Origin of the sequence: Lapillicoccus sp. (genome assembly GCF_039935575.1) — a bacterium.
Classification (GTDB): Bacteria; Actinomycetota; Actinomycetes; order Actinomycetales; family Dermatophilaceae; genus Lapillicoccus.
This window is the reverse complement of sequence record NZ_JBDTKA010000143.1, coordinates 1-43085: the sequence shown is the minus strand read 5'-3', so window position 1 is coordinate 43085 and position 43085 is coordinate 1. Positions and strand designations below refer to the sequence as shown.

Here is a 43085-nt window from a genome sequence, read left to right as displayed (position 1 = left end):
AGCTCACGCAGCAGCGCCTCGGCATCGGTCACCATCCCGAACGGTCCGCAGAGATACCACTCGTCGACCGTCTCGACGGGGACCAGAAGGTCGAAGAGCCGACGCAGCCGGTCTGAGTCGAGCCGGCCGTGGAACAGCTCGACGTCCTGTGCCTCGCGGGAGAGCACGTTGACGAGATGGAACCGTCCCGGGAACCGGTTCTTCAGGTCCTCCAGCTCTTCGAGGAACATCACCGAGCTGGTCCGCCGGTTGCCGAACAGCAACGTCACCCGAGACAGCGGCTCCTGCTCGAGCGCCGTCGTGATCAGCGAGAGGACCGGCGTGATCCCCGAGCCCGCGGCGATCGCGACGTGGTGCCGGGACAGCTCAGGCTGCGTGGGGCAGGTGAAGCTGCCCATCGGGGTCATTACCTCGACCTCGTCGTCGGCACGCACGACCTCGTTCAGCCAGGTCGACATCCGCCCGCCCGGAACGACAGCGGACGCAACCCGAAGCGACCCTGCCTGCCCGTAGTTCCACGGCGACTGGCAGATCGAGTACGACTGGCGCACATCTGCGCCGTCGATCGTCGCGCGCAGGGTCAGATGCTGGCCGGGACGGAATGCGTACTCGTCCCACAGCTCGCGCGGAACCGCGAACCGGACCGCAACCGCTTCGTCGGTGAGTCGCTCCACCTCATGGATCCGCAGCGTATGGAAGGCGGCCCGCGCCCGAGGAGCCCTGGTGAGCAACGCCATTCAGATTGCCTTGAACTCGTCGAACGGCTCGCGGCAGTCCTCGCAGCGACGCAACGCCTTGCACGCCGTCGACCCGAAGTGAGCGATCTCGGTGGTGTGTGTCGAGCCGCACCGTGGGCAAGCGACCAGGCGTCTCACCAGGTCGACCGACACCGGCCCCCCGGTATGCGTCTGGGCTCGCCCAGGAGGGGCGATCCCCCACTCCCGCAATCGATCCCGGCCCTGCTCGGTCATCCAGTCGGTCGTCCACGCCGGGCTCAGCTGATGCCGCACGTGCGGCTCCCAACCGGCCCGACGGCATACCAGCTCGATCCGGTCCCGGATCGCCTCCATGGCCGGGCAGCCCGAGTAGGTGGGCGTGATGATGACCTCCACCGTCCCCGCGGCCTCGTCCGCGACGACATCTCGCAGGATGCCGAGGTCGGCGATCGACACCACGGGCACCTCGGGGTCAGGCACCTGCCCGATCGTCGCGAGCAGGTCGTCGAGAGCCACCCTTGTCGTCACCACGCCGTCACCACGCCATCACCACGTCGTCACCAGGTGGCACCCGGGTGCGAGCGCGCGATGTGCTGCATCTCGGCCAAGAGCGAACCCATCGGACGTGAGTGGACGCCCGCGCGGCCGCCGCGGGAGCGCCACGTCGGTGGGTCGGGCATCTGCAGGGTCGCCGCGGTGACGATGCGCTGAACCGTCGGCTCCGCAGAGCGCCGGATGACGGACGGCAGGGGTGCCAGGTCGGCGCAGACCGTGGCCACCGGGTCGTCCTCGAACAGCTCGTCGACGTAAGGCGCGACGGCGACGAGGGCGGCCTGCATCCGCGCGTGTGACTCGCGCGTGCCGTCTCCGAGCCGCGCGACCCACTGGGCGGCGTGGTCGAGGTGGTAGCGGACCTCTTTGACCCCCTTGCCCATCACCGCGTCGAGCACGGGCTCGGACGAACCCGCGGCCAGCAGCTCGACGCGAGCCGCCGAGAACCACAGCAGGCGTGCCATCTCGAACGCGAAGTCGCCGCGCTCCTGCTCCACGAGATGGATGTTGAACCAGTCCCGCTCGTCACGAAGCATGGCGAAGTCGTCCTCACCGCGCCCCGTACCGTCCAGCTCGCCGACCCGGCCATACAACACCCTCGCCTGACCCAGCAGGTCGAGGCTGATGTTGGCCAGCGCCATGTCCTCCTCGATCTGTGGCGCGTTCGTCAGCCACTCCCCCAGCCGCTGCGCGTAGACCATCGCGTCGTCGGCCAAGCCCATCAGGTACCTGGCGACGAGCGCATCGCCGGTCGGGAGGGCGTCGTCCACGGACCTCCCCGGAGACGGCACCGGTCCGCTCACCACATCGCTCACCCCCCGAGGCTACGGTCCTGCATCCAGTCAGAGGTACTCGACGTCGTCGGGCACGTCGTAGAACGTCGGGTGCCGGTAGACCTTGTCCGCGGCCGGGTCGAAGAAGGAGTCCTTCTCCCCCGGGCTGCTGGCGGTGATCGAGGCTGCCTCGACGACCCAGATCGAGACGCCCTCCTGCCGACGGGTGTAGACGTCCCGGGCGTTGCGTAGTGCCATCGTCGCGTCCGGTGCGTGCAACGACCCCGCGTGCACGTGCGACAGACCACGCTTGGGACGGACGAATACCTCCCACAAAGGCCAGCTGCGTTCAGCCGCAACCGTTCCCGAGCTCGTAGGCGTACCAGCCTCAGTCACGCGGCAGATCCTTGCCGCTCCCGGTCTGTCTGCTTTGTGGCGTACGCGTTCGCCGCCTCCCGCACCCAGGCACCCTCGTCGTGGGCGAGGCGCCGGTGGGCGATCCGTTCGGCGTTGCACGGCCCGTCGCCGCGCAGCACCCGCCAGAACTCGGCCCAGTCGATGACGCCGAAGTCCCAGTGGCCGCGTTCCTCGTTCCAGCGCAGGTCGGGGTCTGGCAGGGTCAGGCCGAGCCGGTCTGCCTGCGCCACCATCATGTCGACGAAGCGCTGACGCAGCTCGTCGTTGCTGAACCGCTTGATGCCCCAGGCCATCGACTGCTCGGTGTGGCCCCCCTTGGCCGCCGCCTCACCAGTGTCCGGCGGTCCGAACATCATCAGCGCCGGCCACCACCACCGGTTGGCCGCGTCCTGCGCCATGGCCCGCTGGCCATCGGTCCCCCGCATCAGGTTCCAGAGGATCTCGAAGCCCTGTCGCTGATGGAACGACTCCTCCTTGCAGACGCGGATCATCGCGCGCGCATATGGACCGTAGGAGCAGCGGCAGAGCGGCACCTGGTTCATGATCGCGGCGCCGTCGACGAGCCACCCGATCGCACCGCAGTCGGCCCAGGTCAGCGTCGGGTAGTTGAAGATCGACGAGTACTTCTGCTTGCCGCTGTGCAGCATGTCGAGCAGCTCGGCACGGTCGATACCGAGGGTCTCGGCGGCGGAGTAGAGGTATAAGCCGTGGCCGGCCTCGTCCTGGACCTTGGCAATAAGGATCGCCTTGCGGCGCAACGACGGAGCCCGCGTGATCCAGGCACCTTCGGGTTGCATCCCGATGATCTCGGAGTGCGCGTGCTGGGCGATCTGACGGATCAGCGTGCTGCGGTATGCGTCGGGCATCTCGTCACGCGGCTCCACCCGCTGGTCCGCCGCGATCAACGCGGCGAACGACGACGTCTCGTCTCGCTGTTCGCTGGCGCGTCCCGCGGCGACCGACTCGTCGAAGTCGGGAGTCTCCGACGCGTTGAGTGCTTCGTCGGGACTGAGGACGTCGTTGCCGTACATGCCGCCAGTATCCCCCCGACCACCACTCTCAGGCACACCCAGCTGCGCTCACGCAGCGGATCACGGCTTGGAGTCGATGTACCAGGTCCCGTCCAGCCGGACCAGGTCGATGTCGTTCTCGTAGCCCGACGGCACGTTGCTGATCTGCGACTTGGTCACCGTCGCCTTGTCGCCGTCGATCTGCGCGCCGGTGACCTTGGCCGTCTTGAGCCGGGTCAGGTCGGCCGGGTCGGTGATGTCACCGAGCACGCTCTCCAGCCCCACCTTGCACTGAGCGAAAGCGTCACCCACCAGCGCCTTCCCGCCCGTCGACACCTGCGAGCACGCTGCGCTCGCGTCCTGGTTGCCGAGCGCGTGCATGAACGCCTCGACTGTCGTCGTGGGCGACGACGACCCCTGCGCCGTGGTGTCGCCGCCGCTGCAGGCCGCCATGCCCACCACCAGCAGGGCGGCGGCACCGAGCGCGGCGGCGGGCTTGACGATGCCCACGTCAGCGAGGTTCGATCGTGACGTAGTGCTCGACGACGGGAAACGGGTCGTAGAAGTGGTGCAGCAGGTCGCGCCAGCGTGCATACTCCGGCGAGGACCGGAAACCCTCGGTGTGGTCCTCGAGCGTCTCCCACTCGACGAGCAGCAGGTAGGTGCTCGGTGACTCGATCGAGCGGGACAGGGACAGCGTCCGGAAACCCGGCATCGATGCGATGATCGGTCGCGCGACGTCGAAGGCAGCCTCGAACTCGGACTCCCGGCCGGCGATGACGGGCAGCAGCGCGTGTTCTCGGACCATGCGCTGAGTCTCTCTCATCGCGGCGACGTGGCGCGCCTGCGACCATGACGGCATGCCCCACCTGCACCCTCATGCGCACCCGCCCGTCGCCGACGCCAGCGTCCGGCTCGCTAACCCCGCGGACGCGTCCGCGATCGGGAGCGTCCAGGCACACCTATGGCGCGACCTGTATGCCGGCGTGCTGCCGGAGGAGGTGCTTGCCGGTTTCGAGGCCCGGGCCTTCGCCGACGTCTGGGCCAGCTCGCTGACGTCGCCGCCCTCCGGGGCGCACCGGGCGCTCGTGGCCTGCTCCGGCCTCGAGGTCGTGGGGTTCGCAGCCGTGGGTCCCTCGGTCGACCCTGACGCGACGGACGTCGACGCCGAGGTGCTCGTCCTCGGGGTCGAGAGCGGGTCGCGGCGCCAGGGCCACGGTTCCCGCCTGGTCAACGCCGCTGCTGACACGGCCCGAGGGTCCGGGTTCGGGCGGCTGCGCGCCTGGGTGCCGCAGGCAGCCTCAGACCCGTCGGAGCTGGCGGTCTTCCTGAGCTCGGCGGGCTTCGAGGCCGACGGGGCCTTGCGGGACCGCGTGGTCGGGCCCGACGACGCGGACCTACAGCACGAGATCCGGGTCATCGCAACGCTCCCCGAGTAGACGCCCGCTGAGACCGGCGTCCGGATGGGTCTGGTCGACGAGGGCCCGACCGACTCTGCAACGATGCCCGGTATGCCCGACGACGCCTCGCGCGCGCTCAAGGCGCGGTCGCTGTCGGTGGGACTGGCGACGAGCGCGTACGGCGTGAGCTTCGGGGCGGTCTCCGTCGCGTCCGGGCTGAGCGTGTGGCAGACCGTGGTCCTGTCGCTGCTGCTGTTCAGCGGAGGTTCGCAGTACGCCCTCGTCGGTATCCTCGGCGCAGGCGGCAGCGGGGTGGCGGCCATCGCCACCTCGAGCCTGCTCGGAGTCCGCAACGGGCTGTACGCGCTGCAGGTGTCGAGGATCCTCCAGGTCACCGGGCTACGACGACTGCTGGCCGCCCAGCTGACCATCGACGAGTCGACCGCGGTGGCGATCGGGCAGCCGAACCCAGACGACCAGCGACGGGGGTTCTGGCTGACCGGTGTCGTCGTCTACCTCGGCTGGAACGTGACGACCCTGCTCGGGGCGTTGCTCGGCAACGCCCTCGGGGACCCCAAGGTCTATGGGTTCGACGCAGCGGCGGCCGCCGCCTTCTGCGCGCTGCTCTGGCCCCGGCTACGCGGTCGTGACGCGGCCGCCGTCGCCGCGTTGGCCGCCCTGTTCGCGGTCCTGCTCATCCCCGCGGCTCCCGCGGGCGTGCCCGTCCTGGTCGCGGCCCTCGCCGCGCTGGTTGTCGGGCTGCTCCCGCGGCGCGGAGACTCGGATGCCGGAGTCACCGGGCCGACCGGTCTAGCACGACGGGCCGGCGACGGACGGCGCTGCGACGGACGGGCCGGCAGACGGGCCGGCAGCGCGGAGGGGGCATCGTGAACCAGTGGGTCACGGTCCTGCTCGCGTGCCTACTGGCTTACCTGCTCAAGCTCGCCGGTTACCTCGTGCCAGGCCAGGTGCTCTCGGGAGCCCGGGTGCGCCGGGTCACCGGGCTGCTGCCCGTCGCCCTGCTCACCGCCCTCGTCGTGGTCCAGACGTTCGCGACATCGGGTCCGGCCGGGCCGGGGCTGACGATCGACGCGCGCGCGGCAGGTCTCGCGGTGGCCGTCGTCGCCCTGCTGCTGCGCGCACCGTTCCTCGTCGTGGTCATCCTCGGCGCCGCGACGGCCGCATTGCTGCGACATTTCGGCTGGGCGTCCTGAGCCGCCCCGAGCCGTGTGTCGGCGCTCGCATCTAGCGTGCACATCATGGAACAGCGACTCAGTCTCGTCACCCTTGGTGTATCCGATCTCGACCGCGCGCGGGAGTTCTACGAACGTCTCGGTTGGCGCCCCACCGGACCGACGCAGGACGTGGTGTTCTTCCAGACGGGAGGGATGGTGGTCGGGCTGTGGGGCCGCGCGGAGCTAGCACAGGACACGGGTGTGACGGACGGCGGCGGTTGGGGCGGCGTCACGCTCGCGCACAACCTGCGCTCGCCAGATGAGGTCGACGCCCTGCTGACCGAGGTGGAGGCCGCGGGTGGCACAATCCGCCGGTCCGGCACGGCCACCGAGTGGGGCGGTTACTCCGGGGTCTTCGCCGACCTCGACGGACACTGCTGGGAGGTGGCCCACAACCCGTTCTGGACCATCACCGATGACGGGCGGACACTGCTCGCGACCTGAGACCTCGTCAGGTCGCCGGGTCCAGTCAGGTCGTCACCTGTCCAGTCACGCCAGCCCGAGGTAGTGCTCCAGCCCGACCGTGAGGCCGGGGTGGTCGCCGACCCGGCGAACTCCCTCGAGCACGCCCGGCATGAACGACGTCCGGTCGAACGAGTCGTGCCGGATGGTCAGCTGTTCGCCGACGTTGCCGAGCAGCACCTCCTGGTGCGCGACGAGCCCACGCAGACGGACCGAGTGCACCGGTATGCCTGCCACCCTCGCCCCGCGGGCACCGTCCGGGTCCACCCGGGTCGCGTCGGGCACCTGCCCGAGGCCGGCGTCCGCGCGGGCTGTGGCGACGAGCCGCGCCGTACGCGCAGCCGTCCCCGAGGGGGCGTCGACCTTGTCGGGGTGGTGCAGCTCGATGATCTCCACCGACTCGTAGAACCGGGCGGCCTGCGCGGCGAAGCCCATCATCAGGACCGCACCGATCGCGAAGTTCGGCGCGACGAGGACTCCCACACCCGTCCCCGATCGCGATGGCGGTGCCAGGGAGATCTGGTCGACCAGGCGTTCGAGCCGCGGCTCGTCCCATCCGGTCGTTCCCACGACGACGTGCACGCCCTGGGCGACGCACCGGGCAACGTTGTCCGGCGACGCGTCCGGAACCGAGAACTCGACGACGACGTCGGCGCCGCCCAGGTCGCCGAGCGCGTCGGCCACGTCGTAGGCCGCGACGAGGTGCAGGTCACCGGCCCCTTCGACGGCCTGGCACACCTGGGTGCCCATCCGACCCCCGGCACCCACCACGGCAACAGCGAGCGGGCGGGTCGTTTCGGTCACGGTCGGGAGCCTAACGGGCCGTCACTGGGCGAACCCCGGTCACCTCGAGAGGGCCGGCCTGACAGACTGCTGTCCCATGTCTACCGGTTCGTTGGTGGGTGTCGACCGCCCCGAGTCAGGTGCCCCAACCCGAGTCCCCGTGGCTGCCGCGCAAACGGCCGTGCAGCTGGAGTGCGCCGGAGTCGGGGTACTCCTGTCCGTCCGAGACGGACGACTTCCAGAGGTGGCTCACTGGGGACCGGCCCTCGGCCGGTTGGACGCCGCCGGAGCAGACGCACTAGTGGGGGCCCAAGAGCAGCGAGTCGGACCGAACACGGTGGGCGTCCCCGTTCGCGTCGCCCTGCTGCCCGAGGCCGGCACCGGGTGGACCGGCAGACCTGGACTCTCCGGATCGCGCGACGGCGCTGGATGGTCGCCGCGGTTCGACGTGCACGAGGTCACGCTCGACGGCGCGCCGGTCGAGGGATTCGCCAGCGCCGGCTCCGGTGTCGTCCAGTTCGCGGCGACCGACGGGGAGCTCGGTCTCGACCTGCTGCTGACCATGGAGCTCACCCAGTCGGGGGTGTTGCGCTCGCGGGCGCGGCTCACCAACGCCCGGCCGGAGCCATACGAGGTCAACGACCTGGTGCTGGCCTACCCCGTCCCTGCCGAGGCCGCGGAGCTGCTGGACTTCGCGGGTCGGTGGGGTCACGAGCGTGTCGCGCAGCGGAGCACCTTCACGGTCGGCACTCATCTGCGCGAAGGACGCCGGGGGCGCACAGGAGCCGATGCTGCCTACGTGCTCCATGCCGGCACACCGGGGTTCGGGTTCGCCGACGGCGATGTGTATGCCGTCCACACGGCCTGGAGTGGCAACCACACCCACTACGCGGAGCGGGTCTTCGGCGGCGAGCGGGTCCTCGGTGGGGGCGAGTTGCTCCTGCCCGGCGAGGTCATGCTCGGCGAGGGTCAGTCCTACGAGAGCCCGTGGGTCTACGCCGCGTTCGGACGCGGTTTGGACGAGGTCGCGCGCCGGTTCCACCGGTTGCTGCGAGCCCGTCCCGCGGGCGGGCTGTCCGTCGAGCGTCCCGTCACCATCAACGTCTGGGAGGCGGTCTACTTCGACCACGACGCCGACCGTTTGACGGACCTGGCAGAGCGGGCCGCAGCTCTCGGTGTCGAGCGGTACGTCCTGGACGACGGCTGGTTCGGCGCGCGTCGGAACGACCACGCGGGTCTCGGCGACTGGGTCGTCTCGCCGGACGTCTGGCCGAACGGCCTACACCCTCTGGTCGACCGGGTCCGTGAGCTCGGGATGCAGTTCGGGCTGTGGTTCGAGCCGGAGATGGTCAACGTCGACAGCGAGGTCGTGCGCGCCCATCCCGACTGGGTCATGGCCGCCCGGTCGGAGCTCCCCGTCGAGTCGCGCTTCCAACAGGTGCTCGACCTCGCGATCCCCGAGGCGTTCGGCTACGTCCTGGGACAGATGAGCGCCATCCTCGACGAGTACGACATCGGCTACATCAAGTGGGACCACAACCGCGACCTGGTCGAGGCCGGGGACCAGACCCGTGGTGGTCGTCCCGCGGTGCACGACCAGACGTTGGCGTTCTACCGTCTCGTCGACGCGCTGAAGGCGGCGCACCCGGGGCTGGAGATCGAGTCCTGCTCCTCCGGAGGGGCGCGTGTCGACCTGGAGGTCATGCAGCACACCGACCGGGTCTGGGTCTCGGACTGCAACGACCCGCTTGAACGTCAGGACATGATGCGCTGGACCGGACAGCTGCTGCCTCCGGAGTTCCTAGGCGCCCACATCGCATCGGGGCGATCGCACACCACCGGCCGCGTGCACGATCTCGGGTTCCGCGCCGCTACAGCGGTGTTCGGTCATCTGGGGATCGAGTGGGACCTGGCCAACGCGTCGCCGCGCGAGCTCGACGACCTGAGGGCCTGGGTGACCTTCTTCAAGGAGCACCGCGGCTTGCTCATGCGCGGCGACGTGGTGCGCATGGACGGGTTCGACGACCACCTCCGCGTCCACGGAGTCGTCGCGTCGGACCAGTCGGAGGCGGTCTTCGCGATGGTGACGACAGGCAGCCTCGACGCGTCCCCCGGGCCACGGTTGCGGTTCCGCGGGCTGGACCCGAACCGCGACTACCTCCTGCGTCCGCTGCTCGTCGGGACACCGCCGGGGGGGCTCGAGCCAGCCCGCTGGTGGGGGGCGGCGCCAGCATACCCGGGAGCGGTGTTCCGCGGTTCCACCCTCGAACACGTAGGTGTGGCAGCGCCGAAGCTCTTCCCGGACCAGGCAGTGCTCTTCCACGCGTTTCGGGCCTGAGGCTCACAGATGGACCTTGATGCGGCGGTGAGCGAGCTCTACTCACTGGCTCCTGACGCGTTCCTCCACGCCCGGCGTGACCTGGCAGCAAGGGCGAAGGCGGCCAAGGACACCGGCCTCGCCAAGGCGATCGAGTCGGTCCGCAAGCCGACCGCTGCGGCCTGGGCCGTCAACCAGGTCGTTCGCGGGAGGCCATCTGACATCGAGCGTCTGCTCGAGCTGGCCGAGGCCCTGCAGGGCGCCCAGGAGTCGATGGACGGGGCGGCCCTCAAGCGGTTCGGACGCGAGCGGTCGACGCTCGTCGACGCGCTCGTTCGCACAACCGGAGAGGTCGTCGACGACGCCGGCGGCTCTTTGTCGGCCGCGGTCGCGGCTCAGGTCCGCGACACGTTCGTGGCGGCGCTCGCGACCTCCCCCGCTGCCGAGGCGGTCGCCTCCGGCCATCTGACGCGAGCCCTGTCCTACGCAGGCTTCGGAGAGGTCGACCTCTCCGAAGCCACGGCGGCACCCGCGCCGGCTCGCCGTCCCGCCCTGCGGGTCATCGCCGGCGGTGGTGGCAAGGACACCCCACGCCGGGGCGCAGCTGTCGCACCGGAGTCCGTCCCCGAGAAGCCGCCTCGACCAGACCCAGCCCTGGTGAAACGGCTCCAGGTGGCCGCGAAGCGCTCGCGGGAGACAATGTCCGCCGCAGCCAAAGCCGGCGACGCGCTCTCGGAAGCAACGGAGGCGCTGACCTCGCTCGACGAACAGATCGGCGATCTGGACGCCCGGCTGATCGAGGCTCGCTCGGGGCGAGATGTTCTCGTCACGGCGCGCCGTGACGCGGCCGCGGCGAACAAGGCCGCCGAGCGCACCCTGCGGGCCGCCCTGGCCGAGGTGGACCAGATCCGCGCGCAGCTGCCTGACGACCCCGAGGACGACGGATAAGTCGCAGCTCCCTGCACGTCGTTGTGCGACATCCGGCACTGGAATCCCGTGGCACTGACATCGAACGCTCAGGTGCGACGCCGAGCATGGGCTCATGCCGCCGCTCGCCGTCCTCGACGCGAGTGACTTCCTGACCGCGTGGACGGCCTGGCCGCCGGGGATCCTGGTCCTCGCAGTCGTGGTCGTGCCCTACCTCGTCTGGTGGCGTCAGGCGGCTCGACGGGGTGCTCGATGGCCGTGGTGGCGGTCGCTCCTCTACCTCGCGGCCGGGGCGGGCACCCTGGCCTACTGCGTGTGCGGACCCCTGCAGGTCGAGCGCACCAGCCGGTTCTGGGTCGCGGCGTTGCAGGTGGGCATCCTCGCCAGCGTGACCCCGGTCGGTCTCGCCCTCGGCGACCCGGTCCGGCTGCGGTCCCTGACCAGGCCAGGCAGGCATACCGGAAGTCCCTCCGGCGCAGCCGGAGTGATTTTGCGCGTGCTGATGTTCCCGGTCGTCAGCTCGTTCTTGGCGATCGGGTCCCTGATGGCCGTCTTCTACTCGCCGTACTTCGAGGCATCGACGAGGTCGACGCTGGTCGAGGCCGTGCTGGTCGTCCACCTGCTCGTGACGGGTCTGCTGTTCGTCCTGCCCCTTCTCGTGGAGGAGCTGCTGCCCCGGTGGGCGTCGCCTGGCGTCCGCGCGCTGATCGCGTTCGGCGACGGCCTGCTCGACGCGATCCCGGGGATCGCCCTGATGAGCACGAGCAGCCTGCTGTTTCCGGGCTTCCCGGCGTTCGCGAGCCTGGGAGTGGACGATGCGCTGATGGACCAGCGGACCGGTGGCGGGGTCCTGCTCGGGGTCTCGGAGATGGTGGGACTGCCGCTCATCGCGGCCGTTCTCATCGAGTGGGTGCGTTCCGACGACCGGGAGGCGCGCGAGAGCGACGCCCTCGCCGACTCCATCGCCGACTCCATCGCCAACTCCGTCACGGTTGCGGACGCGGTCGAGCCCGCCACCGGCCTGTGGTGGCAGTCCGACCCCCGGTTCGCCGACCGCTACCGCGCCAGGGGCGACCGGGACGGCTGACGGATCCGCTCTCAGAACGCGGTGTAGCCCCCATCGGCGACGAGCACCGAGCCGGTCACGAAGGACGAGGCGTCGCTGGCGAGGAACACCACGGCCGGCGCAAGCTCCTCGACCGTCCCGTACCGCCGCATCGGCGCGTCCTCGATCCAGTTCTGCCGGAACCGTGGGTCGTCCACGGGCGACATATCGGTGCGGATGTACCCAGGGGCCAACGCGTTCACCCGCACGCCATACGGACCCCACTCCGCCGCAAGGCTGCGGGTCAGGTGGTGAACGGCAGCCTTGGACGCGTTGTACGCCGGCTGCCACTGAGGACGATTGACGATCATCCCGGACATCGACCCGATGTTGACGATCGTCCCGGACCGCTGCTCGACGAAGTGGCGCCCGAAGGTCTGCGAGCACCGCCACACGGCGTCGACGTTGACGTCCATGACGTGCCGCCAGTCGTCCGGGGTGACGTCGAGGGCGGGGGCGTGCACGCACGCGCCGGCGTTGTTGACCAGGATGTCGACCCGCCCGTATGCGTCGAGTGTCGCCTCGAGCGCGCCTCTCACGTCGTCCTGGCGCGTGACGTCGGCAACGACGAACCGAACGTCAGCCCCCTTGTCTCGCAACCGGTCCAGCACGATCTCGGCAGCCTCGACGTCTCGCCCGACGATCATGAGCTTGGCACCAGCGTCGCCCAGCGCCTCGGCAAAACCCGCCCCGAGTCCTCGGGTACCGCCGGTGACGACCGCCACACGTCCATCGAGAGAGAACGACGCCATCGTGTCCATGACCGACACCCTTTCACGGGGCCAGTAGCCCTGATGAATGCCGCCTGCGGGACTGTGCGCACACCGCACGCCTGCGCGCATCTCGCGGACCGAGGCCAGTCAGCTGGGTGGGGAGACAGAACGGAACGACCCGGCATACCGCTCCGCAGAGCGGGTATGCCGGGCCGTCCGGTTCATGCGGGTGATGCGTGGTGGTGCCTCAGGCGTTGGCCGGCTCCGGGTTGGAGACCTCAGCTGCGCCGTCAGCGCCCTCGGCCATCACGGCCGCCAACGAGAGCTTGCCGCGCGGGTCGATCTCCTTGAGCTCGACCTGGACCTTCTGGCCGATCTTGAGGACGTCGTCGACGTTGTCGATCCGCTTGCCGCCGACGAGCTTGCGCACCTCGGAGATGTGCAGCAGGCCGTCCTTACCGGGCAGGAGCGAGATGAACGCACCGAAGGTGGTCGTCTTGACGACGGTCCCCATGAAGCGCTCACCGACCTCGGGCATCTGCGGGTTGGCGATCGCGTTGACCGCCGCCCGAGCCGCCTCGGCGGAGGCGCCGTCGACCGCGCCGATGTAGACGGTCCCGTCGTCCTCGATCGAGATGTCCGCACCCGTGTCGTCCTGGATCTGGTTGATCATCTTGCCCTTCGGGCCGATCACCTCACCGATCTTGTCGACCGGGACCTGCACCGTGATGATCCGCGGCGCGTACTGCGACATCTCGTCGGGCACGTCGATGGCCTCGGCCATCACCTCGAGAATGTGCAGCCGGGCCTCCTTGGCCTGGGTCAACGCACTCGCGAGCACCGAGGCGGGGATGCCGTCGAGCTTGGTGTCCAGCTGGATCGCGGTGACGAACTCCTTGGTGCCGGCGACCTTGAAGTCCATGTCACCGAACGCGTCCTCCGCGCCGAGGATGTCAGTAAGGGCCGCATACTTCGTCTCGCCGTCGACCGCGTCGGAGACCAGACCCATGGCGATGCCGGCGACCGGGGCGCGCAGCGGCACACCGGCGTTGAGCAGCGACAGGGTAGACGCGCAGACCGAGCCCATCGACGTCGAGCCGTTGGAGCTGAGCGCCTCGGACACCTGACGGATCGCGTAGGGGAACTCCTCACGCGTCGGCAGCACCGGCATGAGAGCACGCTCGGCGAGCGCTCCGTGGCCGATCTCGCGACGCTTCGGCGACCCGACCCGACCGGTCTCACCGGTGCTGTAGGGCGGGACGTTGTAGTTGTGCATGTAGCGCTTGCGCTTCACCGGCGACAACGTGTCGAGCTGCTGCTCCATCTTCAGCATGTTCAGCGTGGTGACACCCATGATCTGGGTCTCGCCGCGCTCGAAGATCGCCGAGCCGTGCACCCGCGGGAGCACCTCGACCTCGGCCGACAGCGCGCGGATGTCCCGCAGTCCGCGACCGTCGATGCGGACACCGTCGGTGAGGATGCGCTGCCGGATGAGCTTCTTCTGTACCGACCGGTATGCGGCCGACAGCTCCTTCTCGCGGCCGGCGTAGGCGTCCTCGAGGGACCCCTTCATGGTGGCCTTGATCTCGTCGATGCGGTCCTCACGCTCGGCCTTGCCGGCGATCTGCAGCGCCTGCTCGAGGTCGGCCATCACGGCCGACTCGACCGCGGCATACGCGTCGTCGTTGTAGTCGAGGAAGACCGGGAAGTCCTCCACCGGCTTGGCCGCGCCTGCGGCCAGCTCGGACTGTGCCTTGCACAGCTGGGCGATGAACTTCTTGGACGCCTCGAGGCCCTCGGCGACGACCTGCTCGGTCGGCGCGCCGACACCCTGGTTCGTGACCAGGTCCCACGTGCTGTCCGTGGCTTCGGCCTCGACCATCATGATCGCGACGTCCTCGGAGCCATCAGTGTCGTGGCTGCCCGGCACCACGCGACCGGCGACAACCATGTCGAACACCGACTTCGGGCTGTCGGAGAAGTTCGGGAAGGCGACCCACTGGCCGTCGATCAAGGAGACGCGGACCCCGCCGACCGGGCCGGAGAACGGCAGGCCGGAGATCTGCGTGGAGGCGCTCGCGGCGTTGATGGCGAGCACGTCGTACTGGTGGTCGGGGTTCAGCGCGAACACCGAGATGATGACCTGGACCTCGTTGCGCAGCCCCTTGGTGAAGGTCGGGCGCAGCGGGCGGTCGATGAGCCGGCACGTGAGGATGGCCTCGGTCGAGGGCCGACCCTCACGACGGAAGAACGAACCGGGGATCTTGCCGATGGCGTACATGCGCTCTTCGACGTCCACGGTCAGGGGGAAGAAGTCGAACTGGTCCTTGGGCTGCTTGCCCGCAGAGGTGGTGCTCAACAGCATGGTGTCGTCGTCGAGGTAGGCCGTGACGGCTCCCCCGGCCTGACGAGCGAGGCGCCCGGTCTCGAACCGGACGGTGCGGGTGCCGAAGCGGCCGTTGTCGATGACGGCTTCGGCGAAGGTGATCTCTGGACCCTCCAATGGGTCCTCCATTTCTCTGTGTGCTACCCGGTGCATCGTCGTTGTGCCCGGGGCATTTCATGCGAGAGGGCGACCTTCGCGTCCAGATGGAGCGAGGGCCGCCCTGTCACAGGCTTATCGGCGCAGGCCGAGGCGCTTGATCAGCGCGCGGTAGCGCTCGACATCGGTGGCCTCGAGGTAGCGCAGCATCCGCTTGCGACGACCGACGAGCAGCAGCAGTCCGCGGCGGCTGTGGTGGTCGTGCTTGTGGGCCCGCGAGTGCTCGGTGAGGTCCTTGATGCGCTGCGTGAGCATCGCGATCTGGACCTCGGGGGAACCGGTGTCACCTGGGGCGGTGGCGTAGTCGGTCATGATCTTCTGCTTGACGTCAGACTCCAAAGGCATGGATGAACCGACTCCTTCTGTTTCTCGTTGCGCGGTGCACCAGGGCATATCCACCTGGGCGCTCTCGAATCCGCGGCCGTCGCACGGCATTACCCACGATATCAGCGCGGCGAAGTGGACCCTAATCAGCGCTTCAGCCACGCCGGTTGACATGAAACGTCGTTTCAGCAACGCTGGCACCTTGCGTATCGCTGACGTCCGGACCGTCCTGCTCACGGGTCCCTGCACGGATGACCCCTGGCTTTCGGTCTTCAAGCAGAGTCGCAGCGTGGCACTGGTGGAGATCGAGACCAGCGCCGGGACGATCGGCCTCGGCGAGACGTATGCCGGTTACTTCTTCCCCGAGTCGGTCCCTCTCGTCGTGGACTACCTGCGGCCGATCCTGCTCGCCCTGGACGACGTGGACCGGGCCGACTTCGAGGTGCGGGAGGTCGTCGCTCGGATGCGCACCTGTTTCCAGTATTGGGGACGGGTCGGGCTGGGGGCGGCCGTGCTGGCGGGCATCGAGGGAGCGCTGTGGGATCTCGTCGGCAAGCTCCGCGGCCTGCCGGTCCACCGCCTGCTCAGCGCCGATGCCCCGCCGAGCCTTCCGGCGTATGCGACGGGCGGGCCGTCGCCGTGGCCGCCGGACCACCTCGTGCGCAAGGTCGAGTTCTACCTCGGGCTGGGGTTTCAAGCCGTCAAGCTCAGCTCGGGCTACCTCGACTCGACCACCCGCGACGAGGTCGGTCGACCCGGACGGGAGGCGGCGGTCGAGACGGAGGTCGGCAAGGCCGCCCTGTTGCGAGAGACCTTCGGCGCCGGCGTCAGCCTGCTCCTCGACGGGCACATGGGCCACCGCGAAGGCCCGGAGCGCTGGGACGTCGACACGGCCGGGGCGGTGCTGCGTGCTCTCGAACCCTTCGAGTTAGTCCTTTTCGAGGAGCCACTCCCCTATGACGACATAGCGGGCTACGCGACTCTCACAGCGGAAAGCGCCATTCCCGTGGCGGGCGGGGAACAGCTCTCCACCGTGGCCGAGTTCGCCGCGTTCGCGGAGCGTGACGCCTTCGCGGTCGCCCAACCCGATGCCGCCTGGCTGGGGATCGACGGGTTCGTCCGTACGGCAACGCTGTTCGACGAGCGCGGGCGGCACGTTGCCCCGCACGCCTGGTCCGGGGGGGTCGGCGTGATGCAGAACGTCCACGCCGCGTTCGCCTGTCCCAACACCCTGACCGTCGAGGTGCCCCCGGCTGCCGGGCCCCTGCATACCGAGCTGTGGGGCGACTCCCTCCAGCTGCACGGCGGGCGTGTCCTGCGTCCCCAGGCCCCCGGTCTCGGCGTCGAGCTCACCGACAAGACTCGCGCTGCCTACCCGTTCCGCGCCGGCGCCGAGGAGTTCTCGAGTGTCCCCGGCAAGGTGATGAGGAGCTGAGGTGCCCGACCACGTCGTCGTCGCGCAACCAGGAGCAGACGGCCACCTCGACGCCTTGGCCGCCGCGATGCCACAGGCTCGCATCACCATCATCGGCGAGGTGTCACCGGGCTGGTCCCTCGACGCCGAGCTGGTTTCGACCGCCACCGTGCTCTTCACGGACCAGCCCCCAGCAAACGTCGCGGACCTGGCGCGGTTGGAGTGGGTCCAGCTCGGCTCGCATGGCTACTCCCAGCTGCAGGGGCTCGCACTCCCTCGGCGCGTCGTGGTGACCAACGCCAGCGGAGTCCAGGACCGGCCCATCGCGGAATGGGTCGTGATGATGCTGCTGGCGCTGGGGCGACGCCTCCCGGACATGCTCACGGCCCAACGTGCGCACCGGTGGGACCGGGCACCGGCATACCAGAACGAGCTCCGCGGTATGACGGTCGGCATCCTCGGCTTCGGCAACATCGGACGCGAGGTCGCCCACCTGCTCGCGCCGCTCGGGCTGCCCGTCTGGGTGCTGTCGAGAACCAGGAACCGCGACCGCGGCCCGCGGTTCGACCCACTCGACCGCGCGGCCACGTCGTTCCCGGAGCCCGACCGGTGGTTCGGGCTCACCGAACGAGACGCCTTCTTCGCAGGTATCCGGGCGCTGGTCGTCGCGGTCCCCGACGGCCCCGGCACCCGGGGACTGGTGGACGCAGAAGCCCTGTCCCGCCTTCCACGTGGGGCGCTCCTGCTCAACCCGGCGCGGGCCCGCGTCGTCGACGAGGCCGCACTCGTGGCGGCACTGCAGTCCGGCCAGCTGGGCGGCGCCGCCCTCGACGACCACTACCGGCAGCCGCTGCCTCCCGACGACCCGTTCTGGGACCTACCGAACACTGTTGTCACTGCGCATATCTCGGGGTCGACCGGCAGCCCGTGGTACCTCCGGCGGATCTGGGAGCTGTTCCTGGCCAACGCCGACCGCCGGGCGTCGGGTCACCCGATGCTCAACGTCATCGCCCACGACGACCTCGACCTCGCAGACGGGAGCGACCGATGACCGCGGCCACTGAGATCCTGGACCTTGTCGTTCGTGGAGGAACCCTGGTCGACGGGACGGGGGGACCGGAGCGGCTCTGCGACGTCGGCATCATCGGCGAGCGCATCGTCGCCGTCGCCGCCGCGCTCGACCAGCGCGCGCGGACCGTCCTGGACGCAACCGGGCTCGTCGTCTGCCCCGGTTTCGTGGACATCCACACCCACAGCGACCTGACGTTGCTGTCGTCGCCGCAGGCGCCGAGCGCACTCACCCAAGGCACCACGACACAGGTCGTGGGCAACTGCGGCCTCGGCGTCGCGCCCCGGTCCACGGACGCCGATCTGCACGCGATCCGAGCCTCCGCGGCCTACCTCGACCTCGACCCCGACGTGGTCATCGACTGGAGCACGGTGGGTGGCTATCTCGACGCCCTGCGCACCGCCGGCCCGGCCGTCAACGTCCTCACCCTCGTGCCGCATGGCCCTTTACGGGCCTCGACGGTCGGTTTCGACGCCCGCCCGGCCGCCCCTCGCGAGCTGGCAGCCATGCTCGACCTGCTCGCGCAAGGCCTCGACGACGGAGCCGTGGGGCTGTCGACAGGACTGGTGTACTCCCCGCTGTGCTTCGCCGAGGAGGACGAGCTGGTCGCCCTGGGCCGGGTGGTCGCCGACTACGACCGGCTGTTCGCGTGGCATGTCCGCGATTACGCCGACGACCTGCTCCCGTCGGTCGCCCAGTGCCTACGCGTCGCTCGCGAGACCGGCTGTCGCACCCAGGTGTCGCACCTCGTGGCGGTCGGGCGGCGCAACTGGGGCCGGGTCGAGGACGCGCTGGCGATGGTCGACGAGGCGTGCGGCGAGGGCTTGGACGTGGGCGTGGACATCTATCCCTACCTCGCCGGCAACGCTCCCTTGGCGCAGGCCGTGCCGCCTCAGATCCAGGCCGGCGGCGACGATGCGATGAGGGAGCGCCTCTACGAACCCGACACCGTGCGAGTCCTGATGCAGGAGTGGGCATCTCGGGCAGTGGGCTGGAACGAGACTGTCGTCAGCTGGCTGCCGGACCCGCAGGAGTCCGAGCTGCTCGGACGCACCGTCGCTGAGATTGCCGGCGCCCGAGGCGAGAGCCCCGACGCGACTGCGCTCGACCTGCTGCGCCGCTATGGATCATCCGCTCTCGTCGTGGTGTTCGGGCGTGATGCCAGGGACCTCGACCGCGTGCTGAGACACCCGGCGACCGTCGTTGCCTCGGACGGCCTGGCCCTCGACCCCACCGGTCCGACCGGCCGCGGGACCCCGCACCCGCGGTGCTACGGCTGCTTCCCCCGCTACCTGTCCTCCCGCGGCCGGGCCGACCTGCCCGACGCCGTCCGTCGGTGCACCTCCGCGCCGGCTCGGCGGGTGGGCCTCACCGACCGCGGCACGGTCGAGGTCGGCGCTGTCGCCGACGTCCTGGTCATCGACCCCGAGACGCTGCGGGACATGGCGACGTTCGAGAACCCCCACCAGCTGAGCGTCGGCGTCCGCGAGGTGCTCGTCTCCGGCCGGCGCGCCGTCGAGGACGGCCGACTCAGCGGGATCCGCGCCGGGGCGGTCGTGGCCCTCGGCGGGTGACTACGCGGAATGTGAAGCGACGGGGTAGGCCTCCCGCAGGCTCACCTGCGAGTAGGCGACGTGCCGGGTGAGCGGGTCCACCTGCATCGCCGCGGAGGTCACCGGGAACAGGGCGTGAGTCTCGTTGCGGTGTCGCACATAACCCTCGGCGAAGTTGACCCCGGCGGCCCGTCCGAACTCACCGTTGTTGCTTTCCACGACCTTGCGCGCGAACGCCCCGTCGTAGCCCTGGCTCACAAAACAGTCCACCGCCGCGATCTTGCGGCCGACGACGGGAGTGATGTCGATGAAGGTGTCGTTGCGCAGACCGTAGACGCTGAGGGCGTCGGGAGCACAGACCGGCAGTCCGGTGAAGAAGACCTGACGCACGTTGACCTCCTCATGCCCGTCAAGGTTCTTCAGGTATGACGCAGCCCGGTCGATGGCTGCCAGTGCCGTCATCGTGGCGATGGTGTGGGAGGAGGCGGACTGCACGGCGTTCTGGGGGTAGTCGGCAACCACCACGTCGGGGCGGACCAGGACGATCTGCTCGGCCACCTCCTCCACGACGTCCTCGTGCACCGTGCTCATGGTGTCGTCGTGGTCGAGAAGGACCAGGTCGTGGATCCCGATGATCTCCGCCGCCCGCTCGAGCTCGCGGCGCTTGTTTGCGGCGATGTCGGCGAGGCCGGCGGCGAGCACGTGCTCGTCGGGGTGCTCTTTGCGCCACTCCTGCGCGTAGACGTTGGGGTGGATTCGGCCGCCGTGGGTCAGGATGAGGGCGTGGATCTCGTCGCCCGCGTCGGCGTGCCGAGCCAGCGCGCCGCCGCAGTTGGTGATCGTGTCGGCGGGATGAGCGTAGATGGTCATGACCTTCATGGGATTCCTCGTCGCAGGTGGGGTGGCGCTGTCGTGAAACAGCGTTTCACATTGGTTGCTTACTGAACCAGTGCCCATCTACCATGGCGAGACGCCCTCTGTTCGGACGCGCCCTCGGGTGGGCCGAGCTGCTGACGACACACCGGAGCAGACAACCATGGAGCACGACGCGACGCCGCTGCGTTTCCCCTCCCCGCGAGAGCACCCCCTCGACCCGCCGGCCGCTCAGACCGCGCTGCGCGACACCTGTCCGGTGGCTCCGGTGGAGCTGCACGACGGCCAGCCCGCGTGGCTGGTGACACGCTACGACGACATCCGCGAGGTCCTCGCCGGCGACGGTTTCAGCTCGCAGCAAATGTGGCGCTTCGTCGGCTCGGCGAACCGAGCAGCCGCAGAACGCCCCGAGACGTCCTTCACGGTGATGGACCCACCGGAGCACACGCGCTACCGACGGATGTTCACCCGGTACTTCACCATCCGGCGGGTCGAGACGCTGCGGCCCCGGATCCAGCAGATCGTCGACGACACCCTCGACGCCCTCCTCGCCCGGCCGTCTGCGGAGGGCTCGGCACCCAGAGCGGACCTCGTCGGCGACCTGGCGCTCCCCGTCGCCTCGCAGACCATGTGCGCGCTGGTGGGCGTGCCCTACGAGGACCACGAGTGGTACGAGCAGCGCGCAGAGGCGCGCAGCCACATGGACGGCGACCCGCAGGAGGCGGCTGCAGCCACCTCGGAGCTGCTCGCCTACATGTCGGGCCTGGTCGAACGCGCTCGCCAGCACCCTGGCGACGACATCATCGGGGCGAGCGTCACCGAGCTGCTCGAGCCCGGACTGCTGACCCACGACGAGCTGGTCGCGACGCTGCGCCTGCTGCTCACCGCTGGACACGAGACGACCGCGACCATGATCGCCACGGGGACGTACGTCCTGCTCACTCACCCCGACCAGCTGGAGGAGATCCGCCTCGACCCCAGCCTGCTGCCCGGCGCGATCGAGGAGCTGCTGCGTTACGTGAGCATGCTTTACATCCTCGTGCGGACCGCCACCCGAGACACCGAGATCGCCGGCCAGCCGATCCAGGCGGGTGACGGTCTCATCCTCGGACCCGCGCTGGCCAACAAGGACCCCCGCGCGTTCGAGGACCCCGACCGGTTCGACATCCACCGCGACAACCGGCACCACGTGGCGTTCGGGTTCGGGCCTCATCAGTGTCTGGGGCAGCCGGTGGCCAGACTGGAGCTGTCGGTCGTGCTCGCTAGCCTCATCCGCCGCATACCGACCCTGCGTCTGGCGCTCGACCCGGCGCAGGTGCCGTTCAAGCAGACCAACCTCGTCGGCGTCGAGTCCCTGCCGGTGACATGGTGACGACAGGAGAGGGGTTCTCAGCGCCCGCGAAGCCGGAGGTACGGATCGAGGTGGAGATCGACCAGTGCGTCGGCGGCGGTCAGTGCGTGCTGGCGGCACCGGAGCTGTTCGACCAGGACGAGACCGACGGCACCGTGATCCTGCTGCGTCAGCCCGAGGCGGACGAGTTCGAGGACGCCGAGCAGGCAGAACGGGTGTGCCCGGGGCGCGCGTTGCGCGTGGTTGACGTGTCGGCAACCTGACTGGGTGGCTCGGGGCACAGGCGGGCACCTCGTCGACGCCCCGCCGTCACGCGTATGGCTGCACGTTCCCGTCGGCTGCCGAACGCTCTGCTGCGTCGATGAGGCGGCTGAGGCGGGTCAGGTCCGTCAGGGTCGTGCCCCGCGCGCCGAACGCCAGCGACTCGAGCTCGAGCTGCACCGGTCCCGGTCCGTAGGGCACGTCGGGACCGCCGACCAGGCTCAGCCGTGGCGCCGCGAGGTCGGCCAGCGCCTGGCCCTCGCTGCCGAGGACGCGGTACCGGTGCAGCGACCCGGTGGTCCCCGGCTGCAAGCGCGACACGATCAGCGTCACGACGATACCCGGGTGCCAACGCACGGTCAGCGTCCAGCCCTCGGTCGCAGGGTCACCCGTCGCCGTGCGAACCGCATGGACCGATCCCGTGGGCGGGCCGACGATGGCCGCGAGCACGTCGAGAGCCAAGACACCCACATGTCGCAGGTCGCCCTCGGCGGCCGGGCCGTCGCCGTATGCGACGACCAGCTCGCCGTGGGCAGCATGAGGCAGCCCCAGCTCTCCGGACGCAACCAGCGCCGCGAGGCCGGCCACACTCGGATGGAACCGGGAGTGGTAGGCCGCCACGACAGCTCCTGCCGAGGGATCCTGCGCCAGCGTCCCCAGGCGAGCGGTCCCGAAAAGCACCAGCTTGTCGACAAGCACCGGGAGCGCCGGCGCCCCGACCGGTGCGGCGCCGAGCAGCTCGCAGAGGCTGTCGGGGTCCAGGCAGGCGACGACGGCGTCGGCTGCGGCGAGCGCGGCCACCGAGTCGCGCACGAGCGGAACCCCCAGGTCGTCAGCGAGCAAGGCCGCCCGGCCGAACCCCTCGGCACCGACCGGACCCGGCCACACACCGCATACCTCGAGCAGGTCGCTCGCCCCGATCGCCGGTGCGAACATGTCGCGCTGGTGGTGCCGTCCGGCCGCTTCTCCGGCCGCTCCCGCGAGCAGGACCCGGCCGGTCATCGCGCTACCTCGACGGACTGGCCGCTGCGCGCGGACCGCTCGACGGCTTCGGCCACCGCCGTGGCGTGCACCGCCAGGTCCGGCGCGGGGTCGACCGGACCGCGGCCCGAGACGGCGTCGGCGAAGACACGCAGCTGTCGGCGGAAGGGGTCCGTACCCGCGGCCGCCCTTGGCCCCGACCCTCCGCTGCCGTAGACGACAAGGCCCTCGTCACCGTTGCTGCGCACCAGGGTTCCTCCGTCTCCACTGACGACGATCTCGAACAGCGAGGTGGACCGCGGTCGTTCGCCCCGGCTGATCTCACAGACGGCTGTCGCGCCGGACTCGGCCACCAGGGTGGCGCACAGGTAGTCGTCGATGCGCAGCGCAGCAGAGGTGAGGGGCTGGCCCACGGCGCAGACACTGGAGATGGGCGAGTCGAGCCACCAACGGGCTAGGTCGAACAGGTGCACCCCGTTGTGGAAGGCGTGCCCACCGGACCGGTCGGGGTCGAGGACCCACGAGGACCAGCCACCCCAGATCCAGCCCCCGGTGATCGCGATCCGTATCCCTCGCACCGTGCCGAGACTGCCGGAGGTGATCGTCTCCCGGACCGCTCGAGCATAATCTGCATGCCGGTGGGTGTGCCCGACCAGCAGCACCCGCCCTGCCTCGGCGAACGCGTCGGCGACAGATGAGGCGTCCTGGGCGGACAGCGCCATCGGCTTCTCGAGCAGCACATGCTTGCCGGCGGACGCGGCCGCGCGAGCCAGCTCGGCGTGCGTGTCGTTGGGAGTGCAGACCACCAGGGCGTCGACGTCATCGTCGGCCAACAGGTGTTCTACCGTGGGCACGACGCGCACCCCCCAGGTGACGGCGAACCGGGCTGCCGCGGCGGCGTCTCGATCGGTGACACCGACGAGCTCGACGTCGGGTAATGCGGCAGCGGCCGCAGCGTGGGCACCGGCGATGAACCCGGCGCCGACCAGGGCGATCCTCACGTTCGGTGCGCCTCCTCAATTGACATGAAATATGATTCCAGGTGAGGTCCCCTCACACAAGACCGGTGCTCCGGCCATCGCGACGGAATGCCCGCGCGTGTGTAGATTGGCCCAGCGCACGATGGAGAGAGGCCATGGCCGACGACGACCAGCGAGGCAGGAGCAACTACCACACGCACGCCCTCGCACGCGGGCTGCTGGTGCTCGAGACCGTCGCCCAGGGACGCGAGCCGGTCACCCTCGCCGACATCCACGAGGTCAGCGGGCTGCCCAAGAGCACGATCGTGCGGCTGATCAGCGCCCTCATCGACCACGAGTACCTCGTGCGGGTCGACGATCGACCCGCATACCGTCTCGGACACAAGGTGATGGCGCTGGCGACAGCGTTCGTCGACTCGCTCAATGTGGCGGACCTGGCGCATGCGCACCTCGCGGCGCTCGCCGAAGACACCCGGCAGACCGCCAACCTGGCCGTCCTGGACGGCACCAACGTCATCCACGTCGCCGTCGAGCACCCGTCGCGGCCGTTGCGTCTCGACGCGAGTGTGGGTGACCGAGCGGCCCCGCATGGCACCGGCCTCGGCAAGGTCCTGCTCGCCGCACTGCCCGTCGCCGAGGTCGCAGCCCATCTGCCGCCGCTCCCCTGGGCTGCCTCGACGGCAACGACGATCACCTCCCCCGATGCGCTCGCCCCCGTCATCGACGCGGTGCGCGCCCAGGGTTACGCCTACGACGACGAGGAGTGGGACGAGGGTCTGCGCTGCCTGGCCGTCCCGGTCGGCGTCGACGGGACCACGGTGGCGGCGCTCAGCGTGTCCGGCGCCGCCGGTGAGTTCTCCTCCACGGCCCGTCCCCGGTTCATCGAGCTGCTGCAGGGGACCGCCGACTCGCTCGCCAACGACGTGGCGATCGTCACCGCGCTGACCACGGTGTCTCGGACGCGCGGACGGGGCCCCCAGCTGACCTGAACCCGGTGGCCTGTACGCAACACGTTCGCGTTCGCAGACGGCGGTCTGACGGCGTCATGAGGAAGCACCCGTGCGAGCGTGGCTCAACCGCAACATGGAACGTCTTGCCATGTCTGCGCGGGCCTCCCTACGATGACACCCACCGCCGCCCGCCGAGGACCTCCGACGCGCTGCGGACCTACCCGGACACGAAGGAGAGCACCCGATGACACGAGCCACCCGGACTGCGTCGGGAGTGTTGGGCGCCGCGGTCGCGGCCAGCCTGACGTTCGCCGCCTGCTCACCTCCACCCGCCGCCGACGGCAGCGGCGGGACGGCCACCGCCGGCGGTGGGTCGACAACGCAGAGCATCACGGTGTGGCTACAGCAGAAGCCGGACACGGCGAGCCCGCTGCTGGGCGGCACCTACGGCAACAGCGAGATCCTCAACGTGACCCAGGACCTGCTCGTCAACGTGGCCGCCGACGGCAGTCTGGAACCTCGCGCCGCGACCAAGTGGGTGCTGTCCCCGGATGCCAAGACACTGACACTGACCCTGGCCGACCAGAAGTGGTCCGACGGCAAGCCGTTCACGGCCGACGACGTCATCTTCACGCTGAACCTCTACGTCAACCCCGCCGTCAAGTCTCCCCTCGCCACCGTCCTCAAACCCATCGCGGGATACGACGAGGTCGCCTCCGGCGCCGCCAAGGAGCTCTCGGGGGTCAGCAAGGTCGACGACCACACGGTGAAGCTCGACCTGAAGAACCCCGACGTCGGCTTCCTCTACACCCTTTTCGGCGCAACCATCTACATCCTGCAGAAGGACACGGTGGGCAAGGAGGACCCTGCCGCCGTCGCCTCGTCGCAGATCTGGGTGACTCCGGGCAAGGTGCCCGGGCTCGGTCCCTTCACCCTGACCACCTACTCCCCCGGCCAGCGCGCCGTGTTCACCAAGAACCCGAACTTCCGCAAGCCGGTGCCCTTCACCACCCTGGTCGAGTCATTGGTCTCGCAGGACGTGGCAACGCAGCAGCTGTCGTCGGGCGAGATCGACGTCAGCCTCGTGGCGGCAACCGACGTAGCCACCGTCAAGGGCCTCGAAGGCAAGGGCGTGAAGACGGTCAGCAACGAGGTCCCCGGCTTTGACCGCTACACCGTCAACCAGCGCAAGGACTATCTCAAGGATGCCAAGGTCCGCCAAGGCCTGCTGACGGCCATCGACAGGACAGGAATCATCTCCTCGATCTACGCGGGTCAGGCCAAGCCAGTCAACTCCGTGTTCACCTCGCCCAAGGTGGTCAAGGACGGGTTCAACACCTATGCCTACGACGCGGCCAAGGCCAAGCAGCTGCTCACCGAGGGCGGCTGGGACTTCAACCGCGAGTTCACAATCCGTGAGGTCAACAACAACGCCCAGCGCGCCTCGATCGACCAGGTGGTTCTTAAGAACCTCCAGGACGCCGGGGTCAAGGCCACCATCAAGCCCGTCGACCAGGCTCAGCTGACCGAGATGCTCACCAAGGGCGACTACGACATCTTCCTGTACGGCGGGGGTTCCTACGTCGCCGACCCGGCGACTAACATCCCGATGATCACCTGTGCCAACGCCTTCCCCAAGGGCGCCAACCTGCCCAACTACTGCAACCCTCAGGTGGACTCGCTGCTCACCCAGGCCGCGACGATCACCGACGAGACCGAGCGGAGCAAGGTCCTCACGCAGGCAGGCAAGCTCGAGAACGCCGACGTCTCACACCTCTACATCGCTCGGCCGACCCGGGTGTTTGCCTTCAGCAGCAAGGTCACCGGAGGCATCCGCGGTGGCGACGGCATGTCCAACATGCTGATGTCTGTTCAGGACTGGACGGTGAAGTGACGACTGTTCGTTGACCCCGGTGCCCGTCCCGGTCCTCCCGGGGCGGGCACCCGGCCTCCAGAGGAGCTCTCCATGGTTCGCTACCTCGTGACCCGCTTTGCCACGATGGTGCTCGTGCTGGTCGCCGTGTCGATGGCGCTGTTCGCGCTCAGCCATGCCGCTCCCGGCGGGCCGTTGGCCTCGCTCGTCCCCCCCGACCTGGTCGGCGACTCGGGCCCCCTCATCGCGGCCAAGACCAAGGAGTTCGGCCTCGACCAGCCACTGCCACTGCAGTACTACGCCTGGGTCAGCCACCTGGTGGTGGGCGACCTCGGCACCTCGTTCCAGTACAACCGGTCCGTGGCCGGTCTGATGGGCGAGCGTCTCGTGCCGACACTCGAGCTGATGGGGCTCGGACTGGTCATCGGCAACATCATCGCGCTCGTCCTCGGTACGGTCCAGGCGGCGCGCAAAGGCTCGGTCGTCGACTACGGCGTCGGCACATTGTCTCTGGTCCTGATGTCCACCCCGGCCTTCTTCCTCGGCATGGTGGTCATCTACATCTTCTCGGCCAAGCTCGGATACCTGCCCTCCTCGCAGATGAGCTCCCCCGGCAACGGCGGCGCAGCCGACCTGCTGCGTCACCTCGTGCTTCCGGTGGGAGTGCTGGCCATCGTCCAGTCGGCGGTGATGACCCGGTATGTCCGGGTCGGCCTGCTGGAAGAGCTGTCCAGCGACTACGTCCGCACTGCGCTGGCTCAGGGTGCGACGCAGGGCGGGGCCCGTCGCAAGGCGTTGCGCAACACCCTGGGGCCACTCGTGACGGTCATCATGATCTCGGTCCCCACCCTGCTCGGCGGGGCCGTGGTGCTCGAGGCGGTCTTCTCCTGGCCGGGCATGGGATCACTGGTGCTCGCGGCGATCGACTTCCGGGACTACCCGATCATCTTGGCCTTCGGCATGGTCGTCGCCGTGCTCGTGGTGCTGAGCAACTTCCTGGCCGACATCCTCTTGTCGGTCCTCGACCCGAGGGTGAGGCTGCAATGAGCGACCCGTCGCTGATGAGCACGACCGGCGCAGGCGACGTGGGCGCGCCCCTGATGTCCCAGGTAGCCGACGGCGTCGGGGAGAGCGAGGCGGACCTGCCCGCAGAGGCAGTTCGCACACCGCGCAGCCCTCTCGAGCTCGCCGTACGCCGGTTCTGGGCCAACCTCGGCGCCCGCGTCTCGGTGGTCGTACTCCTGCTCATCGTCCTCGCGGTAGTGATCGGTCCGTGGCTGCTACACATCGGTCCCGACCAGCAGGACCTCCTGGCAAGCCGACAGGGGCCAACCAGCGCGCACTGGCTCGGCACGGACCTGTTGGGCCGCGACGTCCTGGCCCGACTGTTGTCCGGCGGCCGGGTGTCGATCCTGGTGGGCCTGAGCACCGCCGCCTCCGCACTCGTGATCGGCCTGGTCGTCGGAGTGGTCGCCGGCAGCGTCGGGGGCGTGGTCGACGGTGCCTTGATGCGGATCACCGACATGTTCATGGCGGTGCCGTCGCTGCTGGTCGTCATCGTCGCCGGCGGCATTCTCGGCCCGTCCATTCCGCTGCTCGTCGGACTGATCGCGGCCTTCGCGTGGCCGACCGCCGCCCGCATCGGCCGATCGGTGGTTCTCACCGTCCGTGAGCTGGACTACGTCAAGGCTGCCGTCGCTGCGGGAACCAGACAACACACGATCATGCGGCGCCATCTGCTGCCCGCGGTCATCCCCCAGGTGACCGTCAGCGGCGCGATGCTGGTCGCCTCCGCCATCCTCACCGAGGCCGCACTGTCGTTCCTCGGCCTCGGCGTGGTCCCCCCGCAGGCGTCCTGGGGCAACATGCTGCAGTCGGCTCAGTCCTTCACCGTCATCTCCTCGATGCCCTGGCTCTGGCTCGCCCCCGGCTTGGCCATCGTCATCACCTCCTTGTCGGTGATCTTCATCGGCGACGGGATGCGCGACGCGCTCGACCCCAAGGCCAGTCGGTGAGCCTGCTCGAGGTCCGCGACCTCAACGTCGAGTTCGACACGCTCGATGGGCCAGTACACGCTGTTCGCCACCTGTCCTACTCGCTCGAGGCGGGTCAGGCGCTCGGCATTGTCGGCGAGTCCGGGTCGGGCAAGACCGTCTCGGTGCTGACGCTGATGCGACTGCTCGCGGGCAACGCCCGCGTGACCGGCGGTGAGATGCTGCTGGGCGGGCAGGACGTGCTGCGCCTCTCCGAGCAGCAGATGCGCGCAATTCGGGGCAGTCGAGTCAGCATGATCTTCCAGGACCCGATGACCGCCCTCAACCCGGTCGAGCGGATCGGCCGCCAGGTCGGGCTGACCGTGGAGTACCACGATCGCTCCGCCACCCGGCAGAGCGTGCGTCGGCGCGTGGTGGAGACCCTGGAGTCGGTGGGCGTCCCCGACGCTGCGCGGCGCAGCAACCAGTACCCCCACCAGTGGTCCGGCGGCATGCGTCAGCGGGCCGTCATCGCGATGGCGCTCATCAACCAGCCCGAGCTCATCGTCGCCGACGAGCCGACTACCGCGCTCGACGCCACGGTGCAGGCGCAGGTGCTCGACGTGCTGCGCACCGCTCGGGCCGAGCATGGGTGTTCGCTCATCATGATCTCGCACGACCTCGGAGTCGTGCGAGAGATCGCCGACGACGTGCTGGTCATGTATGCCGGCACCACCGCCGAGCGCTGCCCCACCGAGACCGTCTTCAGAGATGCCCGGCACCCCTACACGCGAGCTCTCGTGCGTGCCCGGCCGGGCTGGGGCCCTCGCACCGAGCGTCTGTTCACCATCGCCGGCAGACCGCCAGACCTGTTGGACGTCCCCGTCGGGTGTCCCTTCGAGCCGCGGTGCACCGAGTCGCACGGCCTGCCCGCGTGCCGAACCGAGACACCGGCGCCGATGCAGCTCGGTCCAGACCACGTCTCCGCATGTCACCGAGCGCGCGAGCTGGACCGAATCCACGAACTGGTCCTGGCCGACTCGAACGGAGAGCCGTCTTGAGCGCCGCGGCAGCACCACACACCGCCACATCACACACCACCACATCACACACCGCAGACGGACCTCGACCGACTGGGCAGCCACCGCGACTGCTCGAGGTGAGCGACCTGATGGTGCACATCCCGGTGCGGCTGGGGATGCGCCGCGCCCTGGTCCGGGCGGTCGACGGCGTGAGCTTCACCGTCGAGCGGGGCCGCACCCTCGGTCTGGTCGGGGAGTCCGGCTGCGGGAAGTCCACGACTGCGAGGGCCGTGATGCGCTTGGAGGAGCCCACCAGCGGCACCATCCGGCTCTTGGACCAGGACGTCACCCACCTGTCGGGTGAGGCCCTGCGTCGGACACGGCGGCACTTCCAGATGGTCTTCCAGGACCCCTACTCCGCGCTGAACCCTCGCCTGACCGTCGGCCAGATCGTCGCCGAGCCGATGCAGGCCCAGGGCCTGCCACGCGCACAGGTCACGGCCCGCGTCGAGGAGCTGCTCGACCTCGTCGGGCTGCAGCCACGCCATCGGTATGCCTTCCCGCACCAGTTCTCCGGTGGTCAGCGACAGCGAATCGGGACCGCGCGCGCCTTGTCGACGCATCCGGAGCTGCTCATCCTCGACGAGCCCGTATCCGCCCTCGACGTGTCGGTGCAGGCTCAGGTGGTCAACCTGTTCCGGGACCTGCAGGACCAGTTCGACATGGGGATGATCTTCATCTCCCACGACCTGTCCGTCGTGCGCCACGTGTCCGACGACGTGGTGGTGATGTACCTGGGCCAGATCGTCGAGCAGGGACCCAGCGAGTCGGTGCTGACCAACCCCCATCACCCCTACACGGAGGCGCTCATCTCCGCCGCGCCCGGCCGCGCCGGGACGGCGGACCAACGCGAGCGGATCGTCCTGACCGGCGAGGTGCCCTCACCGATCGACCCACCGGCCGGGTGCCGGTTCCGGTCCCGCTGCTGGAAGGCGACGGAAGAGTGCAAGCAGACCCCGCCGCTGGCCGTGCCGGACGGCGGGGCGCATCCGGTCGCCTGCTTCCACCCGTCGATCTGAGCGGTTCTACGGCTGTCCTACTCCGTGGTGGAGTGCCCGCGCACGTGGGTGGTCAGCTGCCCCAGAGGGCCGAGGTCGGCCACCATGACGTCCCCGTCGGTGAGGTAGGTCCCGGTACTCGCCCCGACGCCGGCCGGCGTGCCGGTGAGGATGAGGTCGCCGGGCTGGAGGGTGCACAGCCGCGACGCGAAGGCGACCAGCTGGGCGCAGCCGTGGATCATGTCAGCGGTGCTGCCGTTCTGCTTCAGCTCGCCGTTGAGGCTCAAGCGCACCGGAAGTACCTGTGGGTCGGGCACCTCGTCGGCAGTGACCAACCAGGGTCCGACCGGGGCGGCGCCGTCGGACCACTTGCCCTCCAGCCAGTCGAAGAACCCCGCCCACGCGTTGACGTCGCGGTCGTACCCCACGGCAAGCGTGCGCAGCGAGATGTCGTTGCTCGCCGCATACCCGAAGACGTGGTCGAGGGCATCCTGCTCCGCGATGCCCCGACCCTCCTTGCCGATGACAACGCACAGCTCGGCCTCCCAGTCGGCCGCCGCCGAGATCTCCGGGATCTCGTAGCTCGCTCCGTCGCCGATCACGCTGGTCGCTGGTTTGATGAAGAACTTGGGCGAGACCCGTGTCGGGTCGACACGGTCTCCGCCCCCCTCCACGATGTGCTCCTGGTAGTTGGTGGCGACGCAGAGCACCTTCGGGGGTGCCAGCACCGGGGCGAGAATCGTCAGGTCCGCCAACGCCCAGGTCGTACCGGCGGGACCCGACGAGTCCTGCGTGCCGGAGACGACCGCGAGCAGATCCCCGTCGCCGATGTCCTCGACCCGGTCGGCGCCCACCAGACGTCCATGTCCGGTCGTACCGTCGGGTCGGGTGAAGGTGCACAGGCGCATACGGTGATCCTCTCGTTCCTGGAGTGGGGCCCTCGCCGACGGGCGCGAGTCGTGGCGGTCAGCGCATCCGCAAGGCGCCCTGCGCCACCAGCTCCTCGACCGCGTCGGCGGCGGCCGCAACCGTCCCATCGACGTCTGCCTCGGTGAACGCCGCCGAGATGTGCATCCGCTTCATCGGGATGGGCAGCATCAGGAAGCCACGATCGATCATCGCCCGGTGGAAGGCACGGCTGCTGGCGGCGTCGTTCGCCATCAGGTCGCGGTAACCGTGTACCTCCCCGGGCAGGAAGTAGGTGGTGAAGGTCCCCCCGTACCCTTGCACCAACGCAGCGACCCCGGCTCCGTCGAAGACCGACTGCAGTCCGGAGCGGACCTTGTCGCCCAACGCGTAGGTGCGCGTGTAGAACTCCGGGTGCGAGGCGAGGTAGCCGATCGTCGCGACGCCCGCGGCGCACGACACCGCGTTGCCGTTGAAGGTGCCCATCACCGCCACCGAGCCACCACGCGCCGGATCCACCGTGGCCATCACGTCGGCGCTCCCCCCGACCCCGCTGACGGCATAGCCATTGCCCAGCGCCTTGCCGAAGGTCGTCAGATCCGGGGTGATCTCGCAGATCGACTGATACCCGCCGAGAGCGTGCCGGAACCCGGTGATGACCTCGTCGAAGACGAGCAGGCTGCCCCGCGCGGCCGTCAGCTCGCGCAGGTCCTCGAGGAAGCCGCCTCGCGGCAGGAGCGCGCCGACGTTGTGCGGGATCGGCTCGACGATCACGGCGGCGATCTCGTCGGGGTGGGCCTCGTAGAGCCGGCGGACGGAGTCGATGTCGTTGTACTCGGCGATCAGGGTCGCCTCGAGCGTCTCGGCGAGGATTCCGGCAGAGAGCGGGTCCATGCCGTAGGCCAGCTCGGGCGGCGAGATCACGTTGCGCGCCACCGAGTCCGACCAGCCGTGGAACCCGCCCTGCACCTTGACCAGCAGCCGGCGTCCGGTCCGAGCCCGGGCGATGCGCACGGCGTAGGCCACCGCCTCGCTGCCCGTGGTGACCGTGACCATCTGGTCCATGCTCGGCATCACGTCGACGACGGCCTGCGCCAGCCGTAGCTCGAGCTCGCTGGTGCCCCAGCCCGTCAGGTCTGGCTCGCTCCGGATCGACGCGACGACTGCCTCGTCGACCACCGACGCGTGGTGGCCGAGCAGGATGGCGCCGAAGGCGGCGTGGTAGTCCAGGTAGCTCTTGCCGTCGCTGTCGGTGACGTAGGCGCCTTCGGTGGCGGTGATCGTCCGCGGCACGCCGTTCGAGCGGGTCGACGAGTTCACCCCGCTGGCGACCGCATTCGCGGCCGCACCCGCTGCGGGTCGGCCGGCCATCGTCATCGGCTCTGCGGTCATGACCTGTCCTCCTGGTTCGATCGCTGCCCGAGGTAGGCAACGGCGTCGATCTCCACCCGCACGTCGGGGTGTCCGAACCCGACGACGACAGTGGTCCGCGCGGGGCGATGGGCGCCGAGGCGCGCGGCGTACAGCTCGTTGAAGCGGCCGAACAGTGCGGCGTCGCAGAGCCACGCACCGACCTTGACGACGTCGTCGAAAGTCGCCCCGCCGGCAGCGAGAACTCGCTCGACGTTGTCCAGGGTCATCCTCACCTCGTCGTCGAACTCACCGCGGTAGACCGTGCCGGCGGAGTCGGAAGCCACCTGTCCGGACACGAAGAGCAGCTCGCCGGCGCGCATACCGGGGCTGAGCGGGACGGACGGCGCGGCGACGTTGTCGGGAAAGACCGCGGTCATGATCGGCTCCGGCGAGGGGTGGGTGGGTGGGCGGGTGACGGTCGGTACGAAACTTCGTTTCAGGTCCCACGGTATCCTGCTCGCCGCACCGGGGGAAGATTGACGTGGAACGTGGTTCCGTGTACTCATGAGGCGTGCTGATCGACGTCCACACCCACGCGATGACAAGCGAGCACTGGGGCCCGGAGTGGGAGGACCACTGGAAGCCGGTCTACGGGCACGGCTGGACCGACGTGACACCCGAGGCCTACGACGCGGCGATGAGCGAGGGCGGGGTGGACCTGTCGTTCGTCTTCGGCATCACGGCCCACTACGCGGGCATGGAGACGCCGAACGACTACATCGTCGACTTCGTGAGCCAGTGCCGCAGCAACGTCGTGGGGTTCATGGCCATCGACCCGACAGACCCTGGCGCGGCGGTCGAACAGCTACGTGACGGGGTGGACCGGGGGTTGCGCGGCATCAAGTGCTATCCAGTCCTCGGCCTCTTCGACGTGCGCGACGAGGCCCTCGACCCCTTCTACCGCGCCGCCACCGAGGCAGGGGTGATCCTGTTGTGGCACATGGGCGCCACCCCTTCGCCCATCGGCAAGCTGGAGCTGTCCAACCCGCTGCTCGTGGACGAGGTGGCCAGGCGCCACCCGGGTCTGGTGCAGATCATCGCCCACCTCGGCCATCCGTGGCAGCGCGAGACCATGGTCGTGCTGCGCAAGAACCCCCGAGTCTTCTCCGACGTCTCCGCCCTGTGGGCGCGCCCCGCCGACGGTTACCGCGCGCTCGTCCGCGCACAGGAATGGGGTGTCGTCGACAAGCTGCTGTTCGGCTCCGACTATCCGTTGTGGACTCCCCGGCAGGCGACCGACGGGTTGCACGAGATCGCCGACCACCACATCGAGGGGATGCCGCGGATCGGCGACGACGTCCTCGACCACCTGTTGCACGCCGACCCCTCGGCCCGCCTCGGCCTGTCGGTCTGAGCGGGACATGACGCCTGCCGCAGAATGCTCGTATGCCGGTCGACCTCGCTGACCTGCCCACACCGGCACTGCTCGTCGACGTCGCGCGGTGCGAGGCCAACATCGCTACCGTGGCGGGTTCGTTCTCCGCTGCCGGGGTCGCACTGCGCCCACACATCAAGACCTCCAAGTGTCTCGAGGTGGTCCGCCGCCAGTACGAGGCCGGAGCCGCCGGGTTCACCTGCTCGACGCCGGCCGAGGTGCGGGCCCTCGGCGAGGCGGGTTTTGCTGGGCTGCTCTGGGCGCACCAACCGGTCGGACGACAGAAGGTCGCGTTCGCCGTGGACGCCGCCAGGCGGTGGGGCATGACGGCGATCGTCGACTCGAGGGACGTTGCCGAGCCGTTGTCCGCGCACGCCGTGGACGAGGGCATCGTGGTATCAGTGCTGCTCGAGGTGGACACCGGGCACCACCGCACGGGCGTCATCCCCGACCGGTCCCTCGAGACCGCCCGGCTGGTGGCCTCGCTTCCGGGCCTTGAGCTCGAAGGCGTCCTGACGCACGAAGGGCACCTCGCGGCATACGGAGCCGACCGCGTCGGGCTCGAGGCGGCGGGCCGTGGGATCGGGTCCAGCCTCGCGGGTGTAGCGCGCCGGTTGTCCGAGGCAGGCCTGCCGTGCCAGGTCGTGTCGGTCGGGTCCACGCCGGGGTTGAGCACGGCGCCGTTCGCTCCGGGGGTGACCGAGGGCAGGCCGGGCACCTACGTCTTCTACGACGCCAACCAGGTCCGGCTCGGCAGCACCACCATCGACCGGTGCGCACTCACCGTCCTGGCCCGCGTGGTCTCCCGCCAGCGCAAGGGCCAGGCCATCATCGACGCGGGGTTGAAGGCGATGAGCTCGGACGCACTCACTCCGCGGGTCGGCGCCGGCATTGTCTGCGACGTCACGGGGGTGCCGATGGCGGACGTCAGCTTCCCGACCGCCAACGAGGAGCACGGGTTCCTCACCGGACCGGGGGCCGACCGGCTGCAGGTGGGCGACGTCGTGCGGATCGTGCCCAACCACGCGTGTGGCACCGTGAACATGTGGAGCCGGCTGCACGCCGTCTCGGACGACTCGGTGGAGCAGTGGCCCGTCGTGGCCAGACACTGACCGGTCGACCCGACCGTACGCCGAGGCGTCACCGGTCGTGACTGCGTCAACCGACGTGGCAGAAGTACCGCTGCCACTCATCCCGTCGACGCCCGGACCGGCCGGCCGGCTTGGTCGGCCCGGACCGCACGCCCCGCTCGGCACGGACACGTTCGACTCTGTCGAGAACGGTGCTGTCGCCCGTCGTACTCGACCGCGATTCGCCAGGCGGGATAGCTGAGGTCGAACCGCATCAGCCACGCCCCGTTCTCGTCACGCAGCGTTTGGTTGACGACGGGTTCGGGGAGCCCGGCGAGCACGATGATGTCGATGCCATCCCTGACCGTGCCCGATCGTCGCCTGCTGTCCGCTGCGTCATCCACAGGGCCCCGGCAGCACCGAAACGACAACGCGCCAAGGCGTCACCGATCGTGGCGAACCCGGCCGCCAGGCCACGACAGTGCGCCGAGCCGTCACTGCTCGTGAGCGGATCTCCGTCCGGTCCGATCCCCTGCGCCGGACCGGACGGCAAGGCGTCAGGGTGAGGAGGTCGGGGCGGTCGGGGCGGTCGGGGCGGTCGTCGAGATCGGCGGAGCGGTCGTCGCCGTCGCCGCAGACCCGGTCGTCGCAGGGCCGGTCGTCGCGGACCCGGTCGTCGTCGCAGGTGCGCCGCTCGGCAGCAGCGGCGCTACTGACGGCGGGGGTTTCCACTGCTCCTGGCCCTGATACTGCGGGCTGCCGGGACTCGCGAGCGGGTTGACGGCATACGGTTCGCCGTTCACCGTGTACGCCCGGGGGAAGACGTTCGTCCACCACTGTCCGTAGACGTCTCCCCGTCCGGGGAGGGTCACCCCGGTGCCGACGTCCTCCTTGCGGTCGAGCACCAACGACTGCCCGTCGCTATCGAACAACCGGACATCGGTGAGGCGGTGCCCCTGCGCGTCGTAGACGTAGACGTTGTCCACCGCAGCCCCGTTGAGGGACAGACCGGTCGGCGCCGCGGGCGCCTGCGCGCCCACCTGGACGTACGCGGTCGGCGGGACCGCCTGCACCGCGAGGATCGAGGCGGGCACGGCAACGAGGTTGGCGAGCGCGGGCAGCACGCGTAGCCCCGGGAGCACGTCTGAGCCCCGGCCTTCCGGTCTCGACCCCGCGGCGGCCCCCCACTGGCGGCTGCTCCATCGCCCGAGCAGCACGCTGAGCACGACGCTCGGGAGCCCGATGACCAACATTGCTGGCGAGGTCGGCCAGATCGTCGGGGCGTAGGCGACGCTAAGGACGTGGACCAGGACGTAGGCCGCCACCAGCCCCCGCAGCACCCACCACGCAGGTCGCAGCGTCACGAGGAAGCTCCAGGTCGCATCAAGCCACGGATGCCGGCGCAGGTATGCCTCCGCCGCCGACCGGCGCCCGGCGAACCACGCCCGGTCCAGGATCTGCGGCGGGTTCGTGCGCGGGCGCTCGGGCAGACCCGCCGCCTGTCGGAGCTCCGTGGCATAAGCACCCGGGGTGCCGAGCAATGTCTCCAACGGGCCGCCACGTTCGGTCAGCAGCTCGCCGAGGTCCGCCTCCATTCCACTGGTGAGATCTTCGATCTCTTCGGCGCTGAGGTCGCCCAGCGCCCTACGCACCAGGTCGACGTAGGCGGCCACCTCGTCGGTCTGGCGCGCCGCGTGGGTTGCCGTCCCGTTGTCGCTCATCGTTGCTCTCCTGCCGTCAACAGGTCCTCCATGGTCGCAGCGAACCCGCGCCAGGTCTTGCCCTCGATCTCCAGCTGGCTGCGCCCTTGGGCGTTGAGCCCGTAGTACTTCCGATGCGGCCCCTCCTCGCTCGGCACCACGTAGGACGTCAGCGCGCCGGCGTTGAACAACCGCCGTAGCGTGCCGTAGACCGAGGCGTCGCCCACATCCTCGAGCCCCGCCGCCCGCAGCCGGCGCACGACGTCGTACCCGTAGCCGTCCTCCTGCGCGACCACAGCCAGAACGGCCATGTCGAGCACTCCCTTGACGAGCTGTGTCGTCTCCACCGGCGCCTCCCAGCACGTCAACCCCGCCGTCAGCGGTGGTGTGGCACAGACACTACTCCGGCATGCACGGTAGTGCGCATACGAGAGTTCAGCGTGTCACACTGAGCGAACGACGGCCGGTATGCGCGGGGCGGGTCAGGCCGTAGGTGCGGCCCTCGAACGACACTCGGGTCCGTCCCTGCGGGACCCGGGACGTCATCTGGCGAGAGCTCGGTGAGGCCCCCTCACCGTGGGCCACACCCATGCCGGGGTCACCCCAAGCAGTCACCGTGTGCCGACGGCCGCCCACGCGACCGCCTGGACGACGAACGGCGGCTCGGGAATGAGCTCTCGGCACGCCTCCCGGAGGGCCACCCGCCCCTCGTTGTCGAGCGAGCGCACCTGGTCACCGGCCGGTCCGACACCCAAGGTGTAGGGGTGCCACCATTCCTCGAAGCTGGCGAACCGACATGTCACCGTCAGCTCGCTCTCCCGCACGTCCGTGAGCCCAGCCGCTCGGAACAGTGCGACGAGGTCGCCCGTCTTGCTGCCCGTCCGGACCTGTTCTCCGGTGACACCGGGGTCGAGCGAGGCGACCGCTCGCCAGAACTTCGACAGCGGCGCCCGGCCGCCGGCGAAGTCCCAGACGCATGCGGCCACCACTCCCCCGGGGCGGGTCACCCGACGCATCTGACCGACACCGCCGGCAGGGTCGCCCATGAAATGGACCACGAGCTGCGCCAGCGTGGCGTCGAACGACTCGTCCTCGAAGGGCAGCTCCTCGGCCGGGGCCTGCACGACGTCGACACCCGCTAACCGCGCTCGAACAGCGGCGACGAAGGGTGGCGACGGGTCGACCCCGACGACCTGAGCCGCGCCACAGCGGTTGACCAGCTCGCTGGTCAGCGCGCCAGGTCCGCAGCCGACGTCAAGCACGCGCATACCGCTCCCGGCTCGCACTCCGGCCAGGTCGGCGAGCTCGGTCGACAGCGGGTCGGAGAAGATGCCCATGAACTGCTGGTATGCGTCGCCAGGCACGTCGAAAGCCATGACACGAGCTACAGGTTGATCATGTGGCCGGCGATGCCCTCGATGGCTTCCTTCATGGCCTCGCTCAGCGTCGGGTGGGCGAAGATGTTGCGCGCCACCTCGTCGGCGGTGAGGTCCCACTTCTGCGCCAGCGTCAGCGCCGGGAGGAGCTCGGTGACCTCGGGACCGATCAGGTGGGCGCCCAGCAGCTCGTTGTGCTCCGCGTCGGCGACGATCTTGACGAAACCGACCCCCTCGGCCATGCCGCGCGCCTTTCCGTTGGCGGAGAACGGGAACGACGCGGTCTTGACCTCGTGACCTCGTTCCTTCGCCTGGGCCTCCGTGTAGCCGAACGAGGCGATCTGCGGCTGGCAGAACGTCGCCCGCGGGATCATGTCGAAGTCGATCTCGACCGTCTCGGCGCCCGCGATCGTCTCGGCGGCCACGATCCCCATGGCCTCGGCCGTGTGCGCGAGCATCAGCTTGCCCGTGACGTCGCCGACGGCGTACACGCCGTCGACGTTGGTCCGTCCCCGGGCGTCGACGGCGATCGCCTTGCGGTCGGTCACCTCGACGCCGATCTCCTTCAGCCCGAAACCCTCGACCCGAGGGGCGAACCCGATGGCCTGCATGACCTTGTCCGCCTCGAGCACCTGCGACTCGCCGCCGGCGGCGGGGCTCACCGTGACCCTCACCTTCTCGCTGCGGTCCGTGGGGTCCTCGATCGTCTCGACCTTGGTCGAGAGCAGCACCTTGACGCCCAGCTTCTTGTACTGCTTGAACAGCTCCTTGGACACGTCCGGGTCCTCGGTGGGCACCATCCGGTCGAGGAACTCGACGATCGTCACGTCGACCCCGAAGTTCTTCAGGATGTAGGCGAACTCGACACCGATGGCCCCCGACCCGGCGATGATGATCGACTCGGGCAGCTCGTCGGTGAGGATCTGCTCCTCGTAGGTGACGACCCGGTCGGACAGCGAGGTCCCGGGGACCAGGCGGGTGGTGGCTCCCGTCGCGATGATGACGTTGTCGAAGGTGATCGACCGGATCGTCTCGTCCCGGGGGCCATCGGTCGGCTTGATGTCGACCGAGGTCGCGCTGGTGAGAGAACCCCAGCCGTCGATCTCCTCGATCTTGTTCTTCTTCATCAGGTAGTGGACGCCTTTGGCGCTGGCGTCGGCCACCGACCGGCTGCGGGCGTGGGTCGGCCCGAACGACATCGTGGCGTCGCCCTCGATGCCGAAGACCTTCTTCTCGGCAGTGATGATGTGGGCGATCTCGGCGTTGCGCAGCAGGGCCTTGCTGGGGATGCAGCCCACGTTGAGGCATACCCCTCCCCAGTACTTTCCTTCGACGACGGCCACCTTCTTGCCGAGCTGCGCCGCCCGGATCGCAGCGACATACCCACCGGGTCCCGCACCGAGGACCACCACGTCGTAATCAGCCATGTCCCACAGCCTATGTGGCGCCCCGGCGACCGTTTACATCACAGGACGGCCAACTCGGCGCGCCCCCCCGCGTGCGGCGCTCAGCGACGGAGTACCTTCCCGTCCGGAGGTCGCACCGACGCGGCCCGAGAACCGCGGGAGGTACTCATGCCGAGCTCACCGTCGAAAACCCCACCACCCGGCGCCCGTCGCCACTACGACGCGCCACCGGCCAACAAGAGCCTGCTGGCCCTGGCGGCCGTGCTCGTGGCCATCCCGATCGTCGCCCTGATGCTGGTCGGCACCTATGCGAGGAAGGACCCGGTGCTGTGGGGTTTCCCGTTCTTCTTCTGGTACCAGTTCCTCTGGGTCTTCCTCTGCTCGGCATTCACCTACTCCGCCTACCTCATCGTGCAGAAGGCGCGTCCGCACCGACCGATGACCGACGACGGCACCGAGTTCGTCGACTCCTCCGACGGGAGTGACCGATGAACACCGGTGTCAACGGCGTCGCACTGGTCGTGCTGATCGTGCTGTTCGCCATGGTGGCCGTGATGGGCTTCTGGGCCTCGCGCTGGCGCCGCCCACAGAGCATGGAGAGCCTGGACGAGTGGGGTCTCGGCGGTCGCAGCTTCGGGACCTGGGTCACCTGGTTCCTGCTCGGAGGCGACCTCTACACGGCATACACGTTCGTCGCGGTCCCGGCTGCGATGTTCGGCGCGGGAGCGGTCAGCGGGTTCTTCGCGGTGCCCTACACGATCGTTCTCTACCCCATCATCTTTATTTTCATGTCACGCCTCTGGTCGGTCAGCCACCGGCACGGGTACGTCACACCGGCGGACTTCGTCGCCGGCCGGCACGGCTCCCGCACCCTGTCGCTCGCCATCGCCGTCACTGGTTTCGTCGCGACGATGCCCTATATCGCGCTGCAGCTCGTCGGCATCCAGGCCGTCCTCGAGGTGGCCGGTGTGGGCGGCTCGGGCAACGTGTTCGCAACGGACGCGCCGCTGTTCATTGCGTTCATCGTCCTGGCCCTCTACACCTACACCTCGGGTCTGCGGGCTCCCGCGCTCATCGCGTTCGTCAAGGACATCCTCATCTACATCGTCATCATCGTGGCGATCATCTACCTGCCTTCGAAGTTCGGCGGCTGGGAGCACATCTTCGGAACGGCTGAGGCGAAAAGCACGGCAGCGGCCGCTACGGCCAAGGCGGCGGGGAAACCGTCGACCTTCACGTTCATCCCCTCCCCGTCGCAGTCATGGGCATACGCATCACTCGCCCTCGGCTCCGCGATGGCGCTGTTCATGTACCCGCACTCGATCACGGCGACGCTGTCGTCCAAGAGCCGCAACACGATCCGGCGCAACGCGGCGCTCCTGCCGGCTTACAGCCTCGTCCTGGGACTGCTCGCCCTGCTCGGCTGGGTGGCGATTGCGGCCGGCACCAAGCCGATCGGCCTCGACGGCAAGCCCAACGCCCAGCTGGTGATCCCCCAGCTGTTCGAGGACACCTTCCCCTCGTGGTTCGCCGGCGTCGCCTTCGCGGCGATCGCGATCGGGGCGTTGGTCCCGGCCGCGATCATGTCGATAGCCGCGGCCAACACCTTCACCCGCAACATCTACAAGGAGTGGTTCCGGCCCAACGCGACGGTGCAGCAGGAGGCCAGGGTCTCCAAGATCGCCTCGCTAGTGGTCAAGGCGTTTGCGCTCATCTTCGTCGTCGCCATGGACAAGCAGAATGCGATCAACCTGCAGCTCCTCGGCGGCATCTGGATCCTGCAGACGTTCCCGTCGATCGTGTTCAGCCTCTACACCCGCTGGTTCCACCGGTGGGCGCTGCTCGCAGGATGGGCAGTCGGGATGATCTACGGGACGTATGAGGCCTACAACGTCTCCTCCGCAGCGACGTCGCACTTCGGCGGTTCCGTCTCGGCGGTCCCGATCTGGGGTCAGCTGGGCTACATCGCGGTGACCGCGTTCGCGCTGAACGTGCTCGTCGCCACCGTGCTCACCCTGGCCTTCCGGGCCGCCAAGACGCCGGAGGGGGTTGACCAGACCATCCCCGCCGACTACTTCGCCGACGAGGGTGACCCGAAGGTCAGCGTCATGCCGCTCAGCCCGGAGCAGGCGCAGGCGAGCGGCCACTGAGCCGTATGCCTCGCGGCTGAGTGTGGTGGCTGGCGCCCGGTAAACCGGCCGCGAGCCACCACACCGGGTTATCCACACCGTCGGGCGCGGGCGCCCCAAGATCCACAGGCGCCGACCTTCTCCTCGACTACCGCAGGGCGTCCCTCCAGAGTGCGGGCATGGGAACGCTCGCCTCCGCACGCCGACGCCTGGCGGCCACAGCTGCCGAACCGTACGGCGGAGTCCTCTCGCGCGCCCTTCTCAACGACCTAGGCATCGACCGAAAAGCGGTCGCCCGGGAGGTGGCGGCCGAGCGTTGGCTCCTGGTGGGTAGCCACACTGTCCTGACCAACACCGGCGTCATGGGCGAGCGGGCCGGCCGCTGGCGGGCGGTCTGGGAGTGCGGTCCGGACGTCGCTCTCGATGGTGTGAGCGCGCTGCACGCCGCAGGGGTTCGCGGCTTCGACGAGATGTGCGTCCACGTCTCCGCCTCTCGCGAACGTCATCGTCGGCCGGTCGACGGCGTTCGCGTCCATCGCGTCACGCGGGTCTCGAATGAGATCGTCACTGCCGGGGTACCTCGGGTTCGGCCGGCGATCGCCGCCGTCCGCGCTGCGCATTGGGCGACCTCGGACCGCCAGGCCGCCCTGCTACTAGTGCTTCCCGTCCAGCAACGCATCGTGACCGGGTCACAGCTCGTGGCCGCCACGGAGAGCGTGCACGGTCGTCGGCGACGCCAGCTGGTCCGACAGCTGGTGCGGGACGTCGCGGACGGCGCACAGTCGCTGGGTGAGCTGGACTTCGCAGCCTTGTGTCGTCGGCGCGGACTGCCGGCCCCCGACCGACAGGTGGTGCGGCAGTCGCCCCGAGGTCGTGTCTATCTGGACGTCAGGTGGTCGACGCTCCGGCTGGTGGTCGAGATCGACGGAGCCGGGCATCGCTGGGGCCTGGCCGTCACCGATGACAACCTTCGGCAGAACCGGGTGGTCATCGGCGGCGATGTCGTGTTGCGATTCGACCTCGTGGGACTTCGGTTGACGCCTGACGAGTTCATGGACCAGGTCTGCCAGGCGCAC

General features: G+C 69.4%; 44 protein-coding genes. 23 read left to right on the top strand and 21 right to left on the bottom strand.

Annotation, left to right across the window (positions count from 1 at the left end; translation table 11 throughout):
- The 7 genes from ABI385_RS17205 to ABI385_RS17175 all read right to left on the bottom strand — a co-directional run.
- A partial coding sequence (locus ABI385_RS17205) for an FAD-binding oxidoreductase (RefSeq protein ID WP_348104986.1) occupies positions 1 to 737 on the bottom strand: 737 nt, incomplete at its 3' end.
- A complete protein-coding gene (gene paaD, locus ABI385_RS17200; protein ID WP_348104985.1) occupies positions 738 to 1247 on the bottom strand; it encodes a 1,2-phenylacetyl-CoA epoxidase subunit PaaD in 510 nt (169 codons plus the stop codon).
- Between the two features lie 26 nt (positions 1248 to 1273).
- Complete coding sequence (paaC, locus tag ABI385_RS17195; protein WP_348104984.1) at positions 1274 to 2083, bottom strand: 1,2-phenylacetyl-CoA epoxidase subunit PaaC; 810 nt, start codon at positions 2081 to 2083, stop codon at positions 1274 to 1276.
- A gap of 27 nt (positions 2084 to 2110) precedes the next feature.
- On the bottom strand, positions 2111 to 2437 hold the full coding sequence (paaB, locus tag ABI385_RS17190) for a 1,2-phenylacetyl-CoA epoxidase subunit PaaB (protein WP_348104983.1): 327 nt from the start codon (positions 2435 to 2437) through the stop codon (positions 2111 to 2113).
- Positions 2434 to 3489 carry a 1,2-phenylacetyl-CoA epoxidase subunit PaaA gene (gene paaA, locus ABI385_RS17185; RefSeq protein ID WP_348104982.1) on the bottom strand — a complete coding sequence of 352 codons (1056 nt, stop codon included), beginning with the start codon at positions 3487 to 3489 and terminating at the stop codon, positions 2434 to 2436. The genes paaB and paaA overlap by 4 nt, the downstream gene beginning before the upstream one ends.
- Positions 3490 to 3549: 60 nt before the next feature.
- The gene (locus ABI385_RS17180) at positions 3550 to 3978 is read right to left on the bottom strand and encodes a hypothetical protein (protein ID WP_348104981.1); all 429 of its coding nucleotides are present in this window, start codon (positions 3976 to 3978) and stop codon (positions 3550 to 3552) included.
- A gap of 1 nt (position 3979) precedes the next feature.
- Positions 3980 to 4276, bottom strand: coding sequence for an antibiotic biosynthesis monooxygenase (locus ABI385_RS17175; RefSeq protein ID WP_348104980.1), 297 nt, complete (start codon positions 4274 to 4276; stop codon positions 3980 to 3982).
- A gap of 52 nt (positions 4277 to 4328) precedes the next feature.
- Between ABI385_RS17175 and ABI385_RS17170 the strand changes: the two genes are divergently transcribed.
- The 4 genes from ABI385_RS17170 to ABI385_RS17155 all read left to right on the top strand — a co-directional run bounded on the left by ABI385_RS17170 (position 4329) and on the right by ABI385_RS17155 (position 6547).
- The gene (locus ABI385_RS17170) at positions 4329 to 4907 is read left to right on the top strand and encodes a GNAT family N-acetyltransferase (RefSeq protein WP_348104979.1); all 579 of its coding nucleotides are present in this window, start codon (positions 4329 to 4331) and stop codon (positions 4905 to 4907) included.
- Positions 4908 to 4970: 63 nt separating this feature from the next.
- A complete protein-coding gene (locus ABI385_RS17165; RefSeq protein WP_348104978.1) occupies positions 4971 to 5759 on the top strand; it encodes an AzlC family ABC transporter permease in 789 nt (262 codons plus the stop codon).
- Positions 5756 to 6082 carry an AzlD domain-containing protein gene (locus ABI385_RS17160; RefSeq protein ID WP_348104977.1) on the top strand — a complete coding sequence of 109 codons (327 nt, stop codon included), beginning with the start codon at positions 5756 to 5758 and terminating at the stop codon, positions 6080 to 6082. Before ABI385_RS17165 ends, ABI385_RS17160 begins: the two co-directional genes overlap by 4 nt.
- Before the next feature lie 45 nt (positions 6083 to 6127).
- The gene (locus ABI385_RS17155) at positions 6128 to 6547 is read left to right on the top strand and encodes a VOC family protein (protein WP_348104976.1); all 420 of its coding nucleotides are present in this window, start codon (positions 6128 to 6130) and stop codon (positions 6545 to 6547) included.
- 45 nt (positions 6548 to 6592) lie between these two features.
- Here the strand turns inward: ABI385_RS17155 and dapB are convergent, their stop codons facing one another.
- Positions 6593 to 7369 (bottom strand): 4-hydroxy-tetrahydrodipicolinate reductase, encoded by a 777-nt coding sequence (gene dapB, locus ABI385_RS17150; protein ID WP_348104975.1) that lies wholly within the window; start codon positions 7367 to 7369, stop codon positions 6593 to 6595.
- A 76-nt stretch (positions 7370 to 7445) separates the two neighbouring features.
- Here dapB and ABI385_RS17145 point away from each other — a divergent pair, with 76 nt between their 5' ends.
- The 3 genes from ABI385_RS17145 to ABI385_RS17135 all read left to right on the top strand — a co-directional run bounded on the left by ABI385_RS17145 (position 7446) and on the right by ABI385_RS17135 (position 11679).
- A complete protein-coding gene (locus tag ABI385_RS17145) occupies positions 7446 to 9686 on the top strand; it encodes an alpha-galactosidase (RefSeq protein WP_348104974.1) in 2241 nt (746 codons plus the stop codon).
- A gap of 9 nt (positions 9687 to 9695) precedes the next feature.
- Positions 9696 to 10613 carry a hypothetical protein gene (locus ABI385_RS17140; protein ID WP_348104973.1) on the top strand — a complete coding sequence of 306 codons (918 nt, stop codon included), beginning with the start codon at positions 9696 to 9698 and terminating at the stop codon, positions 10611 to 10613.
- A gap of 94 nt (positions 10614 to 10707) precedes the next feature.
- Positions 10708 to 11679, top strand: a complete 972-nt coding sequence (locus ABI385_RS17135; RefSeq protein WP_348104972.1) for a cytochrome c oxidase assembly protein — start codon at positions 10708 to 10710, stop codon at positions 11677 to 11679.
- An 11-nt stretch (positions 11680 to 11690) separates the two neighbouring features.
- On the opposite strand, the gene ABI385_RS17130 is transcribed toward ABI385_RS17135, so the two are convergent.
- The 3 genes from ABI385_RS17130 to rpsO form a co-directional block, all read right to left on the bottom strand.
- Positions 11691 to 12458, bottom strand: coding sequence for a glucose 1-dehydrogenase (locus ABI385_RS17130; RefSeq protein ID WP_348104971.1), 768 nt, complete (start codon positions 12456 to 12458; stop codon positions 11691 to 11693).
- 199 nt (positions 12459 to 12657) lie between these two features.
- Positions 12658 to 14913 carry a polyribonucleotide nucleotidyltransferase gene (locus ABI385_RS17125; protein WP_348104987.1) on the bottom strand — a complete coding sequence of 752 codons (2256 nt, stop codon included), beginning with the start codon at positions 14911 to 14913 and terminating at the stop codon, positions 12658 to 12660.
- A gap of 114 nt (positions 14914 to 15027) precedes the next feature.
- Positions 15028 to 15297: a 30S ribosomal protein S15 gene (gene rpsO, locus ABI385_RS17120; RefSeq protein ID WP_348104970.1), complete on the bottom strand. Its 270-nt coding sequence runs from the start codon at positions 15295 to 15297 to the stop codon at positions 15028 to 15030.
- Positions 15298 to 15478: 181 nt separating this feature from the next.
- Here rpsO and ABI385_RS17115 point away from each other — a divergent pair, with 181 nt between their 5' ends.
- From ABI385_RS17115 to ABI385_RS17105, 3 genes are read left to right on the top strand one after another with little or no spacing between them, the layout of a single operon-like run.
- Positions 15479 to 16711, top strand: a complete 1233-nt coding sequence (locus ABI385_RS17115) for a mandelate racemase/muconate lactonizing enzyme family protein (protein WP_348104969.1) — start codon at positions 15479 to 15481, stop codon at positions 16709 to 16711.
- A 1-nt stretch (position 16712) separates the two neighbouring features.
- Complete coding sequence (locus ABI385_RS17110; RefSeq protein WP_348104968.1) at positions 16713 to 17741, top strand: D-2-hydroxyacid dehydrogenase; 1029 nt, start codon at positions 16713 to 16715, stop codon at positions 17739 to 17741.
- Positions 17738 to 19333 carry a D-aminoacylase gene (locus ABI385_RS17105; RefSeq protein ID WP_348104967.1) on the top strand — a complete coding sequence of 532 codons (1596 nt, stop codon included), beginning with the start codon at positions 17738 to 17740 and terminating at the stop codon, positions 19331 to 19333. The genes ABI385_RS17110 and ABI385_RS17105 overlap by 4 nt, the downstream gene beginning before the upstream one ends.
- Here ABI385_RS17105 and ABI385_RS17100 read toward each other — a convergent pair whose 3' ends face one another.
- A complete protein-coding gene (locus ABI385_RS17100) occupies positions 19334 to 20182 on the bottom strand; it encodes a PIG-L family deacetylase (RefSeq protein WP_348104966.1) in 849 nt (282 codons plus the stop codon).
- Positions 20183 to 20348: 166 nt separating this feature from the next.
- Between ABI385_RS17100 and ABI385_RS17095 the strand changes: the two genes are divergently transcribed.
- Entirely contained in the window at positions 20349 to 21557 is a 1209-nt protein-coding gene (locus ABI385_RS17095; protein WP_348104965.1) for a cytochrome P450, read from the top strand.
- Positions 21554 to 21799 (top strand): ferredoxin, encoded by a 246-nt coding sequence (locus ABI385_RS17090; RefSeq protein ID WP_348104964.1) that lies wholly within the window; start codon positions 21554 to 21556, stop codon positions 21797 to 21799. Before ABI385_RS17095 ends, ABI385_RS17090 begins: the two co-directional genes overlap by 4 nt.
- A gap of 46 nt (positions 21800 to 21845) precedes the next feature.
- Here ABI385_RS17090 and ABI385_RS17085 read toward each other — a convergent pair whose 3' ends face one another.
- Together ABI385_RS17085 and ABI385_RS17080 are read right to left on the bottom strand one after the other, a co-directional pair.
- A complete protein-coding gene (locus tag ABI385_RS17085) occupies positions 21846 to 22799 on the bottom strand; it encodes a hypothetical protein (RefSeq protein WP_348104963.1) in 954 nt (317 codons plus the stop codon).
- A complete protein-coding gene (locus tag ABI385_RS17080; protein ID WP_348104962.1) occupies positions 22796 to 23779 on the bottom strand; it encodes a Gfo/Idh/MocA family oxidoreductase in 984 nt (327 codons plus the stop codon). The genes ABI385_RS17085 and ABI385_RS17080 overlap by 4 nt, the downstream gene beginning before the upstream one ends.
- 134 nt (positions 23780 to 23913) lie before the next feature.
- Between ABI385_RS17080 and ABI385_RS17075 the strand changes: the two genes are divergently transcribed.
- The 6 genes from ABI385_RS17075 to ABI385_RS17050 all read left to right on the top strand — a co-directional run bounded on the left by ABI385_RS17075 (position 23914) and on the right by ABI385_RS17050 (position 30655).
- Positions 23914 to 24747, top strand: coding sequence for an IclR family transcriptional regulator (locus ABI385_RS17075; RefSeq protein ID WP_348104961.1), 834 nt, complete (start codon positions 23914 to 23916; stop codon positions 24745 to 24747).
- 205 nt (positions 24748 to 24952) lie between these two features.
- Positions 24953 to 26602: an ABC transporter substrate-binding protein gene (locus ABI385_RS17070; RefSeq protein WP_348104960.1), complete on the top strand. Its 1650-nt coding sequence runs from the start codon at positions 24953 to 24955 to the stop codon at positions 26600 to 26602.
- A 72-nt stretch (positions 26603 to 26674) separates the two neighbouring features.
- Positions 26675 to 27628, top strand: a complete 954-nt coding sequence (locus ABI385_RS17065) for an ABC transporter permease (protein WP_348104959.1) — start codon at positions 26675 to 26677, stop codon at positions 27626 to 27628.
- Positions 27625 to 28596, top strand: coding sequence for an ABC transporter permease (locus ABI385_RS17060; RefSeq protein ID WP_348104958.1), 972 nt, complete (start codon positions 27625 to 27627; stop codon positions 28594 to 28596). The genes ABI385_RS17065 and ABI385_RS17060 overlap by 4 nt, the downstream gene beginning before the upstream one ends.
- Positions 28593 to 29615: an ABC transporter ATP-binding protein gene (locus tag ABI385_RS17055; protein WP_348104957.1), complete on the top strand. Its 1023-nt coding sequence runs from the start codon at positions 28593 to 28595 to the stop codon at positions 29613 to 29615. The genes ABI385_RS17060 and ABI385_RS17055 overlap by 4 nt, the downstream gene beginning before the upstream one ends.
- Positions 29616 to 29713: 98 nt before the next feature.
- A complete protein-coding gene (locus tag ABI385_RS17050; RefSeq protein ID WP_348104956.1) occupies positions 29714 to 30655 on the top strand; it encodes an oligopeptide/dipeptide ABC transporter ATP-binding protein in 942 nt (313 codons plus the stop codon).
- A 17-nt stretch (positions 30656 to 30672) separates the two neighbouring features.
- On the opposite strand, the gene ABI385_RS17045 is transcribed toward ABI385_RS17050, so the two are convergent.
- The 3 genes from ABI385_RS17045 to ABI385_RS17035 are packed head-to-tail and all read right to left on the bottom strand — an operon-like array spanning position 30673 to position 33330.
- Positions 30673 to 31542 carry a fumarylacetoacetate hydrolase family protein gene (locus ABI385_RS17045; protein WP_348104955.1) on the bottom strand — a complete coding sequence of 290 codons (870 nt, stop codon included), beginning with the start codon at positions 31540 to 31542 and terminating at the stop codon, positions 30673 to 30675.
- 58 nt (positions 31543 to 31600) lie between these two features.
- A complete protein-coding gene (locus ABI385_RS17040; protein WP_348104954.1) occupies positions 31601 to 32932 on the bottom strand; it encodes an aminotransferase class III-fold pyridoxal phosphate-dependent enzyme in 1332 nt (443 codons plus the stop codon).
- Positions 32929 to 33330 carry a RidA family protein gene (locus ABI385_RS17035; RefSeq protein WP_348104953.1) on the bottom strand — a complete coding sequence of 134 codons (402 nt, stop codon included), beginning with the start codon at positions 33328 to 33330 and terminating at the stop codon, positions 32929 to 32931. The genes ABI385_RS17040 and ABI385_RS17035 overlap by 4 nt, the downstream gene beginning before the upstream one ends.
- 134 nt (positions 33331 to 33464) lie before the next feature.
- Here ABI385_RS17035 and ABI385_RS17030 point away from each other — a divergent pair, with 134 nt between their 5' ends.
- Both ABI385_RS17030 and ABI385_RS17025 read left to right on the top strand, forming a co-directional pair.
- Entirely contained in the window at positions 33465 to 34307 is an 843-nt protein-coding gene (locus ABI385_RS17030; RefSeq protein WP_348104952.1) for an amidohydrolase family protein, read from the top strand.
- A gap of 32 nt (positions 34308 to 34339) precedes the next feature.
- Positions 34340 to 35440 (top strand): alanine racemase, encoded by a 1101-nt coding sequence (locus ABI385_RS17025; protein ID WP_348104951.1) that lies wholly within the window; start codon positions 34340 to 34342, stop codon positions 35438 to 35440.
- 515 nt (positions 35441 to 35955) lie between these two features.
- Here the strand turns inward: ABI385_RS17025 and ABI385_RS17020 are convergent.
- The 4 genes from ABI385_RS17020 to lpdA all read right to left on the bottom strand — a co-directional run bounded on the left by ABI385_RS17020 (position 35956) and on the right by lpdA (position 39901).
- Entirely contained in the window at positions 35956 to 37119 is a 1164-nt protein-coding gene (locus tag ABI385_RS17020) for a hypothetical protein (RefSeq protein ID WP_348104950.1), read from the bottom strand.
- Positions 37116 to 37445 carry a PadR family transcriptional regulator gene (locus tag ABI385_RS17015; protein WP_348104949.1) on the bottom strand — a complete coding sequence of 110 codons (330 nt, stop codon included), beginning with the start codon at positions 37443 to 37445 and terminating at the stop codon, positions 37116 to 37118. The genes ABI385_RS17020 and ABI385_RS17015 overlap by 4 nt, the downstream gene beginning before the upstream one ends.
- Positions 37446 to 37709: 264 nt before the next feature.
- The gene (locus tag ABI385_RS17010) at positions 37710 to 38474 is read right to left on the bottom strand and encodes a class I SAM-dependent methyltransferase (RefSeq protein WP_348104948.1); all 765 of its coding nucleotides are present in this window, start codon (positions 38472 to 38474) and stop codon (positions 37710 to 37712) included.
- An 8-nt stretch (positions 38475 to 38482) separates the two neighbouring features.
- On the bottom strand, positions 38483 to 39901 hold the full coding sequence (lpdA, locus tag ABI385_RS17005; RefSeq protein WP_348104947.1) for a dihydrolipoyl dehydrogenase: 1419 nt from the start codon (positions 39899 to 39901) through the stop codon (positions 38483 to 38485).
- A gap of 147 nt (positions 39902 to 40048) precedes the next feature.
- Between lpdA and ABI385_RS17000 the strand changes: the two genes are divergently transcribed.
- The 3 genes from ABI385_RS17000 to ABI385_RS16990 form a co-directional block, all read left to right on the top strand.
- Positions 40049 to 40372 carry a DUF3311 domain-containing protein gene (locus tag ABI385_RS17000; protein ID WP_348104946.1) on the top strand — a complete coding sequence of 108 codons (324 nt, stop codon included), beginning with the start codon at positions 40049 to 40051 and terminating at the stop codon, positions 40370 to 40372.
- Positions 40369 to 42030: a monocarboxylate uptake permease MctP gene (gene mctP, locus ABI385_RS16995; protein WP_348104945.1), complete on the top strand. Its 1662-nt coding sequence runs from the start codon at positions 40369 to 40371 to the stop codon at positions 42028 to 42030. Before ABI385_RS17000 ends, mctP begins: the two co-directional genes overlap by 4 nt.
- 158 nt (positions 42031 to 42188) lie before the next feature.
- Positions 42189 to 43085 (top strand): DUF559 domain-containing protein (locus ABI385_RS16990; protein ID WP_348104944.1); only part of this gene is annotated, 897 nt, incomplete at its 3' end.

Bases quoted from the DNA above. Each gene is read 5' to 3' on its own strand.
- paaA (WP_348104982.1), bottom strand. From the start codon at position 3,489: ATGTACGGCAACGACGTCCTCAGTCCCGACGAAGCACTCAACGCGTCG.
- ABI385_RS17175 (WP_348104980.1), bottom strand. From the start codon at position 4,276: ATGGTCCGAGAACACGCGCTGCTGCCCGTCATCGCCGGCCGGGAGTCC.
- ABI385_RS17170 (WP_348104979.1), top strand. From the start codon at position 4,329: ATGCCCCACCTGCACCCTCATGCGCACCCGCCCGTCGCCGACGCCAGC.
- ABI385_RS17165 (WP_348104978.1), top strand. From the start codon at position 4,971: ATGCCCGGTATGCCCGACGACGCCTCGCGCGCGCTCAAGGCGCGGTCG.
- ABI385_RS17155 (WP_348104976.1), top strand. From the start codon at position 6,128: ATGGAACAGCGACTCAGTCTCGTCACCCTTGGTGTATCCGATCTCGAC.
- ABI385_RS17145 (WP_348104974.1), top strand. From the start codon at position 7,446: ATGTCTACCGGTTCGTTGGTGGGTGTCGACCGCCCCGAGTCAGGTGCC.
- ABI385_RS17140 (WP_348104973.1), top strand. From the start codon at position 9,696: ATGGACCTTGATGCGGCGGTGAGCGAGCTCTACTCACTGGCTCCTGAC.
- ABI385_RS17135 (WP_348104972.1), top strand. From the start codon at position 10,708: ATGCCGCCGCTCGCCGTCCTCGACGCGAGTGACTTCCTGACCGCGTGG.
- ABI385_RS17130 (WP_348104971.1), bottom strand. From the start codon at position 12,458: ATGGACACGATGGCGTCGTTCTCTCTCGATGGACGTGTGGCGGTCGTC.
- rpsO (WP_348104970.1), bottom strand. From the start codon at position 15,297: ATGCCTTTGGAGTCTGACGTCAAGCAGAAGATCATGACCGACTACGCC.
- ABI385_RS17105 (WP_348104967.1), top strand. From the start codon at position 17,738: ATGACCGCGGCCACTGAGATCCTGGACCTTGTCGTTCGTGGAGGAACC.
- ABI385_RS17100 (WP_348104966.1), bottom strand. From the start codon at position 20,182: ATGACCATCTACGCTCATCCCGCCGACACGATCACCAACTGCGGCGGC.
- ABI385_RS17095 (WP_348104965.1), top strand. From the start codon at position 20,349: ATGGAGCACGACGCGACGCCGCTGCGTTTCCCCTCCCCGCGAGAGCAC.
- ABI385_RS17085 (WP_348104963.1), bottom strand. From the start codon at position 22,799: ATGACCGGCCGGGTCCTGCTCGCGGGAGCGGCCGGAGAAGCGGCCGGA.
- ABI385_RS17075 (WP_348104961.1), top strand. From the start codon at position 23,914: ATGGCCGACGACGACCAGCGAGGCAGGAGCAACTACCACACGCACGCC.
- ABI385_RS17070 (WP_348104960.1), top strand. From the start codon at position 24,953: ATGACACGAGCCACCCGGACTGCGTCGGGAGTGTTGGGCGCCGCGGTC.
- ABI385_RS17065 (WP_348104959.1), top strand. From the start codon at position 26,675: ATGGTTCGCTACCTCGTGACCCGCTTTGCCACGATGGTGCTCGTGCTG.
- ABI385_RS17060 (WP_348104958.1), top strand. From the start codon at position 27,625: ATGAGCGACCCGTCGCTGATGAGCACGACCGGCGCAGGCGACGTGGGC.
- ABI385_RS17045 (WP_348104955.1), bottom strand. From the start codon at position 31,542: ATGCGCCTGTGCACCTTCACCCGACCCGACGGTACGACCGGACATGGA.
- ABI385_RS17040 (WP_348104954.1), bottom strand. From the start codon at position 32,932: ATGACCGCAGAGCCGATGACGATGGCCGGCCGACCCGCAGCGGGTGCG.
- ABI385_RS17035 (WP_348104953.1), bottom strand. From the start codon at position 33,330: ATGACCGCGGTCTTTCCCGACAACGTCGCCGCGCCGTCCGTCCCGCTC.
- ABI385_RS17025 (WP_348104951.1), top strand. From the start codon at position 34,340: ATGCCGGTCGACCTCGCTGACCTGCCCACACCGGCACTGCTCGTCGAC.
- ABI385_RS17020 (WP_348104950.1), bottom strand. From the start codon at position 37,119: ATGAGCGACAACGGGACGGCAACCCACGCGGCGCGCCAGACCGACGAG.
- ABI385_RS17010 (WP_348104948.1), bottom strand. From the start codon at position 38,474: ATGGCTTTCGACGTGCCTGGCGACGCATACCAGCAGTTCATGGGCATC.
- lpdA (WP_348104947.1), bottom strand. From the start codon at position 39,901: ATGGCTGATTACGACGTGGTGGTCCTCGGTGCGGGACCCGGTGGGTAT.
- ABI385_RS17000 (WP_348104946.1), top strand. From the start codon at position 40,049: ATGCCGAGCTCACCGTCGAAAACCCCACCACCCGGCGCCCGTCGCCAC.
- mctP (WP_348104945.1), top strand. From the start codon at position 40,369: ATGAACACCGGTGTCAACGGCGTCGCACTGGTCGTGCTGATCGTGCTG.